Below are 56,985 nucleotides of genomic sequence, written 5' to 3' on the forward strand. Positions count from 1 at the left end.
GCGATACGGGAGACTCCCCATCTTGGGGGCGCGGGGAACTCCGCTTCTTGGGGGCGCGGGGAACTGCGCGACCAGCCCCCACACACCCGCACCCGGCGATACGGGAGACTCCCCATCTTGGGGGCGCGGGGAACTCCGCTTCTTGGGGGCGCGGGGAACTGCGCGACCAGCCCCCACACACCCGCACCCGACGACGCGGCCGAGCCCTACCGCAGCGCCCCGGTCACCTTCTCGACGGCCTCCACGAGCGCTCCGCTCCGCACGAACTCCTCCGCCGCCGCGAGGTCGGGTGCCAGGTACCGGTCGGGGCCGACCCCCTGCACGCCCGCGGAGCGCGCCGCCTCGATCACCGCCAGCGAGGCCGGCGCCGCCGTCAAGCCCTCCCGCAGCTCGATCGCCCGGGTCGCCGCATACAGCTCGACGGCGATGATCCGCGCCAGATTGCCCACGGCCGTCCGCAGCTTGCGCGCCGCAGACCATCCCATGGACACGTGGTCCTCCTGCATCGCCGAGGAGGGGATGGAGTCGGCCGACGCCGGGACGGCGAGCCGCTTCAGCTCGCTCACCAGCGCCGCCTGCGTGTACTGGGCGATCATCAGGCCCGAGTCGACGCCCGCGTCGTCCGCCAGGAACGGCGGCAGCCCGTGGCTGCGGTTCTTGTCCAGCAGCCGGTCGGTCCGCCGCTCGGCGATGGACCCGAGGTCGGCCACGGCGATGGCGAGGAAGTCGAGGACGTAGGCGACCGGCGCGCCATGGAAGTTGCCGTTGGACTCGACCCGGCCTCCCCCAGAGCCAAAAGCCTGGGAGGTGCCCCCAGGCAGGACCACGGGGTTGTCCACGGCCGAGGCCAGCTCCCGCTCGGCGACGAGACGCGCGTGCGCGAGGGTGTCCCGCCCGGCCCCGGCGACCTGCGGAGCACACCGCACCGAGTACGCGTCCTGGACGCGCGGCGCGTCGTCCTGATGGTGCCCGGTGAGCTGGGAGCCCTCGAGCACGGCGAGCATGTTGGCGGCGCTGTCGCCCTGCCCGGGGTGCGGGCGGATCGCGTGCAGCTCGGGCGCGAGCACCTTGTCCGTGCCGAGGAGCGCCTCCAAGCTCAACGCGGCCGTGACATCGGCGGACTTGTAGAGCATGTCCAGGTCGGCGAGGGCCATGACCAGCATGCCGAGCATGCCGTCGGTGCCGTTGAGGAGGGCGAGCCCCTCCTTCTCGCGGAGTTCGACGGGCGCGATCCCGTGCTCGGCGAGCAGCTCACCGGCGGGTCGGACGACGCCGTCCGGGCCCTCCGCGTCCCCCTCGCCCATCAGCGTGAGCGCGCAGTGGGACAGCGGGGCCAGGTCGCCGGAGCAGCCGAGGGAGCCGTACTCGTGGACGACCGGGGTGATCCCGGCGTTCAGCACGTCGGCCATGGTCTGGGCGACCTCCGGACGCACACCGGTGTGTCCGGAGCAGACGGTCTTCAGCCGCAGGAACATCAGGGCCCGTACGACCTCGCGCTCCACCCGCGGCCCCATGCCGGCCGCGTGCGAGCGCACGATGTTGCGCTGCAACTGGGCCCGCAGCTCCGGGCTGATGTGCCGGGTCGCGAGGGCTCCGAAGCCGGTGCTGACGCCGTAGACCGGCTCCGGTTTGGCCGCCAGCGCGTCCACGATCTCCCGGGCCGCCGCGAGCGCCGCGACCGCCTCCGCCGACAGTTCGACGCGGGCGCCGCCGCGCGCCACGGCGAGGACGTCGGACGCGGTGACCCCGGACGTCCCCACCACCACAGTGTGCATATCCATATTCAGGAGCGTACGCAGTGAATGCGGCTGCTGTCACCAGTGGGGTACGGAGTTGCCCCTTACTTGTACGTCACAACCGGTACGCCACAACCGGTACGCCACAACCGGTACGTCGCAGCCGTACGGGTCACGACCGCCGGCCCCGGAAGCTGCGCCGCTCGGTCCGTTCCGGCGGGGGCGCGTCGGCCAGTCGTACGACGGGGTCGTCCGGCCCCTCCCGCCCGGCCACCACCGGCCGATCCGCGCGCAGCGCCTTGGCACGGTACTGCGCGGCGTCGGCGAGCCGGAACAGGCGGCGGGCCGAGCGCACCGGCCCGATCGGGTCCGCGGTCGAGGCCACCCCGCACGCCACCCCCTCCCCCAGCTCCAACTCCCCGGCCCGTCGGCAGAGTTCCTCGGCGGCCTTGACCACGTCGTCGGCCGGCGGCCCGACCGCGAGCAGACAGAACTCGTCCCCGCCGAGCCGCGCCGCGAGTGCGCCCGGGAGCATCGCCCCGCACAGGGAGAGGACCGAGCCGAAACGTTCGAGGAGACGATCGCCGACGGCGTGCCCCTGGGTGTCGTTGACCCGCTTGAGCCCGTTGAGGTCACAGACGACGAGACTGACCACGGCGTCGTCCGCGCGGTGCCGGTCGATCGCCTCGTCGAGGCGTACGTCGACGGCACGGCGGTTGGCGAGCCCGGTGAGCGCGTCGGTGTACGCGAGCCGGCGGGCCTCCTCGAGCCGCTCGGTCTGGGCGATCCCGGCGGCGACGACGGAGGCCAGGACGGTGGCGAAGTCGGCGTCGCCGCGGCCGAAGACGGGGGCGTGGACGGCCCGGGCGACGTACAGCTCGCCCCAGGCCCTGCCGTGCAGCAGGATCGGTGCGACCAGGCAGCAGCCGCGGCCCCTGCGGCGCAGGGCGTCGACCCGCCGGTGCGAGTAGCCGGGGCGGCCGGCGGCGGGACCCTCCGCCGTCTCCACCCAGGCGTTGGGGCCGCCGCCGCCCGCCCAGCGCTCATGCAGGAACTCGGTGATCTCCGGGAACTGGTGCACGGGGTAGGCCTCGGCCTCCGGGAACTCCTCCTCGTCCGGGGCGCGCTCCCCGACGTTCACGAGGACCCGCAGCCGGCCGAGGTCGCGCTCCCAGACGGAGATCGCGGCGAAGCTGCCGTCCAGGGCGCGGCAGGCGCCGACCGCTGCGGCGTGCCAGCACTCGCGTGGGGTGTGAGCCGCGGCCATGCCCTGAGCCAGCGCCACGACGGCGGCGAGCCGGTTGTCCTCAGCCATTACTCCAGGTTAGGGAGGATTTGGTTGATTCGGGACATGGGTGCGGCGAACAGGTGTTGCGACGACCTGTTCCGTCACGGACCGCGGCCCGGTGGGGGCTGATCGCGCCCACGCGTCGGCAGCCGCACCTCACATACAGCCCCGCGCCCCTGACAGGGCGCCGCCCTCGCGCCGGTGAGCGAAACCCCCGCCTCCGGCCCACCCGGACCTCACTCCCCCGGCCACTCCGGCTTCCGCTTCTCGTTGAACGCCGCCACCCCCTCCGCGCGGTCCCCCGAGAAGGCCACCGTCCGCCATGCCGCGTCCTCGACCTCCAGCCCCGCCCGCAGGTCCAGCCCGTGCCCGAGTCGCAGCGCCCGCTTCGCCGCCCGCAGCCCCACCGGCGAGTTCCCCGCCATCCGCTCCGCCAGCGCCAGCGCCGCGTCCCGGTCCTGTCCCGCCTCCACCAGCTGGTCGACGAGGCCCAGCTCATGCGCCTCCGCCGCCTCCACCCGGCGCGCCGTGAAGATCAGCTCGGCCGCGCGGGCCGCCCCGACCCGGCGGGGCAGCAGCTGCGTACCGCCGCCACCCGGGATGACCCCCACCGACACCTCCGGCAACCCCACCACGGCCGTGCTGTCGGCCACGATCACATCGCAGGACAGCGCCAGCTCGAAGCCTCCGCCGAGCGCGTAGCCGTGCACGGCCGCGATCGTCGGCATCGGCAGCTCCAGTACGCCGGTGTACGCCCCGCGCGACAGCGGCCGCGCCCGGACCAGCTCCGCGTCGGTCATGGAGTTGCGCTCCTTGAGGTCGGCGCCGACACAGAACGCCCGTTCGTGCGAGGAGGTCAGCACGACCACCCTGGCGTCCCGGTCGGCGCTCAGCGCGGCGCACGCGGCCACGATCGAACGCGCCATCTCCGCCGATACCGCGTTCATGGCCTTGGGCCGGTCCAGTACCAGCTCCGCGACCTGGCCGTGCCGCCGTACCAGCACGAACTCCCCGAACCGCTCCTCGCTCACGACACGCCCTCCGGTTAACGTGGGTTAACTTCCTGGACCCGATCATCGCAGCCGAGTCGTGAACGGGAAAGGGCAGACGTCCGGTTCCCACGCCGACGCCCGGCAACCCGTTCGAGTGACATCCCGCCCAAGTCCCACCGCACCACCCAGGGGAGCGCATAACGTGCGCTCGCCACGGCGCATCGGGGGCGCGAGCGCATCGGGGAGGGATCGTGATGACCGAGACGTCGACGCAGCCGAAGCGAGACACCGACCTCACGGCAGCGGAGCCGGCACAGCCGACCCAGCCGACGTCGGGCACGCGCCCCGCGCAGCCGACGGCGCGGACCGGCCCGGCGCCCACGGCGCGGCCCCCCACGGACGCCACCCCGGCCGGCCCACGCCGCTTCACCTCCCGCCCCCGGGGCCGGCATCGCCGCTCCCGCCCCCGCGGGGTCCTCCTCGTCGCAGGAGGTATCGCGCTGGCCGCGGGGGCCCTGAGCCTCGTCCGAGTGAGCGTCGATCCGGGCGCCGGCGGCCCCGGCGCCGCCGAGGCCGAACCGCGGCTTGACCCGGGCACCGGGACGGACCGGTCGACCCCCGCCGCCGCCACGGTCGCCACCGCCACAGCCATCCCCCGGGTGAGCCCTTCGTCGACCTCGGCGATGGGCGGGGTGAGCACGACACCGACGACGGCCTCCACCCTCGTACCCCTGCCGGCCACGCCCCCGTCCACCGCACGGGCCACCCCGGGTACGACCACCATCCCCGAGTCCCCCGACACACCGGCACCCTCGACCACCCCACGGCCGACCCCGGCACCACCCCGGACCACACCCCCCGCCACACCCCAGCCCTCCACCCCCGCCCGCCCCGGTCTCTGCGTCCCGGTCATCGGCGTGTGCGTCGACCTACCGGGGACGCGCGCCGGCTAGTGCTGTGACCGGAGAGGTTTGCCGGGAAGCTCGCGGCGTCCGGTGCGGTGCATCGGTGCGGTGCATCGCAAGGCGGAGCATCACCCGCGTACGGGATGTACCCGGGTGGTGCGACAACGCGGCGAGGTGCGGTGCCGGGCGTCGCGAGCCGGTGAACCTTTCCGGTGGCAGCACTAGCCTCCTGGGGGGGCGGCTCACCTACCCGGCTACGCGGAGGTCACGGGGCGGTCGGCGGAGCCTCCCGGCGCGTGAGCAGCCACGGCTCCACCACGCCCAGGCCACGGACCGGGCGCTGCCACATCGGCTGGAGGGCGAATCGGTACGTCGGGGGTTCCTCGCCCTCCTTCTCGGCGGTGGCCGCGGCCTCGGCGGCCTCCGCCTCCGAGGCGGGGGCCTCGCCGGAGCGGATCAGTTCCTCGGCGAACGCCGAGTCGACGAGCACGGCGTCCCGGGGGGCTATGGAGGTCAGCCGGGAGGCCAGGTTCACGGTCGTACCGAAGACATCGCCCATTCGGGTGGTCACCGTGCCGAAGGCCATGCCGACCCGCAGCTCCGGCATCGTCTCGTCGTGCGCCATGGTCTCGACCAGGCGCAGGGCGATGTCGGCGGCCGTGCCGGCGTCGTCCGCGGCGTACAGGACCTCGTCGCCGAGGGTCTTGATGAGACGGCCGCCGCGAGCCGCGACCAGGTCGGCGGCGGTGGTCTCGAAGGCCTCGACCAGCTCGCCGAGCTCCTCCTCCTCCATCCGGCGGGTCAGCCGGGTGAACCCGACGAGGTCGGCGAAGCCGACGGCCAGCCGCCGGTCGACCATCTCCTCGTCGTCGGCCGACTGCACGACCCGGCCGGCCGAGGCGGCGAGCTGGCGGCGCCAGACGTAGACCAGGAACTCCTCCAGCTCGGGCAGGAGCAGCTCGACGATCGGGTACGTGACCTCGGTGCGGGTCATGCCCGGCTCGGGAGGCTCGGTCAGGCCCTCCAGGAAGGAATCCATCTGCCACTCGGCCAGACGGGCGGTGGTCTGCCCGGTCGACCGGGCCACCTGCACGGCCATGGCCTCGCTGAGCAGGCCCGCCTCGACGAGACCGGCGAGCCGGCGCAGAGCCAGCACGTCGGCCTCGGTGAGCGCCTTGGCCTGCCCGATGTCCGCGAAGCCCATGGCCCGCCAGAACCTCGACGCCAGTTCCATGGAGACGCCGGCGCTGCGGGCCGCCTGGAACGGGGTGTAGCGGCGCTCGGCACCGAGGATCAGGCCTTCGAGGCGCAGAGCGAGCGGGTCCTCGCCGGAGTCGGCGGCGTCCGCGCCCTCGCCGGAGCCCGTGTCGTCGACGGTCACGCCTGCTGCCCTTCCGATCTGCCGCGGTCGCATACTGACCGGCCTCAACTCTACGGCAGCTGTGCGGTAGCTCACTTCGTGAGGTGGGCCGATGCCGGGGGTACCCCCGGCACGCGTTCCCTGGGGGCTACCGCCCCCAGACCCCCGCGCCAGGGGACGAACTGCCCGGATCCCACCGGCCGGCCGGCGGGGGCCGATCGCGCCCACGCGGCGGTAGCCGCACATCGACTACAGCCCCGCGCCCCTTACGGGCCCGTCGTGGCTGCGGGCAGTCATGCCTCCCCCAGAGCCCGGCCTCGACGCGCTCGCGGACCACGGCATCGAGGCGCACGGCCGCAGCGAAAGGCCCGGGGGACCGCCAGGCGGCACGGCTGGGCGCCGGGGGTACGCCCTTCTGGGGGAGGCACCCTGCAAGCACCGGTAAGCGACACCCCGCCCTCACGCCGGTCGCAGATGCACAATGTCGCCCGCCCCCACCGGCTCCTGCACCCCCGCCTCCGTGGCGATCACCAGTCTCCCGTCCCCGTCCACGGCCACCGCCTCCCCCACCAGCGACCGGTCCCCCGGCAGCTCGGCCCGGACCGTGCGGCCCAACGTCGCGCACCCCGCCGCATACGCCTCCTGGAGCCCGCTGCGCGCCGGGTCGCCCTCCGCCGCGCGCCAGCGCCCGTACCAGTCCTCCAGCGACCGCAGCACCGCCCGCAGCAGTGGCTCCCGGTCCGTGGTCACCGCGCCGGCCAGCGCCAGCGACCCCGCCTGCGGTACCGGCAGCTCCTCCGCACGGAGCGTGACATTGATGCCGACGCCGACCACGACACCGTCCTCGCCGGCCCGCTCCGCCAGAATGCCGCCGGCCTTGCGCTCCTCGTCACCGACGGTGAGCAGCAGGTCGTTCGGCCACTTCAGGGCCGTGTCGACACCGGCCGCCCGCGCCAGCCCCGTCGCCACCGCCACCCCGGTCAGCAGCGGCAGCCAGCCCCAGCGGGCCACCGGCACCTCGGCCGGCTTCAGCAGCACCGAGAAGAACAGGCCGGAGCGGGCCGGCGCCATCCACTGGCGGTCCAGGCGGCCCCGCCCGGAGGTCTGTTCCTCGGCGACGAGCACGGCGCCCTCGTCCGCGTCCCCCGCGAGGGCCCGCGCCACCAGGTCCGAATTGGTGGAGCCGGTGCGCTGCACGACCTCGATGTCGCAGTAGAGGCCCCCGTGGCCGCCGTCCCGCACCAGAGCCCTGCGCAGCCCCGCCGCCCCGAGCGGTGGACGGTCCAGGTCGGACCAGCGATTGTTGTTCTCGTCTGCTGCATCTCGCGGCGTCATGCAAGCCACCCTAGATGTGGTGTACGCCGCACTGCCGTTTGGTAGGTGCCCCACTACGCTACGGATGAGTAACCGTCCCCCCTTTTGAGCAGGCAGGGAGCCGCATCCCGATGTCCGAGCCGGAAGAGATCGACATTCACACGACCGCGGGGAAGCTCGCGGATCTCCAGCGCCGTGTCCACGAAGCGACACACGCCGGTTCGGAGCGCGCCGTCGAAAAGCAGCACGCCAAGGGCAAACTGACAGCCCGTGAGCGGATCGAGCTGCTCCTCGACGAGGGCTCCTTCGTCGAACTGGACGAGTTCACCCGCCACCGCTCCACCGACTTCGGCCTGGAGAAGAACCGCCCGTACGGCGACGGCGTCGTCACCGGGTACGGCACGGTGGACGGCCGCCCGATCGCCGTCTTCTCCCAGGACTTCACCGTCTTCGGCGGCGCCCTCGGCGAGGTCTACGGCCAGAAGATCGTCAAGGTGATGGACTTCGCCCTGAAGACCGGCTGCCCGGTCATCGGCATCAACGACTCCGGCGGCGCGCGGATCCAGGAGGGGGTCGCCTCCCTCGGCGCGTACGGCGAGATCTTCCGCCGCAACACGCACGCGAGCGGCGTGATCCCGCAGATCAGCCTGGTCGTCGGGCCCTGTGCCGGCGGCGCCGTGTACTCCCCGGCCATCACCGACTTCACGGTCATGGTCGACCAGACGTCCCACATGTTCATCACCGGCCCGGACGTCATCAAGACGGTCACCGGCGAGGACGTCGGCTTCGAGGAGCTGGGCGGCGCCCGCACCCACAACTCGGTCTCCGGCGTGGCCCATCACATGGCCGGCGACGAGAAGGACGCCGTCGAGTACATCAAGCAGCTGCTGTCGTACCTGCCGTCCAACAACCTCTCCGAGGCCCCGGTCTTCCCGGAGGAGGCGGACCTCTCCGTCACGGACGAGGACCGCGAGCTGGACACCCTGGTCCCGGACAGCGCGAACCAGCCGTACGACATCCACACGGTGCTCGAACACGTCCTTGACGACGGCGAGTTCTTCGAGACGCAGGCCCTGTTCGCGCCGAACATCGTCACCGGCTTCGGCCGGGTCGAGGGCCACCCGGTCGGCATCGTCGCCAACCAGCCGATGCAGTTCGCCGGCTGCCTGGACATCAAGGCGAGCGAGAAGGCGGCCCGCTTCGTCCGCACCTGCGACGCCTTCAACGTCCCGGTCCTCACCTTCGTCGACGTCCCGGGCTTCCTCCCCGGCGTCGACCAGGAGCACGACGGCATCATCCGCCGCGGCGCCAAGCTGATCTACGCCTACGCCGAGGCGACGGTCCCCCTGATCACCGTCATCACCCGCAAGGCGTTCGGCGGCGCCTACGACGTCATGGGCTCCAAGCACCTGGGTGCCGACCTCAACCTCGCCTGGCCGACCGCCCAGATCGCCGTCATGGGCGCCCAGGGAGCCGTCAACATCCTGCATCGCCGCACCATCGCCGAGGCGGAGGCCGCCGGCGCTGACGTCGAGGCCGTGCGCGCCCGCCTGATCCAGGAGTACGAGGACCACCTCCTCAACCCCTACACGGCCGCCGAACGCGGTTACATCGACGCCGTGATCATGCCGTCGGACACGCGGCGCCACGTCGTACGGGGCCTGCGCCAGCTCCGTACCAAGCGCGAGTCCCTGCCGCCGAAGAAGCACGGCAACATCCCCCTCTAAGGAGCCGCTGTGACGATCAAGGTCATACGGGGCAACCCGACCCCGGAGGAACTGGCCGCCGCGCTGGCGGTGGTCAGGGCGAGGGCGGCGGCGGTGGCAGCCGCCCCGTCCGGCCCCCCGACGGCGAGGGCCGCCTGGTCCGACCCGTCCCGCATCGCCCGGCACCGGCTCCCCCAGCCGAGCCCGACGGCATGGACCCGTACCTACTGGCCGAGCTGAGAAAAACGCCCAAGGGGCGCGGGGAACCGCGCACGGAACAACAACCCGGGGCACCGATCTAAGTACCCCTACTCAGGCGCCCTGGGTCGGCCGAGCCGCACGCTAGTGGGATGCTGTGGTCGGACCCGGAAGACGAGCCGCCGAAGGACCTGCAGGACATGCAGAACACCCTCCGGCGGCTCGGCGTCTTCCTGGCCCTGGTCATGCTCCTGCTGATGATCGTGCTGGGCGTGAGGTGAGCGGCCACCTGTCGGCGCCCACCGATACGCTGGCACCATGCGCAGACTCGTCCTCGCCTCCCAGTCCCCCGCCCGGCTGAACCTCCTGCGCCAGGCGGGTCTCGCCCCCGAGGTGATCGTCAGCGGCGTCGACGAGGACGCCGTCACCGCCCCCACCCCGGCCGAACTGGCCCTCGCCCTCGCGGAGGCCAAGGCTTCCGTCGTCGCCGCCCGCCCCGACGTGCACGGCGCGATCGTGATCGGCTGCGACTCGGTGCTGGACCTCGACGGCCAGGCGCTCGGCAAGCCTGGGGACGCCGAGGAGGCGACCGCCCGCTGGAAGTCGATGCGCGGCCGGGCCGGCACCCTGCAGACCGGGCACTGCGTGTGGGACACGGCGAACAACCGGCACGTGTCGGCGACCGCCTCCACCGTCGTCCGGTTCGGCGAGCCCAGCGACGCGGAGGTCGCCGCGTACGTCGCCTCCGGCGAACCCCTCTACGTGGCGGGCGCGTTCACGCTGGACGGCCGCAGCGCGCCCTTCATCGACGGCATCGACGGCGACCACGGCAACGTGATCGGCATCAGCCTGCCCCTGGTCCGCCGGCTGCTCGCGGAGCTGGGCATCGGCATCACGGAGTTGTGGGCGCCGGCGGGGTGATCGGCCCGGCGGCCGGCGTGTCCTTCCTCGGTTCCGGTTCCGGGTCACCGCCCCCCGGAGCGGAACCGGAATCGTCCGCGTCGGCGTCCGCACCGGCGCCGGCGCCCTCCGTACGGTCGTACGTCATCAACAGCAGCACGACGAGGGCGAGGACGACCACCATGAACAGGAACGCGCTCCAGCCGATCAGGCCCCACGCCACGGCGCCCAGCAGGCCGTGTACGACCGCGACGCTGATCAGCAGGATGCGGCCGAGGCCGGCGGGCGCCCGGTTGCGTATCGCCACCAGCAGGGCCACCAGGGCGCACAGGGCGAAGTAGAGGCCGAAGACCACGGCGCCGATCTTCGCGGTCATCGACATGTTGCCGGGATCGAGCCCGGCCAGGGACATGTCCTGACGGTCGACGACCACTCCCATGAACCAGTTGAGCGCGGCGACGCCGAATGCCTCCGCGAGGAGTACGACCGCCACGACCCACGCCACCGGTCTGCGCACCACCGGCCCCCACCCACTTTCGGTCACGGCCCCACGAGAGCCGCTGTTACTTGAAGTACGTTCAAGACATCGCGAACGCTACTAACGGGTAAACCGGGGGACAAGGGGCCGGGCATCGGCAAAGATTCGTTGGGCCATTCGTAGGGACTCCACAAAGAAACGTTGTGGGGCGCGGCACGCTCTCACAGAGACCTTGAGCACATCGCGGGGCTAGGGTTTTCCGAAGGAGTCCTGCGTACCGTGGTGCGACAAGGGCTTTCGCGGGTCGGGCGAGCCTCGCATCACGCTCCGTGTGGGCAAGCTCACCATTGGGGACGGGTCGAAGTGCCGTGTCGGCCTTCCCTAAACTCGGCTTGTTTCAAGGAGGGAGCCTCAATCGTGCGCAAGGTGCTCATCGCCAACCGTGGCGAAATCGCTGTCCGCGTGGCCCGGGCCTGCCGGGACGCAGGGATCGCGAGCGTGGCCGTCTACGCGGACCCGGACCGGGACGCTCTGCATGTCCGCGCCGCGGATGAGGCGTTCGCCCTGGGCGGTGACACCCCGGCCACCAGTTACCTGGACATCGACAAGGTCCTGAACGCGGCACGCGAGGCGGGGGCCGACGCCGTCCATCCGGGCTACGGCTTCCTCTCCGAGAACGCGGAGTTCGCCCAGGCCGTCCTGGACGCCGGCCTGACCTGGATCGGTCCGCCGCCGCAGGCCATCCGCGACCTCGGAGACAAGGTCGCCGCCCGGCACATCGCCCAGCGGGCCGGCGCCCCGCTGGTCGCCGGTACCCCGGACCCGGTCTCGGGCGCCGACGAGGTCGTGGCGTTCGCCGAGGAACACGGCCTGCCGATCGCCATCAAGGCCGCCTTCGGCGGTGGCGGGCGCGGCCTGAAGGTCGCCCGCACCCTCGAAGAGGTCCCGGAGCTGTACGACTCCGCCGTCCGTGAGGCGGTGGCCGCCTTCGGGCGCGGGGAGTGCTTCGTGGAGCGCTACCTGGACCGGCCGCGGCACGTGGAGACCCAGTGCCTGGCCGACAAGCACGGCAACGTGGTCGTCGTGTCGACCCGTGACTGCTCGCTCCAGCGCCGCCACCAGAAGCTCGTCGAGGAGGCCCCGGCCCCCTTCCTGTCCGACGCGCAGGTCGCCGAGCTGTACCGCGCCTCCAAGGCCATCCTCAAGGAGGCCGCCTACGAGGGCGCCGGCACCTGCGAGTTCCTGGTCGGCCAGGACGGCACGATCTCCTTCCTGGAGGTCAACACCCGTCTCCAGGTCGAGCACCCGGTGACCGAGGAGGTCGCCGGCATCGACCTGGTCCGCGAGATGTTCCGGATCGCCGACGGCGAGGAACTCGGCTACGACGACCCGGAGCTGCGCGGTCATTCGTTCGAGTTCCGGATCAACGGCGAGGACCCGGGCCGTAACTTCCTGCCCGCCCCCGGCTCGGTCACCACCTTCGACGCGCCCTCCGGCCCCGGTGTCCGCCTGGACGCGGGCGTGGAGGCCGGCTCGGTCATCGGCCCGGCGTGGGACTCCCTGCTGGCCAAGCTGATCGTCACCGGCCGGACCCGCAAGGAGGCCCTTCAGCGGGCCGCCCGCGCCCTGGACGAGTTCCAGGTCGAGGGCATGGCCACGGCCATCCCGTTCCACCGCGTCGTCGTCCGTGACCCGGCGTTCGCCCCGGAGCTCACTGGCTCCGCGGACCCCTTCACGGTCCACACCCGGTGGATCGAGACCGAGTTCGTCAACGAGATCAAGCCCTTCGCCGCCCCGGCCGACGCCGAGGCGGAGGAGGACGCCGGCCGTGAGACGGTCGTCGTCGAGGTCGGCGGCAAGCGTCTGGAGGTCTCCCTCCCGGCGTCCCTGGGCATGACCCTGGCCCGCACCGGCCTCGCCGCCGGCGCCAAGCCGAAGCGCCGGGCCGCCAAGAAGTCCGGCCCGGTCGCCTCCGGTGACACCCTCGCCTCGCCGATGCAGGGCACGATCGTCAAGATCGCGGTCGAGGAGGGCCAGGAGGTCAAGGAGGGCGACCTGGTCGTCGTCCTGGAGGCCATGAAGATGGAGCAGCCGCTGAACGCCCACAAGGCGGGCACCATCAAGGGCCTCGCCGCCGAGGTCGGCGCGTCCCTCACCTCCGGCGCCGTGATCTGCGAGATCAAGGACTGACGAGACCCCGAACCGCGTCGCCCGGCGAACGGCACCCGCCCGTTCGCCGGGCGCCCGACTTTCTGGAACGGGCCCATGCGCGCCGACGCCCGCCGCAACCACGACCGGCTGCTCGCCGAGGCCCGCGCCGTCTTCGCCGAGCACGGCACCGACACCTCGCTGGAGGACGTGGCCCGGCGGGCGGGCGTGGGCATCGGCACCCTGTACCGGCACTTTCCGAACCGGCACGCCCTGATGAGCGCGGTCTTCGAAGACGCGGTGAACGAACTCCTCGCCAGGGCCCGCGAGTTGCTGACGGCTCCCGAGCCGTGCCGGGCCCTGCTGACGTGGCTCCACGACGTGGTCACCAGCACGGCGGCATACCGGGGTCTGTCCCGGGCCCTGATGTCGGCGTCATCGACCGATCCGGACTCGGCTCTGGCCCGTTGCGGCACTCCGATGCGGGAGGCCGGCGCGGCCCTGCTGGCCCGCGCTCAGGAAGCGGGGATGGTACGGACCGACGTACAGATCACCGACCTGCTCCAACTCACCCACGCCATCGGCCTGGCAGTGGAGGAGTCACCGGGCGATCCTGAGCTGGCAAACCGCTTGCTGACCCTGACTTTGAAGGGCCTCAAGCCAGAGAAGCCCAGGGGCGCGGGGCTGTATTGATATGCGGCTCCGCCGCGGGGCGCGACCAGCCCCGGCGGACCCGCACCCGCGAGACGACCGAACCACCACGGCGCCCAGGCACCCGGCCCTCACCGCCTCCGCATGTCAGCGACCCGCCCCCGCTCGCCCCCCGTCGGCTGCTCCCCGTTCAGCATCGAAGCCGACCGCAGGCCCGACCTCGGCACCTGACTCTGCCGCGGCCCCGGAAGGGATACGTCCCGACGCTGCTGATGCTGTTGCTGCCGCGCCGGGACCTGATCACCCCCCGGGTTTCCCGACGCTCCGGCCACAGCGATCTGCACCCCCTGATCGGCGAGGGCCTGGAGCTCCGTGGCGGCACGGTCGTCATGAGCCGGCGGCTCGTCCGTGACCAGCCGGGTGATGACGTCCGTCGGCACGGTCTGGAACATCGTGTCCGTACCGAGCTTGGTGTGGTCGGCGAGGACGACCACCTCCGCGGCGGCCTGCACCAGCGCCCGGTCGACGGACGCCGACAGCATGTTGGACGTGGACAGCCCCCGCTCGGCCGTCAGGCCACTGCCCGACAGGAATGCCTTCGACACCCGCAGCCCCTGCAGGGACTGCTCCGCACCGGAGCCGACCAGGGCGTAGTTGGAGCCGCGCAGGGTGCCGCCGGTCATCACGACCTCGACCCGGTTGGCATGGGCCAACGCCTGCGCCACCAGCAGCGAGTTGGTGACGACGGTGAGTCCGGGCACCCGGGCCAGCCGGCGGGCGAGTTCCTGGGTGGTGGTACCCGCCCCGACCACGATGGCCTCGCCCTCTTCGACGAGACCCGCGGCGAGATCGGCGATGGCCGTCTTCTCGGCGGTCGCGAGATGTGACTTCTGCGGAAAGCCGGACTCCCGCGTGAACCCGCCCGGCAGTACCGCACCGCCATGCCGGCGGTCGAGGAGTCCTTCTGCCTCCAGTGCGCGCACGTCCCGCCGTACGGTCACTTCTGAGGTCTGGACGACGCGGGCGAGCTCACGGAGCGATACGGCCCCGTTCGCGCGCACCATTTCGAGGATCAATTGGCGACGTTCTGCAGCGAACACGAAACTGACAGTAACCCCAACGACCGTCTGGTTTCAGCAGTTTGCGCCGAATAGCAGAAGTTGTTCGCACAGCAGGGTCGGAAGTGGTATAGGAGCTACCCCACCCGACTATGCCGCACGCATGCTCGACAACTCCCCGTGACCAGCGGGGAGTCGGTTCCGGCCGTCAGAGCTCGCTGCCGGTCTTCCGCGTGTGCAGCTGCCGCGCGACCTCCGCGATCGACCCCGAAAGAGAGGGGTACACGGTGAACGCGTTCGCGATCTGTTCGACCGTCAGATTGTTGTCGACGGCGATCGAGATCGGATGGATCAGCTCCGAGGCGCGCGGTGAGACCACCACACCGCCCACCACGATCCCCGTCCCCGGCCGGCAGAACAGTTTCACGAAGCCGTCCCGGATGCCCTGCATCTTCGCGCGCGGGTTGCGGAGCAGCGGCAGCTTCACGACCCGGGCGTCGATCTTGCCCGCGTCCACGTCCGCCTGGGTGTACCCCACCGTCGCGATCTCCGGATCGGTGAACACGTTGGACGACACGGTCTTCAGGTTCAGCGGAGCCACCGCGTCGCCCAGGAAGTGGTACATGGCGATCCGCCCCTGCATGGCGGCCACCGACGCGAGAGCGAAGACACCGGTCACGTCACCGGCGGCGTACACACCGGGCGCGGTCGTCCGCGACACCTTGTCGGTCCAGATGTGCCCGGAGTCGCGCAGCTTGACGCCCGCCCCCTCCAGCCCCAGACCGGCGCTGTTCGGAATCGCGCCGACGGCCATCAGACAGTGCGAACCGCTGATGACCCGGCCGTCCGCGAGCGTCACCTCGACCCGGTCCCCCACCCGCTTGGCGGCGGCGGCCCGCGACCGGGCCATGACGTTCATGCCACGACGGCGGAAGACGTCCTCCAGGACGGCGGCCGCGTCCGGATCCTCACCCGGCAGCACCCGGTCCCGCGACGACACCAGCGTGACCCTGGACCCCAGCGCCTGGTACGCGCCGGCGAACTCGGCACCGGTCACACCCGACCCGACCACGATGAGCTCCTCGGGCAGCTCGTGGAGGTCGTAGACCTGGGTCCAGTTCAGGATGCGCTCACCGTCGGGCTGGGCGTCGGGCAGCTCACGGGGATGCCCACCGGTCGCGATCAGCACCGCGTCCGCGGTCAGGGTCTCCTCGCTCCCGTCCGCGGCCGCGACCACGACCTTCCGCGACCCGTCCAGGGCCTGCATGCCCTCCAGCCGCCCCCGCCCCCGCATGACCCGGGCGCCGGCACGCGTCACCGAGGCGGTGATGTCGTGCGACTGGGCGAGCGCGAGCCGCTTCACACGCCGGTTGACCTTGCCCAGGTCGACCCCGACCACCCGTGCCGCCTGCTCCAGCGGCGGGGTGTCGTCGGCGACGATGATCCCCAGCTCCTCGTACGAGGAGTCGAAGTTGGTCATCACCTCGGCCGTGGCGATAAGGGTCTTCGACGGCACGCAGTCGGTCAGCACCGACGCTCCGCCCAGACCGTCGCAGTCGACGACGGTCACCTCCGCGCCGAGCTGCGCTGCCACCAGCGCCGCTTCATAGCCGCCGGGTCCGCCACCGATGATCACGATCCGAGTCACGTACTCCATTGTCCCGCACCCCTCAAGGTGCTACTGCCCGGGGGGCGCCACCCGGCGCCTCCCGGGGCTGGAGAGGTACCTGGGGCGGCTGCCGTACCCTCTCCCCATGTCGTCGCTCTACGCCGCGTACGCCGGCAATCTCGACGCACGGCTGATGTCCCGCCGCGCCCCGCACTCCCCCCTCCGCGCCACCGGCTGGCTGAACGGATGGCGGCTGACCTTCGGCGGCGAGCAGATGGGCTGGGAGGGCGCGCTGGCGACGATCGTCGAGGACCCCCTCTCCCAGGTCTTCGTGGGCCTCTACGACCTCGCCGTGATGGACGAGGAGTCCATGGACCGCTGGGAGGGCGTCGCCATGGGCATCTACCGCCGGGCACGGGTGCGCGTGCACACGCTGGAGGGCGAGGAGACCGCCTGGCTCTACGTCCTCAACGGCTACGAGGGCGGCCTCCCCTCGGCCCGCTACCTCGGCGAGATCGCCGACGCGGCGGAGTCGGCGGGCGCCCCGCACGACTACGTCATGGAACTCCGCAAGCGCCCCTGCTGAGCCCCCAAACCACACAGACCACCCACAGCCAGAACAAAAGTTACCTGCGTCACACCGGTCGTTGGAAACGACAAGACAACGATCGCCATCCCGTGAGCTCAGTCATCTACGCGCGTAGGCCCAGACCAGCTACTCTCGTCCGCGTGAACGCATCTCTTCTTCCGGACGACATCCAGGGCGACCCCCATGCCGCTGCCGGGGCGGCCGCCGGGCGCCTGCGTGAGCTCACGGGCGCCGAGACCCACGACGTCGCCCTCGTGATGGGCTCCGGCTGGGCTCCGGCCGTCGACGCCCTGGGCGCTCCCGACGCCGAGTTCCAGGTCACCGAGCTGCCCGGCTTCCCGCCGCCGGCCGTCGAGGGGCACGGCGGCAAGATCCGCTCGTACTCCTTCGGTGACAAGCGCGCGCTGGTCTTCCTGGGCCGCACGCACTACTACGAGGGCCGTGGCGTCGCCGCCGTCGCACACGGCGTCCGCACCGCCGTGGCCGCCGGCTGCAAGACGATCATCCTCACCAACGGCTGCGGCGGCCTGCGCGAGGGCATGCGCCCCGGCCAGCCGGTCCTCATCAGCGACCACATCAACCTGACGGCGACCTCCCCCATCATCGGCGCCAACTTCGTCGACCTCACCGACCTCTACTCCCCCCGCCTGCGCGCCCTGTGCAAGGAGATCGACGCCAGCCTCGAAGAGGGCGTCTACGCGCAGTTCCCCGGCCCGCACTACGAGACGCCGGCCGAGATCCGCATGGCCCGCGTCATCGGCGCGGACCTGGTGGGCATGTCGACGGTCCTCGAGGCGATCGCCGCACGCGAGGCGGGCGCCGAGGTCCTGGGTATCTCCCTGGTGACCAACCTGGCGGCGGGCATGACCGGCGAACCGCTGAACCACGAGGAGGTCCTCCAGGCCGGCCGCGACTCGGCGGCACGGATGGGCGAGCTGCTCGCGCAGGTACTGGGCCGGATCTGAGAATCCGGGCAGAGGGTGCCGCGAAGGGTCGTACAGCGACCGCGGGGCCGCCGGTGGCCGGCCGCGCGGTTCCCCGGGCCCCTGAGCGGGCACACGCACCCGGCACCACGACGACCCGCCGGCCCACCACGACGACGGACCGCACCCCACGACGATCGCAGTGCGCCGCCCCGGCCCACCACCACCCGTAGGCGCTCCGCGCACCCCCACCGAAGCAGCACAGGCGCCGCAGGCACACCACGAGAGGTTGGACGACGACCGTGCAAGACGATCTCATCGCCCGGGCCAGGACCTGGCTCGCCGAGGACCCGGACCCGGACACCCGCGACGAGCTGGCCAAGCTGCTCGACGCCGGTGACATCACCGAACTGTCGGCCCGCTTCAGCGGCACCCTCCAGTTCGGCACCGCCGGCCTGCGCGGCGAACTCGGCGCCGGCCCCCTGCGCATGAACCGCACCGTCGTCATCCGCGCCGCCGCCGGCCTGGCCGCCTACCTCAAGCGGCACGGACACACCGGCGGAGTCGTCGTCATCGGCTACGACGCCCGCCACAAGTCCGCCGACTTCGCCCGCGACACCGCGGCGGTCATGACCGGCGCGGGCCTCCAGGCCGTCGTGCTTCCCCGCCCCCTCCCCACCCCCGTCCTGGCGTTCGCCATACGGCACCTGGGCGCGGTCGCCGGCGTAGAGGTCACCGCCAGCCACAACCCGCCCCGCGACAACGGCTACAAGGTCTACCTCGGCGACGGCTCCCAGATCGTCCCGCCCGCCGACGCCGAGATCGCCGCCGAGATCCACGCGATCGCGAGCCTCCACGACATCCCCCGCCCCGACACCGGCTGGGAAACCCTCGACGACGCCGTCCTGGAGGCCTACCTGGCCCGTACGGACGCCGTCCTGGCCCACGGCTCCCCCCGCACCGCCCGGACCGTCTACACGGCCATGCACGGCGTCGGCAAGGACACCCTGCTCGCCGCCTTCGCCCGGGCCGGCTTCCCCGCCCCCACCCTCGTCACCGAGCAGGCCGACCCCGACCCCGACTTCCCGACCGTCGCCTTCCCCAACCCGGAGGAGCCCGGCGCGATGGACCTCGCCTTCGCCCGGGCCCGCGCCACCGACCCCGACCTGATCATCGCCAACGACCCCGACGCCGACCGCTGCGCCGCGGCCGTCAAGGACAACGGCGAGTGGCGCATGCTCCGCGGCGACGAGGTCGGCTCCCTCCTCGCCGCCCACCTGGTCCGGCGCGGCGCGACCGGCGTCTTCGCCGAGTCGATCGTCTCCTCCTCCCTCCTCGGCCGGATCGCCGAGAAGGCCGGACTGCCCTACGAGGAGACCCTCACCGGCTTCAAGTGGATCGCCCGCGTCGACGGCCTGCGCTACGGCTACGAGGAGGCCCTCGGCTACTGCGTCGACCCCGACGGCGTCCGCGACAAGGACGGCATCACCGCCGCGCTCCTGATCACCGAGCTGGCCTCGGTCCTCAAGGAGGAGGGCCGCACCCTCCTCGACCTCCTCGACGACCTCGCCGTCGAGCACGGCCTGCACGCCACCGACCAGCTCTCGGTCCGCGTCGAGGACCTCTCCGTCATCGCGGACGCCATGCGGACGCTCCGCGAGCAGCCCCCGGCCGCGCTCGCCGGCCTCCCCGTCACCCGGGCGGAGGACCTGAACCGGGGCACGGACCGGCTCCCGCCCACCGACGGCCTGCGCTACACGCTCACGGGCGCCCGGGTCGTGGTCCGTCCCAGCGGCACCGAGCCCAAGCTGAAGTGCTACCTGGAAGTCGTCGTCCCGGTGGCCACGCACGCCGACCTCCCGGCGGCCCGCGCCAAGGCGACCGAGACCCTGGCCGCGATCAAGCGGGACCTGTCGACAGCAGCCGGCATCTGAACCGGGGGGCGCCCGCGGGCGCCCCCCGCCCCGCCCCTCCCGGCCGGCGTCGGCCGCCGGCGAGGCAGGCGTGCCGCACGGGCACGGTGAGGCGGACCGGACCTCCTCGTTGGCCCATGTACGGATCCGTAGCACCCCATCGGGTGATTTCCCTGCGGTAGTTGACCCGGGTTCCGCGCCGTGCCCCGGCGGCCGGGAAACGGTGGTCGGGTAACGCCCGCCACCGCCGCCGTACCGGAGTCTGGAGCCGCCGCCGTGTCCTCGACCGCCCCCGACACCGCCCCCAGCGGACACGTTCCGGGCTCCCGACGACCCCACCTCCCGACCGCGGCCGTCCCCCGCCACGCGCTGAGCCGGGCGGCGCCGGCCCTCGCCGCGTATCTCGCCGTACGGCTCACCGGGCTGGTGTTCCTCGCCGTGTGGGCGCACCGACGGCACCACGGGGTGTGGCCGATGCTGGCGACGCAGTGGGACTCCCGGTGGTATCTCGGGATCGCCGACCACGGGTACACGCACACACTCGGCGTCGCCTACGACCACAACAACCTGGCGTTCTTCCCGCTGTATCCGCTGCTGGTCAAGGCCGTGGCCGTGCTGACCCCGGGCACCCGGGCCAGTACCGGGCTCGGGCTCGCCTGGCTGGCGTCGCTGGCCGCTGCCTGGGGCGTGTTCGCGGTGGGCGACCGGCTGGGCGGGCGGCGGACCGGGGTGCTGCTCACCGTGTTGTGGGCGGCGTACCCGGTGGGTCTGGTGCAGTGGATGGGCTACACCGAGTCGCTGTTCACGGCGTTCGCCGCGTGGACGCTGTACGCGGTGCTGGGCGAGCGCTGGCTGTGGGCGGCGGCGGGATCGGTGCTGGCGGGGCTGACCCGGCCGACCGGGATCGCGGTGGCCGCCGCGGTGACGGTCGCCGCACTGCTCTCCCTGCGCTCGTGTTTCTCGCCCCGCGCGCTGACGGCGGCCGTGCTGGCGCCGCTGGGCTGGTGCGCGTACGTCGGCTGGGTGGGCCTCAGACTCGGCCGCTGGGACGGCTACTTCGCCGTCCAGCGGATGTGGCACAACGAGCTGGACGGCGGCGTCGAGACCCTGCGCTGGCTGCGGCACCTGTTCGGGCAGGTCCCGCGGCCGGAGCTGTTCCTGGTGGTGGTGAGCCTGACGATGCTCGCCTCCGTCGTGCTGCTCGGGCTCGCGGTGGCGGACCGGCAACCGCTCCCGCTGCTCGTCTTCAGCGCGGTCCTGCTGCTGATCGTGGTGGCCAGCGGCGGCGTCTACTTCCCGCGGGCCCGCTTCCTCCTCCCCGGCTTCCCGCTGCTGCTGCCCGTCGCCGGGTATCTCGCCCGCGCGTCACGGCGGTCGCGGGTACTGGCGCTGACGGCCGCGGTCGCCGGGTCGGCGTACTGCGGTGCGTACATGCTGCTGGTGTGGCCGAGCGCGCCGTGATTCACGGGGTGTTGGGCCGTCGCCTGCTTCTCGGACGCCTGCTTCCAGCCCCCCAGCCCCCATTGGAGGCATCCGCCCCCGGGCGGAAGTCGCCGCGGCCTACCCGAAGCGGCCGTTCACGTAGTCCGTGGTGCGCGGGTCCTGCGGGTCGCCGAACATGTCGTCGGTCGGGCCGTGTTCGACGATCACACCGGGGGTGCACGGGCACGGGGGCAGAGCGCGCGGGGCCGGGCCGGGTCAGCCGATCGCCAGCAGGATCACCAGGAGCACCGCTCCCACGATCGCCGGCGCCGCCACCTCGTACGCCCAGCGGACCGTGATCCCGCCCTGTGCGGACTCGGCCTCGCCCCGCCGCTCCAGCAGCTGCCGCAGGTCGTCCATGATCTTGTCGCTCTCCGCGCGCAACGGCCCGGACGCGCCGTCCGGCTCCCGCAGGCCCCCGAACACGCGCCCGGCGGCCGCGGTCCGTCCGCCCCGCGCGTCCGACTCCGCCCTCGTCTGCCGGCGCGCCGCCTTCTTTCGGCTCCGCAGGGAGACGGGGATCGCCCACAGCTGGTACTTCGCGCCCGACTTGACGATCACCTCGTTCGAGTAGCCGGAGCGCAGGGCGGCGATCTCCCCCCAGGGCAGCGTGATCACCCGGAACGGGTTGCGTACCCGCAGCCGGTCCTCGCCCGCGAACACCGCCGGACGCAGGGTGAACGCCACCACCAGCGGGACGAGCAGGATCAGCGCGGCCAGGGCGAGCCAGGGGGTGTGGCCATGGCCCCGGAGCAGCGCGTCGATGCCCAGCCAGCCGACGATGGCGAGCAGGAGTACGCCGCCGATCAGCGCCTGGGGCGAGCGGTAGATGCGGTCCTTGACGAGGGGCGTGGTCATGCCGCCGATTGTGCCTCAGGTGGGTGCCGTGGTGCCGTGGGGTGTGCTCCGGTGCGCGGGCGGGCCGTCCGCGGCGGGTCGCGCCCAGGCGGCAGCCGCATATCGATACGGCCCCGCGCCCCTTCGGGGCGCGAAGCCCGCCACCCTCGAGAAGAACCGTTCCGTCGGGGTGTACAGCCGCTACGCGCGTAGATATGCTCGGGTGGTGACCATGCCCACCACCGCACCCCACGCACTTGCTGACGTCACCGCGTCCGACAGCACGCTGCGCCGCTTCCTCCACGGGCTGCCCGGCGTCGACGCGGTCGGCCTGGAGGCGCGTGCCGCCTCCCTCGGCACCCGTTCCATCAAGACCACCGCGAAGGCGTACGCCATCGACCTCGCCATCTCGATGGTCGACCTGACGACGCTGGAAGGCGCGGACACCCCGGGCAAGGTCCGGGCGCTCGGCGCCAAGGCGGTCCACCCGGATCCCACGGACCGCACGACCCCCGCCACGGCCGCCGTCTGCGTCTACCCCGACATGGTGGCCACCGCGAAGGAGGCCGTCGCCGGCTCGTCCGTCAAGGTCGCCTCGGTCGCCACCGCCTTCCCGGCGGGCCGCGCGGCGCTGCCGGTCAAGCTCGCCGACGTGCGGGACGCCGTGGCCGCGGGCGCCGACGAGATCGACATGGTCATCGACCGCGGGGCGTTCCTCGCGGGGAACTACCGCAAGGTGTACGACGAGATCGTCGCCGTGAAGGAGGCCTCCGGCGCCGCCCGGCTCAAGGTCATCTTCGAGACCGGCGAGCTGTCGACGTACGACAACATCCGCCGGGCCTCCTGGCTGGGCATGCTCGCCGGCGCCGACTTCATCAAGACCTCCACCGGCAAGGTGGCGGTGAACGCGACCCCGGCGAACACCCTGCTGATGCTGGAGGCCGTGCGCGACTTCCGCGCGCAGACCGGTGTCCAGGTCGGCGTGAAGCCCGCCGGCGGCATCCGGACCAGCAAGGACGCGATCAAGTTCCTCGTCCTGGTGAACGAGACGGCGGGCACGGACTGGCTGGACAACCACTGGTTCCGCTTCGGCGCCTCCTCGCTCCTGAACGACCTGCTGATGCAGCGTCAGAAGCTGGCCACCGGCCGCTACTCCGGCCCCGACTACGTGACGGTGGACTGATCACCATGGCCAAGGAAAAGATGACCACCGCATTCGAGTACGCACCGGCGCCCGAGTCCCGCTCCGTCGTCGACATCGCGCCCTCCTACGGCCTCTTCATCGACGGCGAGTTCACCGAGGCGGCCGACGGCAAGGTCTTCAAGACCGTCAGCCCCAGCACGGAGGAGGTCCTCTCCGAGGTCGCCCGAGCGGGTACCGAGGACGTCGACCGGGCCGTCAAGGCCGCCCGCAAGGCCTTCGGGAAGTGGTCCGCGCTGCCGGGCTCCGAGCGCGCCAAGTACCTCTTCCGCATCGCCCGGATCATCCAGGAGCGCAGCCGTGAGCTGGCCGTCCTGGAGACGCTGGACAACGGCAAGCCGATCAAGGAGACCCGCGACGCCGACCTCCCCCTGGTCGCCGCGCACTTCTTCTACTACGCGGGCTGGGCCGACAAGCTCGGCCACGCGGGCTTCGGTGCGAACCCGCGGCCCCTCGGCGTCGCCGGCCAGGTCATCCCCTGGAACTTCCCGCTCCTGATGCTGGCGTGGAAGATCGCCCCGGCGCTGGCCACCGGCAACACCGTCGTTCTCAAGCCGGCGGAGACCACGCCCCTGTCGGCCCTCTTCTTCGCGGACATCTGCCGCCAGGCGGGCCTGCCCAGGGGCGTCGTCAACATCCTCCCCGGCTACGGTGACGCGGGCGCCGCGCTCGTCGCCCACCCGGACGTGAACAAGGTCGCCTTCACCGGCTCCACCGCCGTCGGCAAGGAGATCGCGCGCACGGTCGCGGGCAGCCGCAAGAAGCTCACCCTCGAGCTGGGCGGCAAGGGCGCGAACATCGTCTTCGACGACGCCCCGATCGACCAGGCCGTCGAGGGCATCGTCACCGGCATCTTCTTCAACCAGGGCCAGGTCTGCTGCGCCGGCAGCCGTCTGCTGGTCCAGGAGTCGATCCACGACGAGCTGCTCGACTCCCTGAAGCGCCGCCTGTCCACCCTTCGCCTCGGCGACCCGCTGGACAAGAACACCGACATCGGCGCGATCAACTCCGCGGAGCAGCTCGCGCGCATCACCTCCCTCGTCGAGCAGGGCGAGGCGGAGGGCGCCGAGCGCTGGTCCCCGGCCTGCGAGATCCCGTCCGCCGGCTACTGGTTCGCCCCGACGCTCTTCACGAACGTCACCCAGGCGCACACCGTCGCCCGCGACGAGATCTTCGGCCCGGTCCTGTCGGTCCTGACCTTCCGCACGCCCGACGAGGCCGTGGCGAAGGCCAACAACACGCCCTACGGCCTGTCCGCCGGCATCTGGACCGAGAAGGGCTCGCGGATCCTCGCCGTCGCGAACAAGCTGCGCGCGGGCGTGATCTGGTCCAACACGTTCAACAAGTTCGACCCCACCTCGCCGTTCGGCGGGTACAAGGAGTCGGGCTTCGGCCGCGAGGGCGGCCGCCACGGCCTGGAGGCATACCTCGCCCCGTCGAGCCAGGAGGGCGAGCGATAAATGAGCGCAGTCGATAAGTCCGAGCAGCAGCGTCTGAGCGTCTTCAAGACCTACAAGCTGTACGTCGGGGGCAAGTTCCCCCGCAGCGAGAGCGGCCGGGTGTACGAGGTGACCGACTCGAAGGGCAAGTGGCTGGCCAACGCGCCGCAGTCCTCCCGCAAGGACGCCCGGGACGCGGTCGTGGCCGCGCGCAAGGCGTTCGGCGGCTGGTCCGGGGCCACGGCCTACAACCGCGGCCAGGTCCTCTACCGCGTCGCGGAGATGCTGGAGGGCCGCCGGGACCAGTTCGTGCGCGAGGTCGCGGACGCCGAGGGCCTCGGCAAGTCCAAGGCGGCGGCGGTCGTGGACGCCACCATCGACCGCTGGGTCTGGTACGCGGGCTGGACCGACAAGATCGCCCAGGTGGTCGGCGGCGGCAACCCGGTCGCGGGCCCGTTCTTCAACCTCTCCTCCCCCGAGCCGACCGGCGTGGTGGCCGTCCTGGCCCCGCAGGAGTCGTCGTTCCTGGGCCTGGTGTCCGTGGTCGCGCCGGTGATCGCGACCGGCAACACGGCGGTCGTCGTCGCCAGTGAGAAGTCACCGCTCCCGGCCCTCTCCCTGGCCGAGGTGCTCGCCACCTCCGACGTCCCCGGCGGAGTGGTCAACGTCCTCTCCGGCCGTACGGCGGAGATCGCGGCGCCCCTCGCCGCCCACCAGGACGTCAACGCGATCGACCTCGCGGGCGCCGACGAGGCGCTGGCGAAGGAACTGGAGATCGCGGCGGCCGACAACCTCAAGCGCGTGGTGCGTCCACAGCCTGTGGATTACGCCGAGACCCCGGGAACCGAGCGCCTCACGGCGTTCCTGGAGACGAAGACGGTCTGGCACCCGACGGGGGCGCTCGGCGCGTCGGGGTCTTCCTACTGATTCGTGTCCGTGCGCGGGGAACTGCGGGCCGGCCGTGGCCGGTCGCGCAGTTCCCCCCGCCCGTTACGGGGCGCTCAACTCCCCGCGTTGTCCAGCGCCTGCCCCAGCACCGGCATCGCTCCGACCGACGGCGCCTGCGCCACCGGCCCCGTCACCATCTTCGACGTCAGCGGCTGGAAGTCGGCCACCTGCGTCCCCACCGCGTTGTCCAGGGGGTCGACACCCGTGCCCGCCAGCGGGTTGGGCTTCAGCCCCGCCACCGACCCCGTGACATACGGCAGCACGGCCCCCAGCGCCCGCACGCCCGCCTGCGGGTCGATGTGACCGAGCGAGGTGGGCCGGGTCCGCACCAAGGGGTCCGTGACGTGCTGGGTGTCCGCGGCGGCCGTCGCGGCGCCCGCGCCGAGCGCGACCCCTGCCGTGGCGAGTGCGACCAGGGCGCGCTGAGCGGTCGGAGTCGGGGAGGACGCGATTCGGGCCATTACTGATGCCACCTTCGGGTGCGCAGGGTAATCAGGTCGGCACCCAGGGTAGTTGAGGTGTGACTCACGCTCCAAAGCCGACCCGCGGGGTCGGCAGGAGGCCCCCCATGCGTCAAACTGGTGTTCCGTGAGCCTTCATCTCCCGTCCCCCGCCCGTGTCGTGCTGCTGTGCGGCCCCTCCGGCTCGGGCAAGTCACTCGTCGCCGCCCGTTCCGGGCTGCCCGTGCTGCGCCTCGACGACTTCTACAAGGAGGGCGACGACCCGACCCTGCCGCTGGTGGCGGGGAGTTCGGACATCGACTGGGACCACCCGGAGTCCTGGGACGCGGAGGTCGCGGTCGAGGCCATCGCCCGGCTCTGCGCCACGGGGTCGACGCCGGTGCCGGTGTACGACATCGCGCTGAGCGCCCGTACCGGCGAGGAGGCGGTGCACATCGGCCGTACCCCGCTGTTCATCGCGGAGGGCATCTTCGCCGCCGAGATCGTGGAGCGCTGCCGGGAGCTGGGGCTGCTGGCCGACGCGCTCTGCCTGAACCGGGGCCCGATGCGGACCTTCCGGCGGCGCTTCCTGCGCGATCTCAAGGAGGGCCGCAAGTCGGTGCCGTTCCTGCTGCGCCGCGGCTGGCGGCTGATGCGCGCGGAGCGGGCGATCGTGGCCCGCCAGGTGTCGCTGGGCGCGCACCCGTGCGACCGGGACGAGGCACTGGGCCGGCTGGCGGCGGCAGCCGTCGGGCGGCACGGCACAGCGAAGACCACCGCGACCATCAACTGAGCAACCACGACGGCGACCGACCACGTCCGCGAGAGCGGCGCCGGTTCAGGCGCAAAAGGGCGCGGGACTGGATGGACCCCCCGGCCCTCCAGTCCCGCTCCCCCGTCGCTCCGCCGAACACCCCCGTGTCCCCCGTGGCGGAGCTCCCCCGTGCTTTCCCCCGCGAGTCCCCCCGGACTCGCTTCCCCCCGTGGGCCCTGACTCGCGTCCCCCGTGAGTCCCCCGGGCCCTCCCCGTCGGGATCCCCCCGGATCCCCTTACCTTCAGGCGACGAGCTCCCCGAAGGCGTTCTCCTCGTCACGGCCGAAGCTGAGGACCTCGTCCTCGCGCAGCCGGCGGAGCGACCGCCAGATGCTGGACTTCACCGTGCCGACACTGATGTCGAGGATCTCCGCGATCTCCGGGTCCGTGCGGCCCTCGTAGTAGCGCAGGACCAGCATGGTGCGCTGGAGTTCGGGGAGCCGGGCCAGGGCCTGCCACAGGACCGCGCGCAGCTCGGTGCCGCTCATCGCGTCCGTGTCACCGGCCGTCTCCGGCAGTTCCTCGGTCGGGTACTCGTTGAGCTTGCGGCGCCGCCACGCGCTGATGTGCAGGTTGGTCATCGTCCGCCGCAGGTAACCGCCCACGGCCGCCTTGTCGCTGATCCGGTCCCACGCCTTGTACGTCGAGAACAGCGCGCTCTGCAGCAGGTCCTCCGCCTCGAAGCGGTCACCGGTCAGGTGGTAGGCGGTCGCGTACAGGGAGGCGCGGCGCTCCTGGACGTAGGCGGTGAACTCCGCCTCGGTCAGCGAGCGACGCTCCCCCGTGTCCTCCCCGTATGCGGGTCCCCCGTGTGCTTCCCCCGTGAAGCTGTCAACCACCGCCATGTAGCCGGTGTGCTGACGCCCGGTGCCGCGAGCGCACCCCCGCCCGCTCACGGCACCGGACTTCTCGGAACCCCGGTGCACGTCGTGCAGACGCGTGACCACTGCGCTGGTGCTGTGGCTGATCAGCGTGTTCATCTCGCGCCCCCCGTCGTGGACTTCCGGTAGTTCGGCTTGCTCAGGCGGTTCCCCTGCCCGTGCCGAGAACTCTGCCGGGCCACCTTCACGGCCGTATCCGCCGACTGTCACAGACCTGTCACAGGGGTTCGGCACAGAGAGTCCACACCCGATGCACAGATGGTGGCGCTAGGGAGGATTGCGGGCGGCTACCAGTCGCACAGGTCGTACGACAGGCCCCGCATGGGCCAGAATGAGCCCGTGCCTTCCCTGTTGCTGATCGAGGACGACGACGCCATCCGTACGGCCCTGGAGCTCTCACTGACGCGCCAGGGGCACCGGGTGGCCACCGCTGCGACCGGTGAGGACGGTCTGAAGCTGTTGCGCGAGCAGCGGCCCGATCTGATCGTCCTCGATGTCATGCTGCCCGGCATCGACGGGTTCGAGGTGTGCCGGCGGATCCGGCGCACGGACCAGTTGCCGATCATTCTGCTGACCGCGCGCAGCGACGACATCGACGTGGTGGTCGGGCTGGAGTCCGGGGCCGACGACTATGTCGTCAAACCCGTCCAGGGCCGGGTGCTCGACGCCCGGATCCGGGCCGTGCTGCGGCGCGGGGAACGGGAGTCCAGCGACTCGGCGACCTACGGCAACGTCGTCATCGACCGGTCCGCGATGACCGTGACGAAGAACGGCGAGGATCTCCAGCTGACGCCGACCGAGCTGCGGCTGCTGCTCGAACTGAGCCGGCGGCCCGGGCAGGCGCTGTCCCGGCAGCAGTTGCTGCGGCTGGTCTGGGAGCACGACTACCTCGGTGACTCCCGGCTCGTGGACGCGTGTGTGCAGCGGCTGCGCGCCAAGGTGGAGGACGTGCCCTCCTCCCCGACCCTGATCCGTACCGTCCGTGGTGTCGGCTACCGCCTGGACGCTCCTCAGTGACGGACCGGCAAGGGGGTTTCCGCGGCTGGGCCGTGGATCGCAAGGGAGCCGTGTCCCGGCTGCGCTTCACCAGTCTGCGGCTGCGACTCGTCGTGGTCTTCGGGCTCGTGGCGCTGACCGCGGCCGTGTCCGCGTCCGGCATCGCGTACTGGCTGAACCGCGAGGCCGTGCTCACCCGTACCCAGGACGCGGTGCTGCGCGACTTCCAGCAGGAGATGCAGAACCGGGCCGGCGTGCTGCCCATCCATCCCAGCCAGGACGAACTCCAGCGCACGGCCGGGCAGATGGCCAACAGCAGCCAGCGCTTCAGCGTGTTGCTGGTCGGCCAGGACGCGGACGGCAAGACGGTGTACGGCAGTTCGGACGGGCTGAGCGCGTTCGCGCTCGACGACGTGCCCCGGTCGCTGCGCGAAGCCGTCGACAGACAGCAGAAGCTGACCGACTCCAACAAGTCGGCGTACCACCTGTACTGGCAGCGGGTCGTCGACCACGGCACGCCGTACCTGGTGGCCGGGACGCGGCTGATCGGCGGCGGGCCGTCCGGCTACATGATGAAGTCCCTGGAGCCGGAGGCGAAGGACCTCAACTCGCTGGCGTGGTCGCTGGGGATCGCCACCGGGCTCGCGCTCATCGGCTCGGCGCTGCTCGCGCAGGCCGCCGCCACCACCGTGCTGAAGCCCGTGCACCGGCTGGGCGTCGCCGCGCGGCGGCTCGGCGAGGGCAAGCTGGACACCCGGCTGCGGGTGTCGGGGACGGACGAACTCGCCGATCTCTCCCGGACGTTCAACGACGCTGCCGAGGCGCTGGAGAAACGGGTCGACGACATGGCCGCGCGGGACGACGCCTCGCGTCGCTTCGTCGCCGACATGAGCCATGAACTCCGGACGCCGCTCACCGCGATCACCGCCGTGACCGAGATCCTGGAGGAGGAACTGGAGGCGGAGTCGGGGTCGATGGACCCGATGATCGAGCCCGCCGTCCGGCTGGTCGTCAGCGAGACGCGCCGCCTCAACGACCTCGTCGAGAACCTGATGGAGGTCACCCGCTTCGACGCCGGTACGGCCCGGCTGGTCCTCGACGACGTCGACATCGCCGACCAGATCACCGCCTGCATCGACGCCCGGGCCTGGCTGGACGCGGTGGAGCTGGACGCCGAGCGCGGCATCCACGCCCGCCTCGACCCGCGCCGCCTCGACGTCATCCTCGCCAACCTGATCGGCAACGCGCTCAAGCACGGCGGTTCGCCGGTCCGGGTGTCGGTGCGCATGGACCAGGAAGAAGGCGGCGAGCTGGTGATCGCCGTACGCGACCACGGTCCGGGCATCCCCGAGGACGTCCTGCCGCACGTGTTCGACCGGTTCTACAAGGCGAGCGCCTCCCGGCCGCGCTCCGAGGGCAGCGGTCTGGGTCTGTCCATCGCGACGGAGAACGCCCGTATCCACGGCGGCACGATCACCGCCGCCAACTCGCCCGAGGGCGGTGCGGTGTTCACCCTGCGGCTGCCCCGGGACGCCTCGACGCTGACCGAGGAGAGCCGGGACGCCGGGGAGAAGGACGCCTGATGCACGTACGAAGACTCCTGGCCGTCGCCGGACTGGCGCTCGCGCTCTCCGGGTGCGGGATCCGGTCCACCGAGGTGCCCACCGACTTCGGCGGGGCGCCCTCGCGGGTGCCGTGCTCGATGACCCAGCCGGATCTGTCGGCGCAGTCCGCGCGCGGGGTGCCGGTGCAGGTGTTCCTGCTGTGCGGCTCCTCGCTGGTGACCGTGGACCGGGAGGTGCGGGTCCCGGAGGGCACGGCGGACGCGCAGCGGCGGGTGATCGTCGCCCAGGGGCTCCTTGACGAGCTCGCGGAGACGCCCACGGCCGCCGAGAAGGCGGCGGGCTACACGACGTACGTGCGCGGCGGGATGTCGGTCGTCGGGCCCCGGCCCGGGGACCCCGATGACACGCTGCGGCTGAGCACCTCGCCGGCGCAGCTGACGGCGTACGCGCTGGGCCAGATCGTGTGCACGCTCTCCGACTCGGCCGCGGCCGAGGGCGACGGTTCGGTGATCCTGGGCGGGCCTGGGCGGGAGCCGTTGCGGCGGTACGAGTGCACGGACGCGGTCCGGAACTCGCCGAGTGGGAACCGGCCTCCGGCCGGTGAGGTTTCTTCCGGGTGAGGGGTGTCCCGGCGCCTGATGGGGTGCCGGGGAGGGTTGTGCGGCGGGTGCGGGTCGGTGGGGGCTGGTCACGCCCACGCGGCGGAACCGCATGTCGGTACAGCCCCGCGCCCCTGCGCGGCGTGCCTGCGCGGCGTGCCTGCGGGGCGGGCCTGCGGGGCGTGCCTGCGCGGCGTGCCTGCGCGGCGTGCCTCAAGACCGTGTGTCCGAGGCCTCACGCCCGTATCCGGAACCGTTCGTGTGCGCGGGCGCGTCTACGGGGGCGTGCAGCGTCAAGGCTCCATCGGCGGCAGCGCCGCGATCCGCGTCCGTGTGACAGGGGGTGTCCTCCTTGTCGCACATCTCGCGTTCGTCGCCTGGCTGATGCTGCGGCCCCTGGACGTGCCGTGGGTGATGCCCGCCAACCTGCACCCGTTCGCCGGTATCCGCGCCGACCTGGCGCTCGGCCCGCGCGAGGCGGCCCACCGGATCGGTGAGGGCCTCGCCCTGCTCGCCCCGCTGGGCGTGCTGCTCCCGATGGTGCACGGCCGGCTCCGTGTCTCCCCGCTCGCCTCCCTGATCCGTACCGCCACCGCGGGCGCCCTGATCTCGCTCGGCATAGCCCTGTTGCAGACCGGGGTGCCGGGACGGGTGGTGGACGTCGACTCGATACTCCTCAACACGGTCGGTGTGATCGTCGCGCAGCTGGCGGTGGTCCCGGCGGCCCGCGCCCGGCTCCGCAGGCGGCGTGCGCGGCGGCGGCCCGCGGCCCTCCCCCAGGAGGACGCGGCTCAGGGTCGTACCCCGACGATTCCCAGGGTCGGGATCGCCCCGTAGAGCGACGCTTCGACCTGGTTCGTCTCCGTACCGTGGAGGGCAGATGAGGGGCCGCACGGGCCGCCTCGAACCGGACGCTCACAGCGCCGGACACTCACGAAGGAGACGCGGATGTCCAGGCTCGCCCGCCCCACCCATGGCCGCATGATCGGCGGAGTGTGCGCCGCGCTGGCCCGGCGCTTCGGCACCTCCGCGACCACGATGCGGGTGATCTTCCTGCTGTCCTGCCTGCTGCCGGGTCCGCAGTTCCTGCTCTACATCGCGCTGTGGATCCTCCTCCCCTCGGAGGAGAAGGCCGCGGCCTGGTAACACCCGGGTATGGCAACGCCGTTGGGGCGCACCGGAGGATTCCGGGGCGCCCCAACGGCGTTGCCGATCGGCCGGGGAGAGGTCAGCCGAGCGGAATACCGTTCACCGGCAGGCCGTGGGTGGGCATGCCCTGGACCGGCAGTCCACCGAGAAGGCCGGCGACGGGCTTGGTCGGGCCACCGGCGAGAAGCTGCTCGGCGGCCGGCTGGGCGGCGGCAAGACCGGCGGCGAGGGCGGTCTGCCCCTGCGCCACGGCCTCACCGGCCCCCGGCAGGGCCTTGGAGACGTTCTCGGCCGGCAGCGTCTTGGTGACGGTGTCCAGGGCCTGCGAGGAGTCCGGGACGGCCGGGGCCGCGTTGGCCGCGCCCGCGCCGACAGCGGCGAAGGCGGCACCGAGAGCGGCGACACCGAGGGTCTTGGCAGCAGACTGCTTCATCGTTGATTGCGTCCTTGGAATACGGTGACGGGGATCTTTAAAAACGCGCTGAGCGGTCCATGACCGTAAACATGCCGGACCGCCCACCGCAAACACCGAAATGCGGACGGGCGGCGGGCTCCCGTCCGATTTCCGGACCCCGTCAGGTCACCCGATCAGCCCTGCGGATCGACAGAACCGCTGGTGGAGGCGGTCTGCCGGAACAGCCATTCGGATTTCAGCTCCGCATAACCCGGCTTCACGACGTCATTGATCATGGCGAGTCGTTCATCGAAAGGAATGAACGCTGATTTCATCGCATTGACGGAGAACCACTGCAGATCATCGAGCGTGTAACCGAACGCCTCGACGAGGTGCTCGAATTCCCGGCTCATGCTGGTCCCGGACATCAGCCGGTTGTCCGTGTTCACCGTGGCCCGGAAGTGCAGCCGGCGCAGCAGCCCGATCGGGTGCTCGGCATAGGAGTCGGCGGCCCCGGTCTGGAGGTTGGAGCTGGGGCACAGCTCCAGCGGGATCCGCTTGTCGCGGACATAGGAGGCGAGGCGGCCGAGCTTGACCGTGCCGTCCTCGTGCACCTGGATGTCGTCGATGATCCGCACGCCGTGGCCGAGCCGGTCGGCGCCGCACCACTGGAGGGCCTGCCAGATGGACGGCAGTCCGAAGGCCTCGCCGGCGTGGATGGTGAAGTGGTTGTTCTCGCGCTTGAGGTACTCGAAGGCGTCGAGGTGCCGGGTGGGCGGGTAGCCGGCCTCGGCGCCGGCGATGTCGAAGCCGACGACGCCCAGGTCCCGGTAGCGGTTGGCCAGCTCGGCGATCTCCAGGGAGCGGGCCGCGTGCCGCATGGCGGTGAGCAGGGCGCCGACCCGGATCCGCCGGCCGCCCTCCCGGGCGAGCGCCTCGCCCTGCCGGAAACCCTCGTTGACGGCCTCGACGACCTCTTCGAGGGACAGCCCCCGCTCCAGGTGCTGCTCGGGGGCGTACCGCACCTCGGCGTAGACGACACCGTCCTCGGCGAGGTCCTCGGCACACTCGCGGGCGACCCGGACCAGGGCGTCCCGGGTCTGCATGACCCCGACGGTGTGCGAGAAGGTCTCCAGGTACCGCTCCAGCGAACCGGAGTCGGCGGCTTCCCGGAACCAGACACCGAGCTTGCCCGGATCGGACTCGGGAAGCCCGGCGTACCCGGTCTCCCGGGCGAGGTCGGCGACGGTGCCGGGGCGCAGACCGCCGTCCAGATGGTCGTGCAGCAGAACCTTCGGTGCCCGGCGGATCTGCTCCGGAGTCGGGGTGTTCGCGATGCTCTGGCTCGTCATTTCCGCACTGTAACTCCTACGCGCGTAGATCGCTCGGTACTCGGCGTATTCCGATTCCCGTCGATACGCAACGGTGACCGCACGGACGGGTCGCGTACACCGCTTCTTCTGACACTGTTCTGTCATGGCACAGCAATCGACGCCGGTCCGAACGGCCAGGCTGGGCAGGGCAGTCGGCCAGGAGCCGACGACGGTGAGCGGAGCGGTCCTGCTGCTCCCGGGCGGCGAGGAGGTCTCCGCCCGCAAACCGTCCCTCGTATGGGCGACGCCCTTCGTCCGCGCCCTCGGACGCCGGCTGGCCCGGGACGGCCGGGACGAGGGGCTGGCCGCGCACATCGTCCACTACCGCTATCGCGGCTGGAACGGCGACGAGGCGCATCTCGCGGGGGACGCCGACTGGGCGGCCGACGAGGTGGTACGGCGGTACGGCGATGTCCCGGTGTGCCTGCTGGGTCTGGGCATGGGCGGCCGGGCCGCGCTGCGCGCGGGTGGCCATGAGGCCGTCAGCTCCGTCGTCTCGATCGCCCCCTGGCTGCCGGAGGCGGACGAGGGGGCGCCCGAGGAACCGGTACGGCAGCTGGTGGGGCGCCGGGTGCTGATCGTGCACGGCACGAACGACGAACGGACCGATCCGGAGCAGTCGTTCCGGCTGGCGGCGCGGGCGAAGAAGGCGAACCGGGAGGTGTGCCGGTTCGAGGTGCACTCGGACGGGCATGGGCTGCATCAGCACCGGGACGAAGTGCTGGCGCTGGCTTCGGACTTCGTGCTGGGGGCGTTGTTCGGGTACGCGGTGTCACGGCCGGTGGAGGACGCGTTGGCCGCGCCGCCGCCGATCGGGTTGCGGATGCCGCTTGCCGCGGGGTTCGGGCGGTCGCTTCGGCGGGGGTGACGGCTGGTTTCGGGGTGCGGGTGGTGGGTGGGTTCCGCGCAGTTCCCCGCGACCCTAAGGAAGAAGACTCCCCCGCCTCGCAAGCAGAAACTTCTTGAACGCGGTCACCGGGGGCGTGTCCGGATGGCCCTGGAGCCATGCCACGCCGATCTCCCTCGCCGCCCTCGGGGCCGTGACCGTCAGTTCCACGACTCCCGGGCGGGGAAACGCGGGTGGGGGGAGCAACGCAACCCCCAGCCCGGCCGCCACCAAGCCCCTCAAGGTCTCCGCCTCCTCCCCCTCGAAGGCGATCCGCGGCCGGAAGCCGGCCTCCGTGCACAGGTCGTCGGTGATGCGGCGCAGACCGTAGCCCGGTTCCAGGGTCACGAAGGTCTCGTCGGCCGCTTCGGCGAGGCGGATGCGCTTGCGGGCCGCCAGTGGGTGGTCCGCGGGAACCACCAGGCGCAGCTTCTGTTCGTCCAGGCGACGGGCGACCAGGTCGGGGGCGTCCGGCACCGGGGAGGTGAGGCACAGGTCCAGTTCGCCCGCCCGGAGCTTCTCGATCATCGCCTCGCCGTAGTTCTGGACGAGGCTGAAGCGGACCCGGGGGTGGTCGACGCGGAAGGCCTGGAGGAGGCCGGGGACGGTCTCCGCGCCCATCGTGTGCAGGAAGCCGAAGGCGACCTTGCCGGTGGTGGGGTCGGCGTCGGCGCGTACCTCGTCGGCGGCGCGCTGGACCTCGGCGAGGGCGCGTTCGACCGAGGTGAGGAAGGTGCGGCCGGCGGGGGTGAGGGAGACCGTGCGGCCGTGCCGGGTGAAGAGGTCGACACCGAGGTCCTGCTCCAGGCGGGCCAGCGCGCGGGAGAGGGTGGACTGCGGGACGTCGAGCTCCTGCGCGGCCCTGGTGACATGCTCCGTGCGGGCCACACCGGCGAAGTACGCGAGGCGTGGAGCCAGCAACATCGTCATGTCTTCTGTGTCACTGTCCGGTGACAGGCGCTTCGCTGACCTCTGTTGATGCTCCATGGGAACGATTATGGCGATTCCATGCATTGGACGGATCAAAAAGGGGTCCGTACGTTCGAGGCATGTCTCCCGCCAGTACCGGGGCGTCCACCGCCATGGACGCCGCAGCCACCGTCCCCGCCTCCGACTCCCGTATGACCCCGGGCGGCCCCGGCTACCGCCGGATGAGCTTCGCCCTCTTCCTCGCCGGTGTCGCGACCTTCGCCCTCCTCTACTCCACGCAGGCGCTGCTGCCGCTGATCTCGGACGGCTTCGGGGTGAGCGCGGGCGACGCGAGCTGGACGGTGGCGGCGGCGACCGGCGGACTGGCGCTGTTCGTCATCCCGATGAGCGCCCTGTCCGAGCGTTTCGGGCGTCGTACGGTCATGACCGCGTCGCTGGCGGTGGCGGTGACCGTGGGCCTGCTGGTCCCGTTCGCGCCGTCGCTGGGCGTGCTGGTGGTGCTGCGCGGTATCCAGGGCGCGGCGCTGGCTGGGCTGCCGGCCTCGGCGCAGGCCTACCTGGCCGAGGAGGTCCGCCCCAGGGCGCTGGTCACGGCGATAGGCCTGTTCGTCGCGGGCAACAGTGTCGGCGGGATGAGCGGCCGGGTCATCACCGGCTGGGTCGCACAGGAGTGGGGCTGGCGGGTCGCGGTCGGCGTCATCGGCGTGATCGCGGTCGGCTGCGCGGTGGCCTTCCGGCTGCTCCTCCCCGCGCCGCGGCACTTCAAGGCGGGCTCGCTGCACCCGCGCCGGCTGCTCGGCACGGTCCGCGACCATCTGGCCAACCCGCTGCTGCGCCGCCTGTACGCGATCGGCGCGCTGTTCATGACCGTCTTCGGCGGCGTCTACACGGTGATCGGCTACCGCCTGACCGAGGAGCCCTTCTCCCTCCCCCAGGGCATCATCGGCTCGATCTTCCTCGTGTACCTGGTGGGCACGGTCTCCGCGTCGACGGCGGGCCGTCTGGTCGGCCGCCTCGGCCGCCGGGGCGCCCTCTACCTGGGCGGCGGCACCACGGCCGCCGGTCTCCTCCTCTCCCTGGCCGACTCGCTCCCGCTGGTCCTGCTGGGCCTCGTCCTCATCACCGCCGGCTTCTTCGCGGGTCACGCGGTGGCCTCCTCGGCGGTCAGCAAGACGGCCACCCGCGGCCGGGCCCAGGCCTCCGCCATCTACCAGTCCGCGTACTACATCGGCTCCAGCGCGGGCAGCACGGTGGGCGCGCTGGCCTTCCACGCGAGCGGCTGGTCGGGAACGGTGGGGGTGGCCCTGCTGGCGGTCGCGGGCGTGGTGACGATCACGGTGCTGGGCTCGGTGGCGGCCCGACGGCACGTCGTGGCCACCGCTCACTGAGGCGCCCGGACCTGGGCTTTTCCGCACTCCGGGGGCCATTGTCAGTCCCCTGCGGTAGCTTCCGAGTGCTGGTGCGCAACGGCGCGCGAACAGGAACGGCCACAGGGGTGGGTGGACGGAAATGAGCAACAGCACGGCGACGGCGGAGCTGGACGTCGCACTGGAGAAGCACCGGACCGAGCTGACCGGGTACTGCTACCGGATGCTCGGCTCGTCGTTCGAGGCCGAGGACGCGGTGCAGGACACCCTGGTGCGGGCCTGGCGGAGCTACGACAAGTTCGAGGGCCGCTCCAGCCTCCGTTCCTGGCTCTACCGGATCGCGACCAACGTCTGCCTTGACATGCTCTCCGCGGGCAACAAGCGGGCCCGCCCGATGGACCTCTCCGAGTCGACCCCGCTGGCCCGGGCGGCGCTGTCGCCCCGGCCCGACAACACCTGGCTGGAGCCGGTGCCGGACGCGCGGGTGCTGCCGACCGTGGAGGACCCGGCGGAGGCGGCCGTGGCCAAGGAGTCCGTCCGGCTCGCCTTCATGGCCGCGCTGCAGCAGCTGCCGCCCAAGCAGCGGGCGGTGCTGATCCTGCGCGAGGTGCTGGCCTGGAGGGCCAACGAGGTGGCCGAACTGCTCGGCACCACCGTCGCCTCGGTCAACAGCGCCCTGCAGCGGGCCCGGGCCACACTGGCCGAGCAGCAGCAGTCGGGCGCCGCCGCCGACGTCTCCGACCCGCTCGACGAGGAACAGCAGAAGCTCCTGGAGCGCTATGTCGCGGCCTTCGAGGGCTACGACATGACGGCGCTGACGGCGCTCCTCCACGAGGACGCCATCATGACGATGCCGCCGTTCGACCTGTGGCTGGTCGGCCACGAGGACATCGCGGGCTTCATGACCACCATCGGCTCCGCCTGCGAGGGCTCGCGGCTGTTCCCGGTCCAGGTCAACGGCCTGCCCGGGTTCGCCCAGTACAAGCCCGACCCGGACACCGGCGGCTGGAGCCCCTGGTCGATCCAGGTCCTGGAGATCTCAGACGGCCGGCTGACCGGGTTCCACTTCTTCCTCGACACCAAGCGCTGGTTCCCGCTCTTCGGCCTCCCCCTCCACCTGGAGGCGGAGGCCGACGAAGCGGAGGAGGGAGCGTAGGGCGGGGTCGGGGTCCCGCAGCCGTATCCGCCCTCCGGCCCGGCGGGCGGTGAGTTCCAGCCGGGCCAGCAGATCGACGGCCGCCAGTCCGGGCGGCCCGATCCCGGCGACATCGCAGACGACGATCCCGGCCGCGCCGCCCGCCAGCAGCGCCCGCACCTCGGCACAGAGCCCGGCCACCGCGTCCTCGACGACGGGGCCGGGCAGCACGAGCACGGCAGGAAGCATGGCATCCACGAACCGGTAGACCGCCGTCGGCCCGACAACTCATCGGTAGGGTGCCGGGCTTCCGTACGAGCGTCGCGCAGATCACAAGGGCCAACATTGACCTGCACCTGACCGGCCCCGAGGGTTAGCTGCATGCCCCACGGATCAGCGAAGCCCTCCCCACCCGACGGTCTCCTCCGCCGCGAGGGGGTCCCGTGCAGGGGGTGCTGAGCGGCTTCGCGGTCATCGCGATCGTCATCGGGGTGGGATACGTCCTCGGCCGCGGCGGCCACCTCGGGGTCAACGGCCGCGAGGTCCTGACCAAACTGGCCTTCCACGTCGCCTCCCCCGCTCTGCTCTTCACCACGCTCGCGAAGGCCGACCTGGCGGTGATCTTCTCCAGCCGCCTCCTGGTCACGGCCCTGAGCACGGCAGCGGCCGCGGGCGCGTTCGTAGCGGTGGGTGCCGTACGGCACTGGGGCGTGGGACGCACCACCATCGGCGCGCTGTGCTCCAGCTACGTCAACTCCGGCAATCTCGGCATCCCGATCGCGGTGTACGTGCTGGGCGACGCGTCCCTGGTGGCCCCGGTCCTGCTCTTCCAGGTGGTCGTCCTCACCCCGGTCGCCCTCACCGTGCTGGACCTGTCGGGCATGGGCGAGAAGGGCCCCTGGTGGCGCCGGCTCCTCGCCCCGCTCCGCAACCCGATAGCCGTGGGCTCCCTCACCGGAGTCCTGGTCTCGGCGCTCGGCGTGCGCCTCCCCGGCCCGGTGATGGACCCCCTGACCCTGATCGGGAACATGTCCGTCCCGGCGGTGCTGCTCGCCTTCGGCATCTCCCTGCACGGCAGCACCCCGCCCGGCCGGGGCCGCGACCGCCACCCGGTGTTCCTCTCGGTGGCCCTGAAGTCGGTGGGCCAGCCGCTGATCGCCTGGGCCCTGGCGTCAGCGCTCTTCGACCTCCACGGCGCCCCCCTGCTGGACGTCACGGTGACCTCGACCCTCCCGGCCGCCCAGAACCTCTACACCTACGCCAGCACCTACCGCGTGGGCGAGGAACTGGCCCGCGACTCGATCCTGCTGTCCACGGTGCTGGCGGTGCCGGTCCTGGTCGTGGTGGCGGCGCTCCTGGGGTGACGGGCCGTCAGGCGATGCGTTCCAGCACGACGGGCGACGCCGTGAACTCGGTGCCCCCCGCCGCGACGTCGTAGGAGCCCTCCACCGACTGGAGCGCGTACTCGAAGCGCTCCGGGGTGTCGGTGTGCAGGGTCAGCAGGGGCTGGCCGGCGGTGACCGTGTCGCCGGGCTTGGCGTGGAGTTCGACGCCCGCGCCCGCCTGCACCGGGTCCTCCTTGCGGGCGCGGCCCGCGCCCAGGCGCCAGGCGGCGACGCCGATGCCGTAGGCGTCCAGGCGGGTGAGGACACCGGAGGCCGGGGCCTTGATCACGTGCTGCTCCCTGGCCACCGGCAGCTCCGCGTCCGGGTCGCCGCCCTGGGCCGCGATCATCCGGCGCCAGACGTCCATCGCCGAGCCGTCGGCCAGCGCCTTCGCCGGGTCGGCGTCCTTCAGGCCGGCCGCGTCGAGCATCTCGCGGGCCAGGGCGAGGGTCAGCTCGACGACGTCGGCGGGGCCGCCGCCGGCCAGGACCTCGACCGATTCGCGGACCTCCAGGGCGTTGCCGGCCGTGAGGCCCAGCGGGGTGGACATGTCCGTGAGGAGCGCGACCGTCTTCACACCGTGGTCGGTGCCGAGGCCCACCATGGTCGAGGCGAGCTCGCGGGCGTCCTCGATGGTCTTCATGAAGGCGCCGGTGCCGACCTTGACGTCCAGGACCAGGGAGCCGGTGCCCTCGGCGATCTTCTTGGACATGATCGAGGAGGCGATCAGCGGGATCGCCTCGACCGTGCCGGTCACGTCGCGCAGCGCGTACAGCTTCTTGTCCGCCGGGGCCAGGCCGTCGCCCGCCGCGCAGATCACCGCGCCCGTACCGTCCAGCACCGACAGCATCTCCTCGTTGGAGAGCAGGGCGCGCCAGCCGGGGATCGACTCCAGCTTGTCCAGGGTGCCGCCGGTGTGGCCGAGGCCCCGGCCGGAGAGCTGGGGGACGGCCGCACCGCAGGCCGCGACCAGGGGGGCCAGCGGGAGAGTGATCTTGTCGCCGACACCGCCCGTGGAGTGCTTGTCGGCGGTCGGGCGGGACAGGGAGGAGAAGTCCATGCGCTCGCCGGAGGCGATCATCGCCGCCGTCCAGCGGGCGATCTCGCGGCGGTTCATGCCGTTGAGGAGGATGGCCATCGCGAGCGACGACATCTGCTCGTCGGCGACCTCGCCGCGCGTGTACGCGTCGATGACCCAGTCGATCTGCTGGTCGCTGAGCTCACCGCGGTCGCGCTTGGTGCGGATGACGGAGATGGCGTCCATGGTGGCCATGGCGTTCCCTTCGAAGAAGTGCGAAACGTACGGCCCCTCCCGACGAGGAGGGGCCGTACGGGAGTTACTTGGTGAGATGGGCCGGGCCGAAGGCCTGGGGCAGCATCTCGGAGAGGGGCAGGACGCCCTCCGGGGTGTCCAGGAGGAGGTCCGGGCCGCCGAACTCGTAGAGCAGCTGGCGGCAGCGGCCGCACGGGACGAGCAGGCCGCCCGTGCCGTCCACGCAGGTGAAGTGGGTCAGCCGGCCGCCGCCCGTGCGCTGGAGCTGGGAGACCAGTCCGCACTCGGCGCACAGGCCCAGGCCGTACGACGCGTTCTCCACGTTGCAGCCGGAGACCGTACGGCCGTCGTCGACCAGGGCGGCGACCCCGACCGGGAAGCCGGAGTACGGCGCGTAGGCGTGGGTCATGGCCTCCCGCGCCTCGGCCCGCAGGGCCTCCCAGTCGAAGCCGGCGGCGGTCGTCACTTGCCCTGTCCCTTGCGGTAGGGCAGGCCGTCCGCCTTCGGCATCCGCAGGGACTGCGCGGACAGCGAGAGCACCAGCAGGGTGACGAGGTACGGGGTCGCGGTCACGAGCTGCCGCGGGACGTCGTTGGTGGAGGCGTACCAGACGAACATCAGGACCGAGATGACGATCGTGATGACGGCCGGGACGTACTTCTTGCGCCAGGCCAGGTAGACCGCGCCGAAGACCAGCAGGATCGCGAGCAGCAGGATCAGCGCGTGCACGTTGACCGTGCCGCCGCGCAGGTTGAGGCTGTCGGTGTAGCCGAACAGGCCCGCGCCGAGCGCCAGTCCGCCCGGCATCCAGTTGCCGAAGATCATCGCGGCGAGACCGATGTAACCGCGGCCGGCCGTCTGGCCGTCCAGGTAGACGTTCGAGGCGACGATCGAGAGGAACGCGCCACCGAGACCGGCGAAGCCGCCGCTGATGATCACCGCGATGTACTTGTACTTGTAGACGTTGACGCCGAGGGACTCGGCCGCGACCGGGTTCTCGCCGCAGGAGCGCAGGCGCAGACCGAAGGCGGTGCGCCACAGCACCCACCAGGTGATCGGGACGAGGGCGACGGCGATGACCGTCAGCGGGGAGAGGTCGGTGAGCAGACCGCCGACCAGGCCCCCGATGTCGGAGATCAGGAACCAGTGCTTCTGGTTGAGCGTGTTCAGCCAGTCGGACAGGCCTGGCACGCTGAACGTGCCGAGCGAGTCGATCGGCGGGGACTGCTTGGAGGAGCCGCCGGCGGCGTCCTCGAAGGTGAACTTCGAGAGGTAGCGGGTGGCGCCCAGGGCGAGGATGTTCAGGGCCACACCGGAGACGATGTGGTTGACGTTGAAGGTGACGGTCGCGACGGCGTGCAGCAGGGCGCCGAGCGCACCGCCGATGATGCCGAAGGCCACGCCGGCCCAGGGGCCCCACTGGTAGCCGGCCCAGGCACCGAACCAGGTGCCGAGGATCATCATGCCTTCGAGGCCGATGTTGACGACGCCCGCGCGCTCGGCCCACAGACCGCCGAGACCGGCGAGGCCGATCGGCACGGCCAGGCGCAGCGCGGTGGACATCTGGCCGGTGGAGGTGATGCCGTCGGCGCCGGTGATCAGGCGGACGGCCGAGGTCAGGATCAGTACACCGGCGATGACCAGCAGGAGTACCGGGAGCGACATTCGGCGGCCGCCCTTGCCGGGCTGCTTCGCCTGCGGCTTGGCGATGGTCGCGGTGGACATCAGGCCGCCACCTCCTTCTTGGTGTTCTGGGCGGCGGCCGCGGCGAGCTCCGCGCCGACCTGGCGCTGCTGGCGGCGCAGGCCCCACTGGCGTACGGCTTCGTAGGAGATGACCACGGAGAAGACGATCAGGCCCTGCATGATCGTGGCGATCTCCTTCTCGTACGCCACCGGGGTCGCGTAGTCGAGGGCGGGCGAGGCCTTGTCGAGGAAGGCCCAGAGCAGGGCGGCGAAGGCGATGCCGCCGGGGTTGTTGCGGCCGAGCAGGGCGATGCCGATGGCGGTGAAGCCGAGGCCGGCCGGGAAGCTCAGGCTGTAGGTGTGGGTGTCGCCGAGCAGCAGCGGGAGGCCCGCGAGGCCGGAGACCGCGCCGGAGATCAGCATGGAGACGAGGACCATGCGCTTGGCGTCGACGCCGGAGGCGGCCGCGGCGGACTCGGAGGCGCCGGTGGCGCGCAGGTCGAAGCCGAAGCGGGTGCGGTTGAGGACCACCCAGTAGGCGATGCCGAGGGCGATGGCGACGAACACCATGCCGTAGATCTCGCCGACGTCCGAGCCCAGGTCGATGCCCGGGAACCAGCCGGACTTCTTCATGTCGCCGGTCGTCATGTTGTTGCCGACCTGGACACCCCAGACGTTGGCGAGGGTGACGTAGCCGATGACGCTGGTGGCGATGGCGTTGAGCATGATCGTGGCGACGACCTCGCTGACCCCTCGGGTGACCTTGAGGACGCCCGCGATACCGGCCCAGAAGGCGCCGGTGAACATGGCGACCAGGAGCAGCATCGGGATCTGCAGGAAGGCGGGCAGGCCGATGTTGGCGCCGACCACGGCCGTCATCACGGCGGCGAGGCGGTACTGGCCGTCGACGCCGATGTTGAACAGGTTCATCCGGAAGCCGAGGGCGACCGCGATGGCCGCGATGTAGTACATCGCCGCCTGGTTGATGATCAGCACCTGGATGTCCGAGTACGGCAGCTGCTGGAGCATCAGGGAGTACGGCTCGAACGGGTTGCGGTTCGAGGCGAGCAGCACGATCGACGTCAGTGCGATCGCGAGGACGAGCGCGATGACCGGGCCGGCCAGCGCGAGGAGCACCCGCTCCTTGTCGAACTTCTTCATCGGGCCTCGTCCTCCGGACCAGCGGCGCCTTCGTATCCTTCTGGGGCGGTGTCTACGTGTTCCAGGTGGCCGGACGCGGCACCCGTCATGGCGGAGCCCAGCTCCTCCGGGGTGATGGTGGCCGGGTCGGCGTCCGCGACCAGCTTCCCGTCGAAGATCACCCGCAGGGTGTCCGACAGGCCGATCAGCTCGTCGAGGTCGGCGGAGATCAGCAGCACGGCCAGGCCCTCCCGGCGGGCCTCCCGGATGCGGTCCCAGATCTGCGCCTGGGCGCCGACGTCCACACCGCGGGTGGGGTGGGCGGCGATCAGGAACTTCGGGCGGTGGCTCATCTCGCGGCCGACGATCAGCTTCTGCTGGTTGCCGCCGGAGAGGGAGGCGGCGGTGACGTCGATACCGGGGGTGCGGACGTCGTACTCCTCGACGATCCGGCGGGTGTCCGCCTGGGCGCCCTTGATGTCGAGCCAGAAGCCCTTCGCGTTGGGCTTCTCGGTGACATGGCCGAGGATGCGGTTCTCCCAGAGCGGCGACTCCAGGAGCAGGCCCTGGCGGTGCCGGTCCTCGGGGATGTAGCCGACGCCCCGTTCGCGGCGCTTGCGGGTGGCCCAGGGGGTGATGTCCTCGCCGAGGAACTCGATCGCGCCGGAGTCGGCGTGCCGGGTGCCGATGAGCGCGTCGATCAGCTCGGTCTGGCCGTTGCCCTCGACGCCGGCGATGCCCATGACCTCGCCGGCGTGGATGGTGAAGGAGACGTCGTCGAGGACGCGCTTGGCGGCGCCGGGGGTGGTGGCCTCGTCGAGGACGTCGCCGCGTGCCGTGGCGCCGGCCGAGCCGACCGTCGCGGTCTCGGGCTGGGCGCCGACCTCGCCGAGGGAGGCGATGCCGCCGCCGGCGTAGACGGTGAGGTTCTTCACCGTGACGACGGCCTTGTCGGTGACGGTGGACTCGGCGGTCTCCGGGGTGGGCAGCTCGCTGCCGACCATCAGCTCGGCGAGCTGGCGCGGGGTGGTCTCGGAGGGGATCGCGGTCCCGACGGTCGTACCGCGGCGGATGACGGTGATGTCGTCGGCCACCGACAGCACCTCGCCGAGCTTGTGCGAGATGAAGATGACCGACAGGCCCTCGGACTTCAGCTCCCGCAGGTTGTCGAAGAGTGCGTCGACCTCCTGCGGGACGAGGACGGCGGTGGGCTCGTCGAGGATCAGGGTCTTGGCGCCGCGGTAGAGGACCTTGAGGATCTCCACGCGCTGCCGGTCGGCGACACCGAGGTCCTCGACCAGGGCGTCGGGGCGGATGCCGAGGCCGTACCGGTCGGAGATCTCGCGGATCTTCTTCCGGGCGTTGCCGCCGATGCCGTACAGCTTCTCGCTGCCGAGCACCACGTTCTCGAGGACGGTCAGGTTGTCGGCCAGCATGAAGTGCTGGTGGACCATGCCGATGCCGCGCGCGATGGCGTCGGCCGGGGACGAGAAGGAGACCTGCTCGCCGTCGATCGCGATGGTGCCCTCGTCCGGCTTCTGCATGCCGTAGAGGATCTTCATCAGGGTCGACTTGCCGGCGCCGTTCTCACCGACGAGGGCATGGACGGTGCCCTTGCGGACCGACAGGTGGATGTCGTGGTTGGCTACGACACCAGGGAATCGCTTGGTGATCCCCGCCAGCTCGACCGCGGCTGTCGTCTCTGCGGTGAGCGGAGGGCTGCTGGACGCGTCGATGGCGCACTCTCCTCGGGAAAGGGGCCGCTCTACGCGCGTAGCGCCCCTGCTTTAAATAGTGCCCGGACCTGACCGAGCTTTTTTGACTCTCGATCCGTTCCGAGCATTCTGCCGCGTGAACGAGGCGGGTCCCCGCCGTACCCGTCGCCCGTCGGGATCCGGGCTACGGCAGGGGCGCGGGAGGAAGATCCTGCCCGCACCCCGTTCCGTGGCCGTAACGCTGCCATTACAGCGTCTTTTTGGCCATGCCTACGGCATGGTCATGACCGTCGGGTCAGGAGGTCTTGACCACGATCGAGCCGTCCTTGATGCCGGCCTCGGCCTTCTTCAGCGCGGCCTGGATGCCGGCGTTGCTCTTGAAGGCCGGGTTGGAGTCGGCGAGGCTCACGCCGCCGGTGGCCAGGCTGGCGCGGATCTCGCCGGTCTCCGGCTTGCCGTCGTGGACGGACTTGGCCAGGTTGTAGACCGCGCCCGCGACGTCCTTCATGGCCGAGGTGAGGATGGAGTCCTTGTACTTGGCCAGCGCGTCCTGCTTGTACTGGTCCGAGTCGACGCCGATCGCCCACACCTTGTGCTCGGCGGCCGACTGGATGACACCCTGACCGGACAGACCGGCGGCGGCGTAGACGACGTCCGCACCGGCGTCGATCTGGCCGTCCGCCGCGGTCTTGCCCTTGTCGGGGCTGGAGAAGCCGCCCTCTGCGGCAGTCTCGGTCAGGTACTGCGACTTGACCTTGACGCCCTTCTTGGTGTCCGCGACGCCCTGCTCGAAGCCGGCCTCGAACTTGTGGATCAGCGGCACGTCCACACCGCCGACGAAGCCGACGGTGTTGGTCTTGGTGGCCTTGGCGGCGGCGACACCGGCCAGGTAGGACGCCTGCTCCTCGTGGAAGACGAGGTCGGCGACGTTGTCGGCCTTGATGGTGTTGTCGTCGATGATGCCGAAGGTGACCTTCGGGAACTTCGCCGCGACCTCCTTGACGGCCGGCGCGTAGGAGTAGCCGACACCGATCACCGGGTTGTAGCCGGCCTTGGCCAGGGTCTCCAGGCGCTGCGCCTTGTCCGCGTCCGACTCGCCGTCCTGCGGCTCGACGGCGGAGGACTTGTAGCCGTACTGCTGGTCGGCCTTGTCCATGCCGGCGGTCGCGGCGTCGTTGAAGGACTGGTCGCCCTTCCCGCCGACGTCGTAGGCGAGAGCCAGACCGAGGTCCTTGCCCTTGCTCGCGGAGGACGAGGTGGAGGAGCTGCCACAGGCGGAGACTGTGACGGCGAGAGCTGCGGTTGCAACGCCTGCAACCGCGATTCGGGACACCCGGCGCATGGAACTTGACTCCTTTGTGCAAGCGCCCAAACCAGGCGCTGGTTCCGCGGCAGCGTAACGCGCGTAGACGAACCGGAAAACCCCCAATGTCCGGTCCGTTATCTAGCTGTGGCCACAGTCACCGTCCATGGTGACGGACAGCAGTGCGCCCCTTGCAGGAGGCAAGGGGCGCAGGGACTGCAACGGCGGCGCTCAGTGGGCCGCACGTTCGTGCGACCGGCTCACCCGGCCGCACATATATGCCGGATCACTTGGTGTTGACGGTGACCTTGCCGTCGATGATGTCCTGCTTGGCCTTGTCGACGGCCTCGACGACCTTGGTCAGGGCCTTGTACTTCGGGTTGGTGTCCGCGAAGCCGACCCCGCCGGACTTCAGGGTGCCGTTGACGACACCGCTCTCCGGCTTGCCCTCGTAGACGGACTTCACCAGGTCGTACACCGCGCCGCCGACGTTCTTCAGCGCGGAGCCGAGGATGTAGTCCTTGTACTTGGCGAGCGCGTCCTGCGCGTACTGGTCGGAGTCGACGCCGATCGCCCACACCTTGGCGGTGGCGGCGGCCTCGATCACGCCCTGACCGGAGAGACCGGCCGCGTGGTAGATGACGTCGGCACCGGAGTCGATCTGCCCCTGGGCGGCGGTCTTGCCCTTGTCCGGGCTGGAGAAGCCGCCCTCGGCCGCGGTCTGCGTCAGGTACTGCGACTCGATCTTGATCTTCGGGTCGACCGACTTGGCGCCCTGGTCGAACCCGGCCTCGAAGGTGTGGATCAGCGGGATGTCCACGCCGCCGATGAAGCCGATGTGGTCCTTCTTGGTGGCCGAGGCGGCCGCGACACCCGCGAGGTACGACGACTGCTCGGCCGCGAAGACCATGTCGACGACGTTCTTCGCGTTGATCGTCGAGTCGTCGATCATGCCGAAGGTGATGTTCGGGTACTTGGCGGCGACCTCCTTGACGGCGGGCGCGTAGGAGTAGCCGACCCCGATGATCGGGTTGTAGCCGGCCTTGGCGAGCGTGTTGAGGCGCTGCACCTTGTCGGCGTCGGACTCGCCGTCCTGCGGCTCGATGTCCGAGCCGCCGATGCCGAAGTCCTTCTCGGCCTTCTGGAAGCCGGCGTAGGCGGCGTCGTTGAAGGACTGGTCGCCCTTGCCGCCGATGTCGTAGGCAAGGCCTATGCCCTTGCCGTTGTACTTGCCGGACGAGTTCGTGGCGGTGTCGCCGCTGTCCTGGCTGGACTTACCGCATCCGGCGGCGGCGAGGGCGATGACGGCGACGGTCACCGCGGCTTGGGAGACCCTCGTTCTGCGAGAGATTCCCCTAGAGACAAAACGCACAGCAAGCACCCCTTCGTCCCCACGGCACCGTGACCGGCCCGCTTCCCCAATCGGCCACCTGTGGTGGTGATTTCGGCGCACAGTAACGCGCGTAGAAGGGAAGGGGAACGGGGTTTCTCACTGCCGTTATCGAACCGTGCCGACCCCGGGTTACAAGGAGAGACCGCGGGTTACGCCGGGGTGACACAAGGGGACGAAGGGGCGCCGATCGGGCGCCTTCGTCCCCTGGGGCCAGGTGACCGTTTCTCCAGCCCTTCGGTACGACCGCCGCCGTCCCGCTAGCGGGTCGCGTCGATGAGAGCGGCGGCCGTGAACAGCTCCACCCCGACCGTGATGGCCCGCTCGTCGGCGTCGAAGTCACCCTGGTGCAGGTCACGCACGGTCCGCTCGCCCGGCGTCCGCACCCCGAGCCGCGCCAGCGCGCCCGGCACGTGCTCCAGGTACCAGGAGAAGTCCTCGCCGCCGAGGCTCTGCTCGGTGGTCTCGATGGAGTCGGTGCCGCGCCGGGCGGTCATCGCGTCCCGCAGCAGTTCGGTGACCACCGGGTCGTTGACGACCGGCGGCACCCCGCGCACGTAGTTGATCTCGGACTTGGCCCGGTGCAGGGTCGCGACCTCGTCGATCGCCGCGTGCACGACGTCCGGCGCCTGCCGCCAGGCCGCCAGGTCCAGGCACCGCACGGTCCCGGAAAGCTCGGCGTGCTGGGGGATGACGTTGGGCGCGTGCCCGGACTCGATCCGCCCCCAGGTCACGGCGAGCCCGCTGCGGCTGTCCACGCGCCGCGCGATGAGCGCAGGCACGTCGACGGCGACCCGGGCGGCGGCGGTGACCATGTCGGTGGTCAGATGCGGCCGGGCGGTGTGCCCGCCGGGCCCGTCCAGCGCCACCTCGATGCGGTCGCAGGCGCTGGTGATGGCGCCGTTCCGGAGCCCGATCCGCCCCGCGTCCACCCGGGGGTCGCAGTGCACGGCGAGGATCCGCCCCACTCCCTCCAGCACCCCGGACGCGATGGCGTCGGCGGCACCGCCGGGCAGCACCTCCTCGGCGGGCTGGAAGAGCAGCCGTACGGGCCGCGGCAGCAGGCCCCGCTCGTGCAGCTCGGCGAGGACCAGCCCGGCGCCCAGCACCACGGCCGTGTGCACGTCGTGCCCGCACGCGTGCGCCCGGTCCGGCACGGTGGACCGGTAGGCGCACTCGGTCTTCATGTCCGGGATGGGCAGGGCGTCGATGTCGGCGCGCAGGGCGAGCACGGGCAGCCCGTCGGCCTCGGGCCCGATGTCACAGCTGAGCCCGGTTCCCATGGAGAGCACCCGCGGCCTCAGGCCGGCCTTCTCCAGCCGCTCCTTGATCGCGGCCGTGGTGCGGAACTCCTGGTTGCCTAGCTCGGGGTGCATGTGCAGGTCGCGCCGGAACGCTACGAGTTCGGCGTGCAGCTCCTCGCTGAGCACGCCGGGGAGCACATCCCCTGGGAGGTCGGCCTCGGACTCTAGGGACATCAATTGGTTCACCCTCTGAAGGGTAGGACGCCCGGGGGGTCAACTGCCCCGAGATCAACAAAAGTTCAGCCCGTTAGGGGAAGAAAATCTGACCTCGATGGCATGACCTCGGACGTGGCTGGGTAAAACCTATGTTTCCTCTTCCACGCATACCACGCCGCACGGCAATCACGCCGTTTCTGTCCACGTACCGAAACGGAACCGGGCCGGAACGGCCACTTCGCCACGCGCGGCACGCCCGCCCGGTAGCGTGCGCCACCGTGACAGACCCGGAGACGACCGACTTCATAGAAACCACCCGTACGTCCTACGACGCGATCGCGAAGGACTACTCCGCCGCCTACCCCGGCCTCCCCGACCGGCCGGTGGACCTGTCCCTGATCGCCGCCTTCGCCCAGCTGGTGAAGGCGAACGGCACCGCCCCCGTGGCCGACCTGGGCAGCGGCCCCGGCCAGATCACCGCGCACCTGAACGAGCTGGGGGTCCCGGCCTTCGGCATCGACCTCTCCCCCGCCATGGTCACCCTGGCCCGCGAGGCCCACCCCGCGCTGCGCTTCCACCGGGGTTCGATGACGTCCCTGGACCTGCCCGACGCGACCCTGGGCGGCATCCTCGCCCTCTACTCGATCATCCACGTCCCCGACGCCCACCTGCCGGCGACCTTCGCCGGCTTCCACCGCGTCCTGGTCCCCGGCGGCCACGTCCTGCTCGCCTTCCAGAAGGGCGAACAGGCCGGCCTGCATCTCACCGAACGCTTCGGCCACGAGATCGACCTCCACTACTACTGGCGCCCCGCGTACGCGGTGGGCGACATGCTCGCCAAGGCGGGCCTGGAGGTGGCGGCCACCCTGATCCGCGAGCCGCTGGACGAGGAGAAGTGGCCCCGGGCGTTCGTACTGGCCCGCAAGCCGGGCTGACCGGCGCACGGCGGCCGGGGACGTCAGATCTGGATGGCCTGGGTACGGCGCACACACTCCGTGACGACGTCCCGCAGGCTGCCGGTGTCCGCCAGCAGCCGCCGCTGCTCGTCGGCGCCGTTGCCCTCCCGCAGCAACCTCTGAACGGCCTCCTCCACCATCGGCAGGTCGCCGCTGTCGACGAGGGCGTCCCTGGTGTGCTCCAGCAGGGCGCCCAGGACGGCCTCCGCCGGCCGGGGCCGCAGGGTGAGGGGGTCGAGCAGTTCCCCGCCGAGCCCCGAGCGGGCGGCGCGCCAGCCGGCCATCCGCGTCAGCGCCACGCCGTGGTCGACCGGCTCCTGTCCGGCCCGCCACTCCCGCCCCGCGGTCTCCACCAGGGCGCGGGCCAGCGTGGCCACGAGCACGGCGGTCTCCGCGCGCAGGCAGACATCGGCGACCCGGATCTCCACGGTCGGAAAGCGCCGGGCGAGGCGGGCGTCGAAGTAGACCATCCCCTCGTCCAGGATGACGCCGGTGGCCACCATGTCCGTGACCAGCCGGTGATACCGCTCCGCGGACCGGAACAGCTCGGCCGGCCCGGCGGACGGCCAGCGGGCCCACACCCGGCTGCGGTAACTGGCGTACCCGGAGTCCCGGCCCTGCCAGAAGGGGGAATTGGCGCTGACGGCGACGAGCACGGGGAGCCAGGCCCGCATCCGGTCCAGAACCGCGACGCCCTCCTCGTCCGACTCCACGGAGACATGCACATGGCATCCGCAGACCAGTTGCTCACGAGTGGCGATCCCGTACTGCTCGGCCATCCACTGGTAGCGCCGGTTCACGCTGACGGAGGGGCTGACCGGCAGCGGCGAGCTGGCAAGCGCGGCAACGGTACAGCCGAGCTCCCCGGCAAGCTGGGCGGCCTCCTTACGGCACCGCACGATCTCCTCGCCGAGGTCCGCCATCTCCGACTGCGGATGGGTGGCGAACTCCAGCATCTGCCCGTAGAGCTCCTTCTCGAACACGTCCTGCCCCGGATCCGCCAGCGCGGCCCGGGCCAGCACCGCGGCCGCCGACGCCTTGGGCTCCCCCGACTCCGGGTCGACGAGCAGAAGCTCCTCCTCCACTCCGACGGTACGCACGCGATCCCACCCTCCATCCGCGCCACCACCGAACGCGGCAGCCTCCGCACCCCCCGACTTCCCCCGCCGGCCGGGTGGACACCTGCCGCGGCGGTACCGGCAGCGAAAGGCACATCCGCTCCCCGTCCGACGGGCCGGCCACCACCCGTCGGCCGACCACCCGCCCGGCTACGCCAGGCTGGTGACCGCCGTCAGCCGGTGCACGTCCTTCGCCGTGCCCGTGACGCCCGACAGGAAGCCCTGCGCGCGCGGCGAGGCGCTCTCGGTCAGCCAGGCCGGGTCGATGTCGCAGACCGCGACGCGGACGCCCGTGCCGGCCAGGGCGAGGGGGAGCGTGTGGACGACGGTCGAGGGGAAGCTAAGGATCGTACGGCCGATCGGGCCGCGGCGGGCGATCAGTTCCAGCGGGAGGTCCGGGCGGACTATCTCCAGTCCCGTCTCGCCCGCGAGGCGGTGCAGCTTCTCCGTGCTCTCCCTGCGGTGCGCGAAGTAGCGCGTCGCGCCGTGTGCCTTCGCCAGGCTCTGCACGGCCTCCAGGTAGTGGTCGCCGTCCACCACCCCGGTCTCCACCAGGGACGTGCCGACCATGTCGGCGCCCTTGGTGATGCGCGGCGGCCCGAAGCGGGCTCTGGTCCAGCCGAAGTCGTTCGCGGTGACCGTCACTCCCGCCGGGGTCTCCGTCACCGGCATGGAGGAGAAGACCTCCACCCGGCGGCGGTCGCTGGGTGTGAGGCGGCGCCGGGCCGAGGAGGAGACGGGGGCGAAGAGCAGGTCCCGGGGGCCCGGCCGGCCGCCCTTGCGGTGCCAGCGGACCAGGCGTTCGCCGCGTGCCAGTTGGGCCACGAACTCCATCGTCGCCGTGCCGTCGTCGACGACGACCAGGTCACGGGCGCGGGTGATCGTCAGCAGGAGCTGTACGTAACGGGAGAAAGGATCCCCCATCACGATCCGGTCGGCCCGGCGGAGCGAGCCCGCCAGACCACCGATCGTCTGGAAGGGGGCGGTGGTGCCGCCCCGGGCTTCCTCCCAGCGGACCCGGTATCCCTCGTCACGGGCCAGGTCCGCCATACGGCGCAGCTGGCCCCGGGTCATGGGGTCCGTCGGGGACAGGACGACGATCGTGAGTTCCGCACCGGGTGCCGCCGCGGATATGGCGACCGATGCGCGGCGGGCCTGCGAGGGCACCGTCGGCACCGGCTCCACCGCCCCGCGCAGGGCGTGGACATGCGCCCACTCCAGCACGTTCAGCAGCTGCACCGGACTCTCGACGAACGCGAGTGTGTGAGGGCCGGGGTTCCCGGCGCGGAGGCTCATCGACGTACGACCGTCCCGTCGTCGTAACACAACAGACGTAACTTCAGGATCTCAGCGGTGTCAGACCTGGACCGGCTCGCCGGCCGCCGCGGCGATCTCCGCCTCGGCGATGACACCGGTGACACGGCGCAGCTTCTTCATCGGGCCGAGCTCGGAGTCGTAGACCTTCTTGACGCCGTCACCGAGGGAGGCCGAGATGGTGCGGATGTCGCGGACCAGGCGGGTGAGGCCCTGCGGCTCGACGGAGGCGGCCTGGTCGGAGCCCCACATGGCGCGGTCCAGGGTGATGTGGCGCTCGACGAAGGTGGCGCCGAGGGCGACCGCGGCGAGGGTGGTCTGCAGGCCCGTCTCGTGGCCGGAGTAGCCGATCGGGACGTTCGGGTACTCCTTCTCCAGCGTGTTGATCACGCGGAGGTTGAGCTCCTCGGCCTTGGCCGGGTAGGTCGAGGTGGCGTGGCAGAGCAGGATGTTGTCCGAGCCGAGGACCTCGACCGCGTGGCGGATCTGCTTCGGGGTGGACATGCCGGTGGAGAGGATGACCGAGCGGCCGGTGGCGCGCAGCGCCTTCAGCAGCTCGTCGTCTGTCAGGGACGCGGAGGCGACCTTGTGGGCCGGGACGTCGAACTTCTCCAGGAAGGCGACGGCCTCGGTGTCCCACGGGGAGGCGAACCAGGCGATGTTCTTGCTCTTGCAGTACTCGTCGATCTGGCGGTACTCGTCCTCACCGAACTCCACGCGGTGGCGGTAGTCGATGTAGGTCATGCGACCCCAGGGGGTGTCACGCTCGATGTCCCACTGGTCGCGCGGGGTGCAGATCTCCGGGGTGCGCTTCTGGAACTTGACGGCGTCACAGCCGGCCTCGGCGGCGACGTCGATCAGCTTGAAGGCGTTCTCCAGCTCACCGTTGTGGTTGATGCCGATCTCGCCGCAGATGTAGACGGGCTTGCCGGGGCCGACCTCACGGGAACCGAACGTGCGCAGACGGGAGTTGCTCATGACTGTGGGGTGTCCTTACTTCGGGAGGGAATCGAGAGAGGGGCCGAGGATCCAGCTGGCGATCTCTCGGATCGCGCCGTCGCCACCCGGGACGGTGGTGACCGCGCGTGCGGCGCCGCGTACGACGTCGTGGGCGCTCGCGACCGCCACGGGCCAGCCCACGAGGGCGAAGCACGGGAGGTCATTGACGTCGTTTCCGACGTAGAGCACGCGCTCGGGAGCGATGCCCTGCTCCTCGCACCACTGCTTGAGTGCGAGGTCCTTGCGGTCGATGCCGTGCAGGACCGGGATCTGTAGCTTCCGGGCCCGGGCGGCGACGACCGGGTTCTGCTCCGTGGAGAGGATCAGCATCTTGAGCCCGCTCTTTCGCAGGGCGGCGACGCCGAGTCCGTCGCCGCGGTGCACGGAGACGAACTCCTTTCCATCGGCGTCGATCAGCACCCGGTCGTCGGTCTGGGTGCCGTCGAAGTCCAGTACGACCGCGTCGATGTCGTCGGCGGTCGGCAGCGAACCGGGGCGGTCCGCGTCGAAGAGGGTGGCCAGCGCGCGGGCGCGGGCCAGGTCGTGCGGGTCGTCGATCTCCAGGACGCGGGCCGGGTCGGTGCGCACCAGCTCGGTGTGGCCGAAGAAGCGGTGCCGGTGCTCGCGGAAGCCGTCCGCGCGCATCGCGTAGGCGGCGCCGGTCTCCAGGAAGTCCTGAGGGCGGTCCTGGCGGCGGGGGCGGAAGGACTTGTCGTGGTTGACGCCGAAGCCGCCGCTCGCCGAGGCCGCGTCGGTACCGGCCGGCACCGGGGCGTCCACCTCGTCGCGCCAGACGAAGCCGTGGAAGGGCGCCACGGTCAGGGCCGTGTCGGCGCCGTTCTCGACGATCGCGCCGGCCACTCCGTCGATGTCCTCGCGGATGATGAACGGGCTGGTGCACTGCACGAGCAGCACCACGTCCACCGGGGCGCCGTGCAGCGCCTCGTGGGCGTCCATGGCGTGCAGGACGGCCGCCTCGGAGGTGGCGGTGTCACCGGCGATGGCGGCGGGGCGCAGCACCACCTCGGCGCCGGCCGACCGGGCGGCCGCGGCGATCGCCTGGTCGTCCGTCGACACGACGACGTCGGTCACCAGGCGGGAGGCGCGGCACTCGCGGACGGCGCGGGCGACCAGCGGGACGCCGCCGACCGGGAGGAGGTTCTTCGCGGGCACGCCCTTGGAGCCGCCGCGCGCGGGGATCACGGCGAGTACCCGGGGTACGACGGCCGTTTCGGGGTGGGACATCGGCTCTGTTCCTTCGGATGCGTGGAGCTGGGCTCCTTGGCGCGGGATCCGGTCGCTCACAGCTCTCCCATTCGTCGGATCACGGGTGCCACCCGCTGGACGCCATGGCGGTAGGCGCCGCGTGCGGCCCGGCGCACGATCTGGCGGACGGGGCCCGGGGCCTTGTCGGCGGCGGGCGCGCCGGGCAGCGGCACGCCGTCGGGGCCGAGGTGGTGGCGGGCCAGGATGCCGGGCAGGTAACCGGGCGCGGTCTCGGGTGTGTAGTACGGGTTCAGGGGCGGCAGACCGCCGGGCCGGGCGAGCAGCTTGGCGATCCGCTCGCGACCCGCGTCGAACGCGGTGGCGTAGGAACCGTCGGCCGCGACGCCCTGCCGCGAGACCCACTCGGCGTCGGGCACCGGGCGGTGTCCGGCGTCGAGCTGGTCCCAGGAGGCGAGGCAGCCGGAGCCGACGAAGTGGTGGTTGCCGAGCGTCTCGCGGACCCCGAGGTCGGTGAGGACCACGGTGGGGATCCGCCGGTGCAGGGCTTCCAGAGCGGCCGTCGAGCTGACGGTGACCATGAGGTCCGTACGGTCGAGTACCTCGCCCATGTGCCCGTACACCAGGCGGAAGTTGGCGGGCACGTCCCTGCCCTGGACCAGCTTCTGGTACGGCAGTTCCTCGATGTGGGTGGTGTGCTCGCCGGGCTTGGAGCGCAGCTTCAGCAGCACCTCCCGCTCGGGGTGCTGACGGGCGTGCCGGATGAGGCGGTTGAGCAGGTACGTACGGTCCTTGCGGCTCTCGGGGACCGAGGGCTGGGCCGCGAACACCACGGTGTAGGGCTCGTGTTCGCCCTCGTAGGGCGTCCCGCCGAGGAACGGCAGCGCGACCTCGGTGACCGAGGAGGAGTCGGCGCCGACGCCGTCGTACACGGCCCGGAACCGGTCCGCGTCCTGGCGGGAGTTGGCGAGGACCAGGTCCGCGCCGTGCCGCAGCAGCAGGCCGTCGGCGAGCTTCTCGTAGACGACGCCGACATAGCCGGTGACGACGACGGGCCGCTTCTCACGGCCGGCGAAGACGCTGCGCAGCCCGTGCAGCATCGCCTGCACCCCGCCGCCGACGAGGGAGAGGACGAGAACGTCGTACGACTGCTGCTCCATCTCTCTCAGGAACTCGACGGCCGTCACCTCGCGGAGCGAGTCCGCGTGGACGCCGACCTCCTGGAGCTGGCGGGCGGTGGGGGTGGCACGGCCGCGCAGGAGGTAACCGTCGAGCCGGACGTCCGAATCGTCGCCTTCGTTGGGGATCAGGCGCTTCGCGGTGAGCGCCCCCCACTTCCACCGAGTATCGGAATCCGCCAGGACGGCCACCCGCAGGGACTTCGTTGCACTTGCTGGCACACCCAAGACGCTAGGAAGCCATTCCGAGGATCTCCCCAACCCGAATCCAACAAAGGGTTAACAACACATCGCCGAATGGCGAATCAGCCCGGGATAAGCCATCAAAAAGTCCTGGTTCACGACCTCGCCACATGTCGTTCACCTCGTATCAAGGCGACGGTCAGGACGGATGACGGGCGCCCCTCTAACGTCCCCCACGTGGTCAAGCTCTCCGTCATCGTGCCGTTCTACAACGTGCAGCAATACGCGCCCGACACCCTGAGGAGCCTGCGCGCGAACGCGCGTGAGGACTTCGAATTCATTCTCGTCGACGACTGCTCGACCGACGGGACGCCAGAGATTCTCGCGCGAGCCGAGCGCGAGCTGCCAGGCGCGGTCCATGTCAGACACGAGCTGAACGGAGGGCTGGCCACCGCGCG

General features: G+C 71.5%; 54 protein-coding genes (1 of these 54 cut by a window edge). 26 read left to right on the plus strand and 28 right to left on the minus strand.

Features of this window, described 5'->3' with window-relative positions; translation table 11 throughout:
- Positions 1-206: 206 nt before the first annotated feature.
- The 3 genes from hutH to AB0N16_RS08155 form a co-directional block, all read right to left on the minus strand.
- Positions 207-1,775, minus strand: a complete 1,569-nt coding sequence (gene hutH / locus AB0N16_RS08145; protein ID WP_365795201.1) for a histidine ammonia-lyase — start codon at positions 1,773-1,775, stop codon at positions 207-209.
- 133 nt (positions 1,776-1,908) lie between these two features.
- A complete protein-coding gene (locus tag AB0N16_RS08150) occupies positions 1,909-3,051 on the minus strand; it encodes a sensor domain-containing diguanylate cyclase (protein ID WP_365794332.1) in 1,143 nt (380 codons plus the stop codon).
- Between the two features lie 209 nt (positions 3,052-3,260).
- Entirely contained in the window at positions 3,261-4,055 is a 795-nt protein-coding gene (locus AB0N16_RS08155; protein ID WP_365794334.1) for an enoyl-CoA hydratase-related protein, read from the minus strand.
- A gap of 215 nt (positions 4,056-4,270) precedes the next feature.
- On the opposite strand from AB0N16_RS08155, the gene AB0N16_RS08160 reads away from it, so the two are divergent.
- Positions 4,271-4,969, plus strand: a complete 699-nt coding sequence (locus AB0N16_RS08160; protein ID WP_365794337.1) for a hypothetical protein — start codon at positions 4,271-4,273, stop codon at positions 4,967-4,969.
- A gap of 217 nt (positions 4,970-5,186) precedes the next feature.
- Here AB0N16_RS08160 and AB0N16_RS08165 read toward each other — a convergent pair whose 3' ends face one another.
- Entirely contained in the window at positions 5,187-6,302 is a 1,116-nt protein-coding gene (locus AB0N16_RS08165; protein ID WP_365794339.1) for an adenylate/guanylate cyclase domain-containing protein, read from the minus strand.
- A 438-nt stretch (positions 6,303-6,740) separates the two neighbouring features.
- The gene (locus AB0N16_RS08170; RefSeq protein ID WP_365794341.1) at positions 6,741-7,616 is read right to left on the minus strand and encodes a biotin--[acetyl-CoA-carboxylase] ligase; all 876 of its coding nucleotides are present in this window, start codon (positions 7,614-7,616) and stop codon (positions 6,741-6,743) included.
- 110 nt (positions 7,617-7,726) lie between these two features.
- Between AB0N16_RS08170 and AB0N16_RS08175 the strand changes: the two genes are divergently transcribed.
- The 4 genes from AB0N16_RS08175 to AB0N16_RS08190 all read left to right on the plus strand — a co-directional run bounded on the left by AB0N16_RS08175 (position 7,727) and on the right by AB0N16_RS08190 (position 10,420).
- Entirely contained in the window at positions 7,727-9,322 is a 1,596-nt protein-coding gene (locus tag AB0N16_RS08175) for an acyl-CoA carboxylase subunit beta (protein ID WP_365794343.1), read from the plus strand.
- A 9-nt stretch (positions 9,323-9,331) separates the two neighbouring features.
- Positions 9,332-9,541 (plus strand): acyl-CoA carboxylase epsilon subunit, encoded by a 210-nt coding sequence (locus AB0N16_RS08180; RefSeq protein WP_365794345.1) that lies wholly within the window; start codon positions 9,332-9,334, stop codon positions 9,539-9,541.
- A gap of 110 nt (positions 9,542-9,651) precedes the next feature.
- Positions 9,652-9,780 (plus strand): hypothetical protein, encoded by a 129-nt coding sequence (locus AB0N16_RS08185; RefSeq protein WP_260327982.1) that lies wholly within the window; start codon positions 9,652-9,654, stop codon positions 9,778-9,780.
- Between the two features lie 37 nt (positions 9,781-9,817).
- Positions 9,818-10,420, plus strand: coding sequence for a nucleoside triphosphate pyrophosphatase (locus tag AB0N16_RS08190; protein ID WP_365794347.1), 603 nt, complete (start codon positions 9,818-9,820; stop codon positions 10,418-10,420).
- On the opposite strand, the gene AB0N16_RS08195 is transcribed toward AB0N16_RS08190, so the two are convergent.
- Positions 10,392-10,919: a hypothetical protein gene (locus tag AB0N16_RS08195; protein WP_365795203.1), complete on the minus strand. Its 528-nt coding sequence runs from the start codon at positions 10,917-10,919 to the stop codon at positions 10,392-10,394. The genes AB0N16_RS08190 and AB0N16_RS08195 overlap by 29 nt on opposite strands.
- 375 nt (positions 10,920-11,294) lie before the next feature.
- Between AB0N16_RS08195 and AB0N16_RS08200 the strand changes: the two genes are divergently transcribed.
- Positions 11,295-13,067 (plus strand): biotin carboxylase N-terminal domain-containing protein, encoded by a 1,773-nt coding sequence (locus AB0N16_RS08200; RefSeq protein ID WP_365794349.1) that lies wholly within the window; start codon positions 11,295-11,297, stop codon positions 13,065-13,067.
- Positions 13,068-13,142: 75 nt separating this feature from the next.
- Complete coding sequence (locus AB0N16_RS08205) at positions 13,143-13,718, plus strand: TetR/AcrR family transcriptional regulator (protein ID WP_365794351.1); 576 nt, start codon at positions 13,143-13,145, stop codon at positions 13,716-13,718.
- An 89-nt stretch (positions 13,719-13,807) separates the two neighbouring features.
- Here AB0N16_RS08205 and AB0N16_RS08210 read toward each other — a convergent pair whose 3' ends face one another.
- On the minus strand, positions 13,808-14,776 hold the full coding sequence (locus tag AB0N16_RS08210; protein ID WP_365794353.1) for a DeoR/GlpR family DNA-binding transcription regulator: 969 nt from the start codon (positions 14,774-14,776) through the stop codon (positions 13,808-13,810).
- Positions 14,777-14,942: 166 nt separating this feature from the next.
- Complete coding sequence (locus AB0N16_RS08215) at positions 14,943-16,391, minus strand: NAD(P)H-quinone dehydrogenase (protein WP_365794355.1); 1,449 nt, start codon at positions 16,389-16,391, stop codon at positions 14,943-14,945.
- Positions 16,392-16,488: 97 nt separating this feature from the next.
- Here AB0N16_RS08215 and AB0N16_RS08220 point away from each other — a divergent pair, with 97 nt between their 5' ends.
- From AB0N16_RS08220 to AB0N16_RS08235, 4 genes are all read left to right on the plus strand, one after another.
- Positions 16,489-16,929 carry a gamma-glutamylcyclotransferase gene (locus AB0N16_RS08220; RefSeq protein WP_365794357.1) on the plus strand — a complete coding sequence of 147 codons (441 nt, stop codon included), beginning with the start codon at positions 16,489-16,491 and terminating at the stop codon, positions 16,927-16,929.
- Positions 16,930-17,072: 143 nt separating this feature from the next.
- A complete protein-coding gene (locus AB0N16_RS08225; protein WP_365794359.1) occupies positions 17,073-17,897 on the plus strand; it encodes a purine-nucleoside phosphorylase in 825 nt (274 codons plus the stop codon).
- A 260-nt stretch (positions 17,898-18,157) separates the two neighbouring features.
- Positions 18,158-19,789, plus strand: a complete 1,632-nt coding sequence (locus AB0N16_RS08230) for a phospho-sugar mutase (protein WP_365794361.1) — start codon at positions 18,158-18,160, stop codon at positions 19,787-19,789.
- A gap of 255 nt (positions 19,790-20,044) precedes the next feature.
- Positions 20,045-21,229, plus strand: coding sequence for a hypothetical protein (locus AB0N16_RS08235; RefSeq protein WP_365794363.1), 1,185 nt, complete (start codon positions 20,045-20,047; stop codon positions 21,227-21,229).
- A 237-nt stretch (positions 21,230-21,466) separates the two neighbouring features.
- On the opposite strand, the gene AB0N16_RS08240 is transcribed toward AB0N16_RS08235, so the two are convergent.
- Entirely contained in the window at positions 21,467-22,108 is a 642-nt protein-coding gene (locus AB0N16_RS08240) for a PH domain-containing protein (protein WP_365794365.1), read from the minus strand.
- 205 nt (positions 22,109-22,313) lie between these two features.
- On the opposite strand from AB0N16_RS08240, the gene deoC reads away from it, so the two are divergent.
- The 3 genes from deoC to AB0N16_RS08255 are packed head-to-tail and all read left to right on the plus strand — an operon-like array spanning position 22,314 to position 25,654.
- A complete protein-coding gene (deoC, locus tag AB0N16_RS08245; RefSeq protein ID WP_365794367.1) occupies positions 22,314-23,270 on the plus strand; it encodes a deoxyribose-phosphate aldolase in 957 nt (318 codons plus the stop codon).
- A 20-nt stretch (positions 23,271-23,290) separates the two neighbouring features.
- On the plus strand, positions 23,291-24,748 hold the full coding sequence (locus AB0N16_RS08250; protein WP_365794369.1) for an aldehyde dehydrogenase family protein: 1,458 nt from the start codon (positions 23,291-23,293) through the stop codon (positions 24,746-24,748).
- Positions 24,749-25,654, plus strand: a complete 906-nt coding sequence (locus tag AB0N16_RS08255; RefSeq protein ID WP_365794371.1) for an aldehyde dehydrogenase family protein — start codon at positions 24,749-24,751, stop codon at positions 25,652-25,654. It begins immediately after the preceding gene.
- Positions 25,655-25,728: 74 nt separating this feature from the next.
- Here the strand turns inward: AB0N16_RS08255 and AB0N16_RS08260 are convergent, their stop codons facing one another.
- On the minus strand, positions 25,729-26,136 hold the full coding sequence (locus AB0N16_RS08260) for a hypothetical protein (RefSeq protein WP_365794373.1): 408 nt from the start codon (positions 26,134-26,136) through the stop codon (positions 25,729-25,731).
- Positions 26,137-26,263: 127 nt separating this feature from the next.
- Here AB0N16_RS08260 and AB0N16_RS08265 point away from each other — a divergent pair, with 127 nt between their 5' ends.
- Positions 26,264-26,908, plus strand: a complete 645-nt coding sequence (locus tag AB0N16_RS08265) for a uridine kinase (RefSeq protein ID WP_365794376.1) — start codon at positions 26,264-26,266, stop codon at positions 26,906-26,908.
- A gap of 263 nt (positions 26,909-27,171) precedes the next feature.
- Here AB0N16_RS08265 and AB0N16_RS08270 read toward each other — a convergent pair whose 3' ends face one another.
- Positions 27,172-27,909, minus strand: coding sequence for a SigE family RNA polymerase sigma factor (locus AB0N16_RS08270; protein WP_365794378.1), 738 nt, complete (start codon positions 27,907-27,909; stop codon positions 27,172-27,174).
- Between the two features lie 240 nt (positions 27,910-28,149).
- Between AB0N16_RS08270 and afsQ1 the strand changes: the two genes are divergently transcribed.
- From afsQ1 to AB0N16_RS08295, 5 genes are all read left to right on the plus strand, one after another.
- Positions 28,150-28,827: a two-component system response regulator AfsQ1 gene (afsQ1, locus tag AB0N16_RS08275; protein WP_174855921.1), complete on the plus strand. Its 678-nt coding sequence runs from the start codon at positions 28,150-28,152 to the stop codon at positions 28,825-28,827.
- A complete protein-coding gene (locus tag AB0N16_RS08280; protein ID WP_365794381.1) occupies positions 28,824-30,389 on the plus strand; it encodes a HAMP domain-containing sensor histidine kinase in 1,566 nt (521 codons plus the stop codon). Before afsQ1 ends, AB0N16_RS08280 begins: the two co-directional genes overlap by 4 nt.
- Positions 30,389-30,991: a hypothetical protein gene (locus AB0N16_RS08285; RefSeq protein ID WP_365794383.1), complete on the plus strand. Its 603-nt coding sequence runs from the start codon at positions 30,389-30,391 to the stop codon at positions 30,989-30,991. The genes AB0N16_RS08280 and AB0N16_RS08285 overlap by 1 nt, the downstream gene beginning before the upstream one ends.
- A 264-nt stretch (positions 30,992-31,255) precedes the next feature.
- Entirely contained in the window at positions 31,256-31,807 is a 552-nt protein-coding gene (locus tag AB0N16_RS08290) for a VanZ family protein (RefSeq protein ID WP_365794385.1), read from the plus strand.
- Positions 31,808-31,918: 111 nt separating this feature from the next.
- A complete protein-coding gene (locus AB0N16_RS08295; RefSeq protein WP_361305479.1) occupies positions 31,919-32,116 on the plus strand; it encodes a PspC domain-containing protein in 198 nt (65 codons plus the stop codon).
- An 82-nt stretch (positions 32,117-32,198) separates the two neighbouring features.
- Here AB0N16_RS08295 and AB0N16_RS08300 read toward each other — a convergent pair whose 3' ends face one another.
- Together AB0N16_RS08300 and AB0N16_RS08305 are read right to left on the minus strand one after the other, a co-directional pair.
- Positions 32,199-32,552, minus strand: coding sequence for an ATP-binding protein (locus AB0N16_RS08300; RefSeq protein WP_365794388.1), 354 nt, complete (start codon positions 32,550-32,552; stop codon positions 32,199-32,201).
- 155 nt (positions 32,553-32,707) lie between these two features.
- The gene (locus AB0N16_RS08305; RefSeq protein WP_365794390.1) at positions 32,708-33,865 is read right to left on the minus strand and encodes an adenosine deaminase; all 1,158 of its coding nucleotides are present in this window, start codon (positions 33,863-33,865) and stop codon (positions 32,708-32,710) included.
- A 124-nt stretch (positions 33,866-33,989) separates the two neighbouring features.
- On the opposite strand from AB0N16_RS08305, the gene AB0N16_RS08310 reads away from it, so the two are divergent.
- Positions 33,990-34,754 carry a prolyl oligopeptidase family serine peptidase gene (locus AB0N16_RS08310; RefSeq protein ID WP_365794392.1) on the plus strand — a complete coding sequence of 255 codons (765 nt, stop codon included), beginning with the start codon at positions 33,990-33,992 and terminating at the stop codon, positions 34,752-34,754.
- A 54-nt stretch (positions 34,755-34,808) separates the two neighbouring features.
- Here AB0N16_RS08310 and AB0N16_RS08315 read toward each other — a convergent pair whose 3' ends face one another.
- Positions 34,809-35,759 carry a LysR family transcriptional regulator gene (locus AB0N16_RS08315; RefSeq protein ID WP_365794394.1) on the minus strand — a complete coding sequence of 317 codons (951 nt, stop codon included), beginning with the start codon at positions 35,757-35,759 and terminating at the stop codon, positions 34,809-34,811.
- 62 nt (positions 35,760-35,821) lie between these two features.
- Here AB0N16_RS08315 and AB0N16_RS08320 point away from each other — a divergent pair, with 62 nt between their 5' ends.
- Both AB0N16_RS08320 and AB0N16_RS08325 read left to right on the plus strand, forming a co-directional pair.
- Positions 35,822-37,090 (plus strand): MFS transporter, encoded by a 1,269-nt coding sequence (locus AB0N16_RS08320; protein ID WP_365794396.1) that lies wholly within the window; start codon positions 35,822-35,824, stop codon positions 37,088-37,090.
- A gap of 121 nt (positions 37,091-37,211) precedes the next feature.
- Positions 37,212-38,225, plus strand: coding sequence for a sigma-70 family RNA polymerase sigma factor (locus AB0N16_RS08325; protein ID WP_365794398.1), 1,014 nt, complete (start codon positions 37,212-37,214; stop codon positions 38,223-38,225).
- On the opposite strand, the gene AB0N16_RS08330 is transcribed toward AB0N16_RS08325, so the two are convergent.
- On the minus strand, positions 38,109-38,441 hold the full coding sequence (locus AB0N16_RS08330) for an STAS domain-containing protein (protein WP_365794400.1): 333 nt from the start codon (positions 38,439-38,441) through the stop codon (positions 38,109-38,111). The genes AB0N16_RS08325 and AB0N16_RS08330 overlap by 117 nt on opposite strands.
- 206 nt (positions 38,442-38,647) lie before the next feature.
- Here AB0N16_RS08330 and AB0N16_RS08335 point away from each other — a divergent pair, with 206 nt between their 5' ends.
- Positions 38,648-39,568: an AEC family transporter gene (locus tag AB0N16_RS08335; protein ID WP_365794402.1), complete on the plus strand. Its 921-nt coding sequence runs from the start codon at positions 38,648-38,650 to the stop codon at positions 39,566-39,568.
- 7 nt (positions 39,569-39,575) lie between these two features.
- Here the strand turns inward: AB0N16_RS08335 and AB0N16_RS08340 are convergent, their stop codons facing one another.
- From AB0N16_RS08340 to AB0N16_RS08375, 8 genes are all read right to left on the minus strand, one after another.
- Positions 39,576-40,853: a thymidine phosphorylase gene (locus AB0N16_RS08340; RefSeq protein WP_365795204.1), complete on the minus strand. Its 1,278-nt coding sequence runs from the start codon at positions 40,851-40,853 to the stop codon at positions 39,576-39,578.
- 73 nt (positions 40,854-40,926) lie between these two features.
- Entirely contained in the window at positions 40,927-41,328 is a 402-nt protein-coding gene (locus AB0N16_RS08345) for a cytidine deaminase (RefSeq protein WP_365794404.1), read from the minus strand.
- Positions 41,325-42,587, minus strand: a complete 1,263-nt coding sequence (locus tag AB0N16_RS08350) for an ABC transporter permease (RefSeq protein WP_365794406.1) — start codon at positions 42,585-42,587, stop codon at positions 41,325-41,327. The genes AB0N16_RS08345 and AB0N16_RS08350 overlap by 4 nt, the downstream gene beginning before the upstream one ends.
- Positions 42,587-43,708 carry an ABC transporter permease gene (locus AB0N16_RS08355; protein WP_365794408.1) on the minus strand — a complete coding sequence of 374 codons (1,122 nt, stop codon included), beginning with the start codon at positions 43,706-43,708 and terminating at the stop codon, positions 42,587-42,589. Before AB0N16_RS08355 ends, AB0N16_RS08350 begins: the two co-directional genes overlap by 1 nt.
- Complete coding sequence (locus tag AB0N16_RS08360) at positions 43,705-45,423, minus strand: ABC transporter ATP-binding protein (RefSeq protein ID WP_365795206.1); 1,719 nt, start codon at positions 45,421-45,423, stop codon at positions 43,705-43,707. Before AB0N16_RS08360 ends, AB0N16_RS08355 begins: the two co-directional genes overlap by 4 nt.
- A 274-nt stretch (positions 45,424-45,697) precedes the next feature.
- Positions 45,698-46,744 (minus strand): BMP family ABC transporter substrate-binding protein, encoded by a 1,047-nt coding sequence (locus AB0N16_RS08365; RefSeq protein WP_365794410.1) that lies wholly within the window; start codon positions 46,742-46,744, stop codon positions 45,698-45,700.
- A 247-nt stretch (positions 46,745-46,991) separates the two neighbouring features.
- Entirely contained in the window at positions 46,992-48,023 is a 1,032-nt protein-coding gene (locus tag AB0N16_RS08370) for a BMP family ABC transporter substrate-binding protein (RefSeq protein ID WP_365794412.1), read from the minus strand.
- Positions 48,024-48,355: 332 nt separating this feature from the next.
- Positions 48,356-49,573: an amidohydrolase gene (locus tag AB0N16_RS08375; RefSeq protein ID WP_365794414.1), complete on the minus strand. Its 1,218-nt coding sequence runs from the start codon at positions 49,571-49,573 to the stop codon at positions 48,356-48,358.
- A 260-nt stretch (positions 49,574-49,833) separates the two neighbouring features.
- Between AB0N16_RS08375 and AB0N16_RS08380 the strand changes: the two genes are divergently transcribed.
- Entirely contained in the window at positions 49,834-50,490 is a 657-nt protein-coding gene (locus AB0N16_RS08380) for a class I SAM-dependent methyltransferase (RefSeq protein WP_365794416.1), read from the plus strand.
- A gap of 23 nt (positions 50,491-50,513) precedes the next feature.
- Here the strand turns inward: AB0N16_RS08380 and AB0N16_RS08385 are convergent, their stop codons facing one another.
- The 5 genes from AB0N16_RS08385 to AB0N16_RS08405 all read right to left on the minus strand — a co-directional run bounded on the left by AB0N16_RS08385 (position 50,514) and on the right by AB0N16_RS08405 (position 56,566).
- A complete protein-coding gene (locus tag AB0N16_RS08385) occupies positions 50,514-51,611 on the minus strand; it encodes a glutamate--cysteine ligase (RefSeq protein WP_365794418.1) in 1,098 nt (365 codons plus the stop codon).
- Between the two features lie 168 nt (positions 51,612-51,779).
- Positions 51,780-52,925: a hypothetical protein gene (locus tag AB0N16_RS08390; RefSeq protein WP_365794420.1), complete on the minus strand. Its 1,146-nt coding sequence runs from the start codon at positions 52,923-52,925 to the stop codon at positions 51,780-51,782.
- A 60-nt stretch (positions 52,926-52,985) separates the two neighbouring features.
- Entirely contained in the window at positions 52,986-53,921 is a 936-nt protein-coding gene (locus AB0N16_RS08395; protein WP_365794422.1) for an N-acetylneuraminate synthase family protein, read from the minus strand.
- A 15-nt stretch (positions 53,922-53,936) separates the two neighbouring features.
- Positions 53,937-55,187 (minus strand): N-acylneuraminate cytidylyltransferase, encoded by a 1,251-nt coding sequence (locus tag AB0N16_RS08400; RefSeq protein WP_365794424.1) that lies wholly within the window; start codon positions 55,185-55,187, stop codon positions 53,937-53,939.
- Between the two features lie 56 nt (positions 55,188-55,243).
- Positions 55,244-56,566: a DUF6716 putative glycosyltransferase gene (locus AB0N16_RS08405; RefSeq protein WP_365794426.1), complete on the minus strand. Its 1,323-nt coding sequence runs from the start codon at positions 56,564-56,566 to the stop codon at positions 55,244-55,246.
- A 198-nt stretch (positions 56,567-56,764) separates the two neighbouring features.
- Between AB0N16_RS08405 and AB0N16_RS08410 the strand changes: the two genes are divergently transcribed.
- On the plus strand, positions 56,765-56,985 hold the 5' portion of the coding sequence (locus AB0N16_RS08410) for a glycosyltransferase family 2 protein (protein WP_365794428.1). The gene runs 757 nt beyond the window's last position; only the first 221 of its 978 coding nucleotides appear in the window; its start codon is at positions 56,765-56,767; its stop codon lies off the right edge, out of view.

The sequence above is a fragment of the Streptomyces sp. NPDC051105 genome, from assembly GCF_040682795.1.
Classification (GTDB): Bacteria; Actinomycetota; Actinomycetes; order Streptomycetales; family Streptomycetaceae; genus Streptomyces.

Bases quoted from the DNA above. Each gene is read 5' to 3' on its own strand.
- AB0N16_RS08160 (WP_365794337.1), top strand. From the start codon at position 4,271: ATGACCGAGACGTCGACGCAGCCGAAGCGAGACACCGACCTCACGGCA.
- AB0N16_RS08375 (WP_365794414.1), bottom strand. From the start codon at position 49,573: ATGTCCCTAGAGTCCGAGGCCGACCTCCCAGGGGATGTGCTCCCCGGC.
- AB0N16_RS08395 (WP_365794422.1), bottom strand. From the start codon at position 53,921: ATGAGCAACTCCCGTCTGCGCACGTTCGGTTCCCGTGAGGTCGGCCCC.
- AB0N16_RS08340 (WP_365795204.1), bottom strand. From the start codon at position 40,853: ATGGACGCCATCTCCGTCATCCGCACCAAGCGCGACCGCGGTGAGCTC.
- AB0N16_RS08355 (WP_365794408.1), bottom strand. From the start codon at position 43,708: ATGAAGAAGTTCGACAAGGAGCGGGTGCTCCTCGCGCTGGCCGGCCCG.
- AB0N16_RS08215 (WP_365794355.1), bottom strand. From the start codon at position 16,391: ATGGAGTACGTGACTCGGATCGTGATCATCGGTGGCGGACCCGGCGGC.
- AB0N16_RS08400 (WP_365794424.1), bottom strand. From the start codon at position 55,187: ATGTCCCACCCCGAAACGGCCGTCGTACCCCGGGTACTCGCCGTGATC.
- AB0N16_RS08325 (WP_365794398.1), top strand. From the start codon at position 37,212: ATGAGCAACAGCACGGCGACGGCGGAGCTGGACGTCGCACTGGAGAAG.
- AB0N16_RS08315 (WP_365794394.1), bottom strand. From the start codon at position 35,759: ATGGAGCATCAACAGAGGTCAGCGAAGCGCCTGTCACCGGACAGTGAC.
- AB0N16_RS08170 (WP_365794341.1), bottom strand. From the start codon at position 7,616: ATGACGCCGCGAGATGCAGCAGACGAGAACAACAATCGCTGGTCCGAC.
- AB0N16_RS08255 (WP_365794371.1), top strand. From the start codon at position 24,749: ATGAGCGCAGTCGATAAGTCCGAGCAGCAGCGTCTGAGCGTCTTCAAG.
- AB0N16_RS08350 (WP_365794406.1), bottom strand. From the start codon at position 42,587: ATGTCCACCGCGACCATCGCCAAGCCGCAGGCGAAGCAGCCCGGCAAG.
- AB0N16_RS08250 (WP_365794369.1), top strand. From the start codon at position 23,291: ATGACCACCGCATTCGAGTACGCACCGGCGCCCGAGTCCCGCTCCGTC.
- AB0N16_RS08185 (WP_260327982.1), top strand. From the start codon at position 9,652: ATGCTGTGGTCGGACCCGGAAGACGAGCCGCCGAAGGACCTGCAGGAC.
- AB0N16_RS08190 (WP_365794347.1), top strand. From the start codon at position 9,818: ATGCGCAGACTCGTCCTCGCCTCCCAGTCCCCCGCCCGGCTGAACCTC.
- AB0N16_RS08205 (WP_365794351.1), top strand. From the start codon at position 13,143: ATGCGCGCCGACGCCCGCCGCAACCACGACCGGCTGCTCGCCGAGGCC.
- AB0N16_RS08175 (WP_365794343.1), top strand. From the start codon at position 7,727: ATGTCCGAGCCGGAAGAGATCGACATTCACACGACCGCGGGGAAGCTC.
- AB0N16_RS08320 (WP_365794396.1), top strand. From the start codon at position 35,822: ATGTCTCCCGCCAGTACCGGGGCGTCCACCGCCATGGACGCCGCAGCC.
- AB0N16_RS08300 (WP_365794388.1), bottom strand. From the start codon at position 32,552: ATGAAGCAGTCTGCTGCCAAGACCCTCGGTGTCGCCGCTCTCGGTGCC.
- AB0N16_RS08310 (WP_365794392.1), top strand. From the start codon at position 33,990: ATGGCACAGCAATCGACGCCGGTCCGAACGGCCAGGCTGGGCAGGGCA.
- AB0N16_RS08295 (WP_361305479.1), top strand. From the start codon at position 31,919: ATGTCCAGGCTCGCCCGCCCCACCCATGGCCGCATGATCGGCGGAGTG.
- AB0N16_RS08390 (WP_365794420.1), bottom strand. From the start codon at position 52,925: ATGAGCCTCCGCGCCGGGAACCCCGGCCCTCACACACTCGCGTTCGTC.
- AB0N16_RS08270 (WP_365794378.1), bottom strand. From the start codon at position 27,909: ATGAACACGCTGATCAGCCACAGCACCAGCGCAGTGGTCACGCGTCTG.
- hutH (WP_365795201.1), bottom strand. From the start codon at position 1,775: ATGCACACTGTGGTGGTGGGGACGTCCGGGGTCACCGCGTCCGACGTC.
- AB0N16_RS08305 (WP_365794390.1), bottom strand. From the start codon at position 33,865: ATGACGAGCCAGAGCATCGCGAACACCCCGACTCCGGAGCAGATCCGC.
- AB0N16_RS08220 (WP_365794357.1), top strand. From the start codon at position 16,489: ATGTCGTCGCTCTACGCCGCGTACGCCGGCAATCTCGACGCACGGCTG.
- AB0N16_RS08285 (WP_365794383.1), top strand. From the start codon at position 30,389: ATGCACGTACGAAGACTCCTGGCCGTCGCCGGACTGGCGCTCGCGCTC.
- AB0N16_RS08150 (WP_365794332.1), bottom strand. From the start codon at position 3,051: ATGGCTGAGGACAACCGGCTCGCCGCCGTCGTGGCGCTGGCTCAGGGC.
- AB0N16_RS08365 (WP_365794410.1), bottom strand. From the start codon at position 46,744: ATGCGCCGGGTGTCCCGAATCGCGGTTGCAGGCGTTGCAACCGCAGCT.
- AB0N16_RS08240 (WP_365794365.1), bottom strand. From the start codon at position 22,108: ATGACCACGCCCCTCGTCAAGGACCGCATCTACCGCTCGCCCCAGGCG.
- AB0N16_RS08260 (WP_365794373.1), bottom strand. From the start codon at position 26,136: ATGGCCCGAATCGCGTCCTCCCCGACTCCGACCGCTCAGCGCGCCCTG.